This is a genomic window from Pseudomonas lurida (assembly GCF_013522705.1).
In the GTDB taxonomy this organism is placed as follows: domain Bacteria; phylum Pseudomonadota; class Gammaproteobacteria; order Pseudomonadales; family Pseudomonadaceae; genus Aquipseudomonas; species Aquipseudomonas quebecensis.
Window position 1 is genome coordinate 1 of record NZ_JAAMRE010000038.1, and the last position, 55,236, is coordinate 55,236.

A 55,236-nucleotide genomic window follows, 5' to 3' on the forward strand; every position below is an offset into this window, starting at 1 on the left:
CAGTCCTGCCGTCCATGCTTGCGTAACCACACCAGCACAGTCGACCGCCCCTGAATCCCATAGCGCCGTTGAGCCTCTTTATAACTCAGTTCGCCCTTTTCAACCTGATCGACGACCGCCAATTTAAAGCCCAGTGTGTAATCACGCTGACTGCGCCTTTTTATTGAATCCATTGGTTCCTCCTGATGATAGGTCAGAAGGTGTAAACCTTATTCAGGACGAGACACGATACGAAAAAAAGCCCGACCTAGCGTCGGGCTTTTTCATGGGCGCTGCTTGATTACTTCAGGTGTTGCTTAAGCTCATCCGACGCCTGCAGCAGTGCCGAACGCACCGCCGGCACCTGGCTGACTACGTTGAGCAACCCGTAATCGTGGATCATGCCGTTGTAGCGCACAGCCGTCACCGGTACCCCGGCTTCATCCAACTTACGGGCATAGGCCTCGCCCTCGTCGCGCAGCACGTCGGCGCTGGCGGTCTGCACCATGGCCGGCGGCAGGCCTTTAAGTTGTGCGGTGGTGGCGCGCAGCGGTGAGGCGTAGATCTCGGCGCGCTGTTTAGGGTCGGTGGTGTAGTTGTCCCAGAACCATTTCATCATGTTCCTGGTGAGGAAGTGCCCTTCGGCGTATTGGTTGTACGAAGCCGTCTCGAAGTTGGCATCCGTCACCGGCCACAACAGCAGTTGGAACTTGATCGCCGGCGTGCCCTTGTCTTTGGCCATCAGGCTGACCACCGCAGCCATGTTGCCGCCGACACTGTTGCCCGCCACTGCCAGGCGCTTGCCGTCGACATTAATTTCCTTGCCGTGCTCGGCCACCCACTTCGTGGCCCCGTAGGCCTGATTGATCGCCACCGGGTAATGCGCTTCGGGTGACGGTGTGTAGTTGACGAACACCGCCGCGGCTCCCGAACCTGCCACCAGGTCCCGTACCAGGCGTTCATGTGTCGGATAATCCCCCAGCACCCAGCCGCCACCGTGGAAGAACATAAACACCGGCAATGTGCCCTTGACCCCGGCCGGACGCACGATGGTCAGGTCCAGCGGCTGGCCGTCGACCTGGATGGTTTTGTGGCTCACGTCCGCCTCGGGCAGCGTCAGCTTAACCCCGGCCTGAGCTCCGGTCAGCACCGCGCGGGCTTCCTTGGGCGTCAGTTGTTCGATCGGCTTGCCGGTGCCGCTGTTCAACGCATCCAGAAAGGCCTGGGTGCTGTGTTCCACATCGCCGGTTGCGGCAAATGCGTTGCCGATGGACAGGGCGAGCAGGGTGCCGGTGAGCGCTTTACCAATGGTGTTCATGTGCTTCTCCTTGGGCGGCAGAGGTGATCAGACGGTTACGTGCAGACGTACATCAACGTTGCCACGGGTGGCGTTGGAGTACGGGCAGACCTGGTGAGCCGCGTCGACCAGGCTTTGCGCGTCATCCTGGGCCAGGCCGGGCAGGCTGATATGCAGATCGATGTCCAGGCCGAAACCGCCGGGGATCTGGCCGATGCCCACGTGGGCAGTGATTGCCGCGTTGTCCGGGACCTTGCGCTTGGTCTGGCCGGCGACGAACTTCAACGCGCCGATGAAGCAAGCCGAGTAACCGGCGGCAAACAATTGTTCAGGGTTAGTGGCCTGGCCACCGGCACCGCCCAATTCTTTGGGGGTAGAAAGTTTGACATCGAGAATATTGTCGCTGGAAACAGCACGACCATCACGGCCGCCGGTGGCGGTGGCTACTGCGGTATAGAGTGTTTGCATGGTAGAGCCCTCGATTTTTTTTAGCGCTAAAAGTTTGCGCGCTAAGTAGTTGGTGAGAGCGAATGTATAGCGCTAATGTTTGGTGCGCAAGATAAATTCACAACTATTTTTTGAGGCACTGCAAACCGGGGGTACGAGAGGGCTTATGCCGATGACGGTATGACAGTGACAGGCGGGCTGGCGGACCCCAGGCTATCGGGGTCGCGAGCCCACGCTCACCTGGGTGTGGCGGTGTTCAGATCGCGTTCTGCAGGTTGCCGCGCAATGCCAGCAAGTCAGCCTGTAGCTTGCGCAATTGCTCAAGCTCCAGACCACTGGCGCCAAGAATGCACTGAGGAATGCCCATGGCCTTATCCTGCAAGGCGCGGCCGGCGTCGGTAAGCTCCACCACCACTATGCGTTCATCTTCACGACTGCGGGTACGGCTGAGCAGGCCTTCTACTTCCAGGCGTTTGAGCAGGGGGGTCAGAGACCCCGGATCGGTCAGCAGACGGCTGCTGATTTCGCCGACGGTCAACCCATCTTCTTCCCACAACACCATCATGGCCAGGTACTGCGGATAGGTCAGGCCAAGCGCTTGCAGCAACGGTTTGTAGACCTTGGTCATCAGCAGCGAGGTGGAGTGCAGCGCGAAGCACAGCTGGTTGTCCAACATCAAGGATTCGCAGGGTGCGGGATTTTTGCTCATGGGTGGTGCCTTAAAAAATAGGTCTGATTTTGAATCTAGCGGGCAAATCTTTAATGCGCCAGGTAATTCTGACCCGCCGTTCAGATCAGCCCGCTTTGCAGCGCCAGGTCCCAGGGCGGCACCGGGCTGAAACGTGACTTGAGGTATTCAAGCAACAAACGACTGCGCGCATTGGGCTGCTGTTCCAGGCGCAGCGCGTAGATCCCGGTGGTTTCCGGATTGGGCAGGCCTTCCTGGCAGAACAAGGGCAACAGTTCGCCGCGCACCAGATATTCACTGGCCAGCCAGGTCGGCAGGTGAGCGATACCTAATCCGGCCAACGCGCCGCAAAGCAGAGCCTCTGCGTTGTTGGCACTCATGCGGATACGCTGCGGGCGGTAAGTGGCACGGCGCCCGTCGAGTTCGAAGCGCCAGGCGAACATCGGTGCCAGGCCATCCCAGTCCAGGCCGTCGTGGTCGCTCAATTCACGAGGGTGGGTCGGCGTGCCGCGACTTTTCAGGTACGCCGGGCTGGCGCAGGCGATGCGCACGATACTGGCCAGAGGAGTGGCGATCAGCCGCGTATCGACGATATGGCCGGCGCGCAGCACCAGGTCGACTTTGCCCAGATGTGCGCCCTGCATGTCCACGAAGCTGTCGATCAGATGCAGGTGCACATCCAGTCCGGGGTACACGTTGAGAAAGTCGGCGATCACCGGCGCCAGGTGACGCCGACCGAAGGCCGCCGGCGCGTCCACCCGAATCAGGCCTTCCGGCGCGTGACTCAGGGACACCGCTTCGGCTCTCGCCAGTTGCAGCTCGCTGACAATCCGCCGCGCGCGCTCGGCAAACGCCATGCCCGCCGGGGTCGGCACCACCGCGTGGGTGCTGCGTTGGAACAGGCGACTGCCAACCGAATTTTCCAGGCTGTCGATACGTCGGGCCACTGCCGACGGCGTGATCGGATGGCGACGCGCGGCGGCGGAAAAACTGCCGGTCTCCAGCACATCCAGGAAAAGACTCAGTTGATCGGTCAGGGTATTGGGATTCATGGCGGCTGCTTGTGCGAGATCGGCATAGCCATTGTGCGTTGCTGTGCGTTTCCGCGCCAGGCACGACTGCGTAGCATGCAAGGTCTTGGGGTATGCGGAGTCACACACGGTGTTGGATGTAGCGATTTACCTGGTATTGGGCGCGGCCCTCGGCACGGTCGGCGGGCTGTTTGGCATTGGTGGCGGGCTGATTGCTATCCCGGTGCTGGGCGTGCTGTTCGGCCTGGATCAACAGATTGCCCAGGGCACGGCGCTGGTCATGGTGGTGCCCAACGTGATGCTGGCGCTGTGGCGCTATCATCAACGCAACCGTATCGAATTGCGCCACGCCTTACCGTTGGGCGTGATGGGGTTTATCTTCGCCTGGCTGGGATCGATCTGGGCGGTTGGTCTGGATGCCGGGGCGATGCGCATTGGCTTTATCGCGTTTTTGCTGGTGCTGTCGGCTTACAACGTGCTGCGCATGTTCACACGCAACGCGCCGCCTACGGCGCACATGCGCTACAGCTGGCCGTGGCTGGGCGTGTTGGGTGCGGCGTCCGGCTCCATGGGTGGTTTGTTCGGGGTCGGCGGCGCGGTCGTCGCCACACCCCTATTGACCAGCGTGTTCGGCACGACCCAGGTAGTCGCGCAAGGCTTGTCGCTCGCGCTCGCTCTGCCCAGCACCAGCGTGACCCTGGTGACCTATGCCTGGCATCATGAAGTGGATTGGATGATCGGTATGCCGCTGGCCATCGGCGGGTTGCTCAGCATCAGCTGGGGCGTGAAAGTCGCCCATGCGATGCCGGAACGGCTGCTGCGCGGCTTGTTCTGCGGCTTTCTGGTGGCGTGTGCGGTGATGTTGATGTTCAAAGTCTGAAGCCTTCACGGATGTAATCGGCCAGGCATTCGGTGATCGGCGAGGTCATCGTTGCGTTGCGCAACAAATGCAGGTTCATCGACGGCAGCGGCGGGAAGCCTTCGTCGCTGCCGAGCACGCGCAACTCCTCGGTCACCAGGCTTTCCATGCAGATCATCACCGCCAGCCCGGCGTTGACCACCGCCTGGATCGCCGCGACGTTGGTGCTGTGATAGGCCAGGCGATAGTCCCGTCCGGCCGCCTCCAGCGCGGCGCGGGTCCATTGGGTATAGACGCAATCGTTGCCGGACACTGCCAGTGGCAGCGCGTCGTGTTCGTCCGCGCAAAAGCACGGGGACGCGGCCCACACCATGCGCTCGGTACGCAGCAGCTCGCCGAGTTCGTTGCCCGGCTCGCGGCTGACCACGGTTAACGCCAGATCCCGTCGCTGCATCAGCACCGCTGACGACTCACAATGCATCTCGATCTGGATCAACGGATACGCCTTGGAAAATGGCTTGAGAATACCCGGCAGGAAGCGCATCACGTAGTCGTCAGGCGTGCCGATGCGCACCAGCCCGACCATATGCGGCTCACGCAAGGTGTTGAACACTTCGCTGTGCAGCTTGAGGATACGCCGCGCATACCCCAGCAACACCTGGCCCTCCGGCGTCAATCGCACCTGGCGACCCTCGCGCTCGAACAGCTTGCGCTGCAGCACATCTTCCTCCAGGCGCTTCATCTGCATGCTTACCGCCGACTGAGTGCGGTTGACCGACTCACCGGCGCGGGTAAAACCGCCATGATCGGCAATGGCCACGAAGGTGCGCAGTACGTCTGTATCGATACTTGGGTAGCCGGACAATTGATCAATCTCGGAGATGTGTTGCATAAGAAACATTCGTTGGATTGATCATAGCCCCGCGCACACACTGGCGTCATCCCCAAGGGAGGGTGACAGGATGAAAGGTCAGAAAGGTTTTGTGCTGTTGGCGAAGCGCCCGTTTGCCGGGCTGTTTCAGGTCGTGAGCCGGTGGCAGGCATTGCATCAGGAGCGTCAGTTGCTGGCCACTTTGAGCGACGACGCATTGAAGGACCTTGGTCTCAACCGCGCTGACGTTGAGCGCGAGCGTCATCAGCATTTTTGGCAGGACCCGCTGCGAAAATAGCCATGGATGCAGTAGGGTAGGCGGCGAGGCCCGATGGAGACTGACATGCCCGCCGACCCGTGTTTTTCACTCAAGCAAGCGCGCCGCCTGGTGTTGGCGGCCCAAGGCTTCGCCGGGCGGCAGCCGCCGGCGCTGATCAAGGCCGCTCATGTAAACCGCTTGATCGAGCGTCTGGGGGTACTGCAGATCGACTCGGTCAACGCGTTGGTGCGTGCCCATTACCTGCCGCTGTTTTCGCGCCTGGGCAGCTATTCCCCGTCGATTCTCGAACAAGCGGCCTGGAGTCAGGGGCGGCGGCGTTCGTTGTTCGAGTACTGGGGGCATGAGGCCTCGTTGCTGCCGATGGCGCTGTACCCATTGATGCGCTGGCGCATGGCGCGGGCGCAGCAGGGGCAGGGCATTTATGCGCAGATGGCGCGTTTCGGTCGTGAACAACAGGCGGTGATCCAGCGCGTGCTGAAGACCGTGGAGCAACAGGGCGCGCTTGGCGCGGGCAGCCTGTCGACCCGAGCAGAGCGCGCCGGGCCGTGGTGGGACTGGAGTGACGAGAAGCACGCGCTGGAATGGCTGTTCGCGGCAGGCCTGGTCACTGTGGCCGGTCGACGTGGCTTCGAGCGTCTGTACGATTTGCCGGAGCGGGTCATCCCCAGCGATATCCTGCGCATCCGCGTAAGCGAAGCCGAGGCTCAGCGCGCGCTGTTGTTGCACAGCGCCACCGCCTTGGGCGTGGGCACCGAAAAAGACCTGCGTGATTACTTTCGACTGGATCCCGCCGACAGCCGCACTCGCCTCGCCGAGCTGGTGGATGCGGGCCAGTTGCTCAGTTGTCGGGTGCAGGGCTGGAAGCAACCGGCGTACTGCCTGCCAACCCCAACCGTGCCGCGCAAAGTGCTGGCCAGTGCCTTGCTGTCGCCGTTCGATTCACTGATCTGGGAGCGCAGCCGCACTGAGCGTCTATTTGGTTTCCGCTACCGGCTGGAGATCTACACCCCGCAACACAAGCGGGTGTACGGCTATTACGTGCTGCCGTTCCTGCACAATGAACGCATCGCCGCGCGGGTTGACCTGCGCGCCGAACGCGCCCACTCGCGCCTGGCGGTGCATGCGGTGCACGAAGAAGAGCCGGGCCTGGACGAAGAAGGGATGCAAGCGTTGGCCGTGAATTTGCGCCAGATGGCCGACTGGCTGGGGTTGCAGCAGATACAGCTCAATTGCCAAAGGCCCAGTGCCGATCGATTGCGCGGCGCGATGATCGGCTTGGATGTTGGCCGTTAGGGCCTTATCGCGGGCAAGCCCGGCTCCCACAGGGAATGCTTTGCATCGAACCCTGCATTCCCTGTGGGAGTGGGCTTGCCCACGAGGGCGTCGGCCCAGTCTCAGCGTTTGACCTGCTTCAACGTCTCGGCAATCAGGAACGCCAGTTCCAGCGATTGATCGGCATTCATCCGTGGGTCGCAGTGGGTGTGGTAGCGGTCTGACAAGCCATCCTCGGTGATCGGCCGGGCGCCGCCGATGCATTCGGTGACGTTCTGCCCGGTCATCTCGATATGGATCCCGCCGGCATAGGTGCCCTCGGCCTGATGCACCTGGAAGAACGCTTTCACCTCCGCCAGGATCTGCGCAAAATCCCGAGTCTTGTAGCCGCTGCTGGCCTTGATCGTATTGCCGTGCATCGGGTCGGAACTCCACAGCACCTGCTTGCCCTCGCGCTGCACGGCGCGGATCAGGTTGGGGAGGTGGTCGCCGACCCTGCCGGCGCCCATGCGGGCGATGAGGTTGAGGCGGCCGGGGTCGTTGTCCGGGTTGAGGATGTCGATCAGGCGGATCAGATCGTCCGGGTCCATGCTTGGGCCGACCTTGACCCCGATCGGGTTGTTCACCCCGCGCAGGAATTCGACATGGGCGCCGTCCAATTGGCGGGTGCGGTCGCCGATCCACAGCATATGGGCCGAGCAGTCGTAATAGTCGTTGGTCAGGCTGTCCCGGCGTACGAAGGCCTGTTCATAATTGAGCAGCAACGCTTCGTGGGCGGTGAAGAAGCTGGTTTCGCGCAGTTGCGGCGAACTGTCCATGCCGCAGGCACGCATGAAAGCCAGGGTTTCGTCGATGCGGTCGGCCAGTTGGCTGTATTTGTCGGCCAGCGCCGAGTTGGCAATGAAGTCCAGGTTCCATTTATGCACCTGGTGCAAATCGGCAAAGCCGCCCTGTGCGAACGCGCGCAGCAGGTTGAGGGTGGCGGTGGACTGATGGTAGGACTGCAGCAGGCGGTCCGGATCGGGCACGCGGCTTTTTTCGTCGAAGCCGATGCCGTTGACGATGTCGCCGCGGTAGGCGGGCAGGGTGATGCCGTCGATGGTTTCATCATTGGCGGAGCGTGGCTTGGCGAATTGGCCGGCCATGCGTCCGACTTTCACCACCGGGCACCCGGCGGCAAAGGTCATCACGATGGCCATCTGCAGCAGCACCTTGAAGGTGTCGCGGATTTTTGCGGCGGAGAACTCGGCGAAACTTTCGGCGCAGTCGCCACCCTGCAGCAGAAAAGCCCGGCCCTGGGTCACTTCGGCAAACTGGCGGCGCAACTCGCGTGCTTCCCCGGCAAACACCAGCGGCGGGTAGCTGGCCAGGCTCTGCTCCACCTGCAACAGGTGCGCGGCGTCCGGGTAGTGGGGTTGTTGCTGGATCGGCAGGGCGCGCCAGCTCTCGGGGCTCCACGGTTGGCTCATCTTGAACTCGATTGGCTGATTGACGGTCGGGCGCCAATGTTATCAGCAATTAGTGCGTGACCTGCTGCCGCCGGTTGGCCGACAATCGCGCCTTTGCCTCACGGTAAACCCTTTAGGAGCAGTGATGACAGAGGAGCGTGTCGAGCGCGTGCTGGCCGAGGTCCATGATGACTTCGGCATGATCCGTGTGCTCGAAGTGGCCGATTACCGGTTTCTCGAATTCGGCGAGGCCATTGAGCAGAGCTGTGTGTTCACTGCCGACCCAAGCTGGCTGGAATACGACTACACCCGCGCCATGCTGATTGGCGCTTTGTGCCACGAGCAGCCGGAGAGCGCGCTGTTCCTCGGCCTGGGTGCCGGTACGCTGACCCAGGCGTGCCTCAAGTTCCTGCCGCTGGAAGACGTGGAGGCCATCGAACTGCGCCCGGATGTACCACGGCTGGCCATCGAGTACATGGGGCTGGACGACGATCCGCGTCTGTATATTCGCATCGGCGATGCCCTGCAGTTGCTGGAAAGCGCGGAGACGGCCGATCTGATTTTCGTCGACCTGTACACGGATGTCGGCCCCGGCGTGGGGCACTTGGCCTGGGCGTTCCTGGAAAACTGCCAGAAGAAGCTCAACCCCGGCGGCTGGCTGGTCATCAACCAATGGGCCACCGACGATGGCAAGCCATTGGGCGCGGCGTTGCTGCGCGGCTTGTACCACCGCCACTACTGGGAATTGCCGGTGAAGGAGGGCAACGTGATCCTGTTGGTGCCATCGGATCTGGATCAAACGTTGGACATGCAGGCGCTCGCGGGCCGCGCCGAAGCGCTGGCGCCGCGACTGGGTTACTCGTTGCAGCCGTTGATCAAGGCGATTCGCCCGGCCACCTGAGTGGCTGAGCGTGCCTTAAAGCCGACAGGCCCGATGACTTAACGGTGCGGTGCGCGAGCAGGTTTCGGACCAAACGAACGTGCAGGACAGGTGAACCGTTTAAGCGCCTTGACCAGCGGGGCCGGGCCTTTGAAAAACCAAGCCCCTGGCCTGGCGTTGAAAAAGCTCTGGCGCAACGCGCTTTATCGGCGCCCGGCGATAAAAAAAGCTCCCTTTTTCAGGTATTTCCGGTATAGTGCGCGCCGGCCTTTAAGCAGGCCGCGTTTAGGTAGCGCAATTCCCCGAAGTCAGCTTCGGCTGCACGTCCGCACAGCGGACTCTTCCTTGACGAATCTTTTTCATTCATTCGTTTTCGCAAATCCCCGCCGACAAAGCAGCCAGGGCGACTCTTGAGTCTCAACACGGCATGCGCAGCTTTGGAGCATGGGTCTTTGCGGATGCACTCAGAGGCAGACCCATGACCCAGGAAACCGGCGGCTTCGCCGCTTTTAATCTTAACCCGAACATTCTTGCAGCCGTCGCAGCGACCGGCTACGAAGAACCTTCGGCTATCCAGCAGCAATCGATCCCGATCATCATGGCCGGCAAGGACATGATCGGCCAGGCGCAAACCGGTACCGGTAAAACCGCCGCGTTCGCCCTGCCTATCCTGCACTGCATCGATCCTGCCAAGCGCGAACCGCAAGCCCTGATCCTGGCGCCAACCCGCGAGTTGGCGCTGCAAGTAGCAACCGCTTTTGAAACCTACGCCAAGCAAATGCCGGGCGTTACTGTCGTGGCCGTCTACGGCGGTGCGCCGATGGGCCCGCAGCTCAAGGCCATCCGCAACGGCGCGCAGATTGTTGTCGCCACTCCAGGCCGTCTGTGCGACCACCTGCGTCGCGACGAGAAAGTCCTGTCGACCGTAAACCACCTGGTGCTCGACGAAGCTGACGAAATGTTGAAGCTGGGCTTCATGGATGACCTGGAAGTCATCTTCAAGTCCTTGCCGGCGACCCGTCAGACCGTACTGTTCTCGGCCACCCTGCCACAGTCGATCCGTGCCATTGCCGAACGCCACCTGCGCGATCCGGAGCACGTGAAGATCCAGACCAAGACTCAGACCGTGACCGCGATCGAACAGGCTCACCTGTTGGTTCACGCTGACCAGAAGACCTCGGCGGTATTGAGCCTGCTGGAAGTCGAAGACTTCGATGCCCTGATCATGTTCGTGCGCACCAAGCAAGCGACCCTGGACCTGGCCAGCGCCCTGGAAGCCAAAGGCTACAAGGCCGCTGCGCTGAACGGCGACATTGCCCAGAACCAGCGTGAGCGCGTGATCGACTCCCTCAAGGATGGCCGTCTGGACATCGTTGTGGCGACTGACGTTGCCGCCCGTGGCCTCGACGTTCCACGTATCACCCACGTGTTCAACGTTGACATGCCTTACGACCCCGAGTCCTACGTTCACCGTATCGGCCGTACCGGCCGCGCCGGTCGCGAAGGTCGCGCACTGCTGCTGGTGACGCCACGTGAGCGCCGCATGCTGCAGGTGATCGAACGCGTCACCGGTCAGAAAGTTGCAGAAGTCCGCCTGCCGGATGCCCAGGCCGTTCTCGATGCCCGCATCAAGAAACTGACCAACAGCCTGGCCCCCCTGGTGGCTGACGCTGAATCGACCCACGGCGACCTGCTGGATCGCCTGACCGCCGATATCGGTTGCACTCCACGTGCCCTGGCCGCTGCGCTGCTGCGCAAAGCGACCAACGGTCAGGCCCTGACCCTGGCAGCCATCGAGAAAGAACGTCCACTGGTACCGAACAGCGCGCCACGCGGTGATCGTCCAGAGCGTTCCGGCGACCGTCCAGACCGTGGTGATCGTGAGCGTCGCGCTCCGGTTCCATTGGCTGAAGGTCGTGCCCGTTGCCGTACCGCCCTGGGCGCGCGCGATGGTATCGCTGCCAAGAACCTGCTGGGCGCTATTCTCAACGAGGGTGGTCTGGCACGTGAAGCCATCGGTCGTATCCAGGTCCGCGACAGCTTCTCCCTGGTGGAGCTGCCGGAAGACGGTCTGGAAAAACTGCTGACCAAGCTCAAAGACACACGCGTTGCCGGTAAGCAGCTGAAGCTGCGTCGCTACCGCGAAGATTGATCCGCCCCCTGGGTTGATTGATCGCACATAAAAAAATCCCCGACCGGTTCGGGGATTTTTTTTGCCTGGGTTTTGCGCTCAGTCGAAGCGGTAGATGTCCATGCCCAGCGCGCCCATCGTAAAGCCCTGGTGGGCCACACTGAACGCGCCGCCGGCCCCGCGTGCGAAGTACAAGGGCAGCAGGTGCTCATCGCTGGGATGGTTGCGTACGGCGTGCGGTGCCCGGAGGCGATAATCGTGCAGCGCGGCTTCGTCATCTGCCACGAGCTTTTCCACGATCCAGTCGCGGAACGCGCGAGCCCAGGGCTCTATGCTTTCCGGCCCGGCGTGCCAGTCCAGCTCACCCAGGTTGTGGGTGATGCTGCCGGAGCCGATCAGCAGCACGTGCTGTTTTCGCAGGTCGGCAAGGGCACGGCCCACGCGGGTTTGCAGGGCGGGGCCCATGCGACTGGGCAACGACACCTGCACCACCGGAATATCCGCCGCCGGGTACATCAGCGACAGCGGCACCCAGGTACCGTGGTCGAACGGACGCTGGTTGTCGATGCGCGCGCTCAGGCCGTCGGCCTGGAGCAAGTCGACGATGGCGTGGGCCAACTCCGGGGCGCCGGGGGCGGGATACTGCACGGCGAACAGTTCGCGAGGGAAGCCGCCGAAATCGTGCCAGGTTTCGGGAGCTGCATTGCCACTGACCAGCAATTCCTGGCTTTCCCAATGCGCCGACACCACCACAATCGCTGTTGGCCTTGGCAGGTGCGCCGCCAATTGCCGCAGCGACAGCCCGGAGGCGCCGGGCTGCAGGGCCAGCATGGGCGAACCGTGGGAGATAAACAGGCTGGGGAGCATAAAAGGGGTCCTGAGCGTTAACATGGGCCCATCTTTAATCAGATCATTGATCTAAATCTAATATAAGTTTTAGCTCCATTTGATCGAATTTTCGGGGGGAGTCATGGAACCTGAATTCTGGCTTGACCGTTGGGCGCGCAATCAGATCGGCTTTCACCTGGCCGAGGTCAACCCTTACTTGCAGCGGCACTGGCCCTCACTGGGTCTGTCTCACGGTGCGCAGGTGTTGGTGCCGCTGTGCGGCAAAAGCCTGGACCTGATATGGCTGGCCAGCCTGGGGCATCGCGTGCTCGGAGTTGAGCTGTCGGAGCAGGCCGTGCAGGCCTTCTTCAGTGAGCAGGGCCTGCAGCCGCGAATGGCAAGGCACGGTGAGTTCACGGTTTATCGGGCCAGCTCGATCGAGGTGTGGTGCGGGGATTTCTTTGCGTTGGACGCCGAGGCATTGGCCGATTGCACAGCGCTGTACGACCGTGCCGCGTTGATCGCTTTACCGCCGTTGCTGCGGGCGCGCTATACCGAGCACTTGAACCAGGTGCTGCGCCCTGGCTGTGAGGGCCTGTTGATCACCCTGGATTACGATCAGGCACTCAAGGCCGGGCCGCCGTTTGCCGTGGCCCATGACGAGGTGCAGGTGTTGCTGGGCTCGCATTGGACGGTGGATGTGCTGGAAGAGCGCGACATCCTCGCCGAGAGCTGGAAGTTCGTGCAGGACGGTGTCACGCGCCTGGACGAACGTGCCTATCGGCTGACCAGGATATAAATCGCGCCCGCAAAAAAGGGGCGATCAGATCGCCCCTTGTACGTGTCGCCCGTTGACCTCAGCCGCGACGGCGCAGTGCGTCGATACGCTCCTCCAACGGTGGGTGGCTCATGAACATGCGAGCCAGGCCCTGCTTGATGCCGCCATTGATACCAAAGGCGGTCAGGCTGTCCGGCATATGCACCGGCAGGCCCTGCTCGGAGCGCAGGTGTTGCAGCGCCGCGATCATCGCCCCCGTACCGGCAAGGCGCGCACCGGCTTCGTCTGCGCGGAACTCGCGTTTGCGCGAGAACCACATCACGATCGCGCTGGCCAGGAAGCCCAGCACCACTTCAGCGAAAATGGTCGCCACGAAGTAGGCGATGCCGCGGCCCTCTTCGTTTTTGAAGATCACCTTGTCGACAAAGTTGCCGATGATCCGCGCAAAGAACATCACGAAGGTGTTCACCACGCCCTGTACCAGCGCCAGGGTGACCATGTCGCCGTTGGCCACGTGGCCAATCTCATGCGCCAGCACGGCCTTCACTTCATCGTACGAGAAGCGTTCGAGCATGCCCTGGCTGACGGCCACGAGCGCGTCGTTCTTGTTCCAGCCGGTCGCAAAGGCATTGGCCTCATACGCCGGGAAAATCCCGACTTCGGGCATCTTGATGCCCGCCTCGCGGGACAACTGCTCGACGGTCTGCAGCAACCATTGCTCGTGCCGGGTGCGGGGCTGGGTGATGATCTGGGTGCTGGTGCTCATCTTCGCCATCCATTTGGAGATGAACAGCGAGAACAGCGAGCCGGCAAAACCAAAGACCGCACAGAAAACCAGCAGCTGATTGAGGTTCAGGTCAACCCCATTGGCCGCCATGAACCCGTTGAAGCCGAAAAGGCTCAGGGTGACGCTGGCAATCAGTACGACCGCCAGGTTAGTGGCCAAGAACAGCAGGATGCGCATCATGGTTGTAGAGTTCTCCTCATGCTTAATATGTTGCGTACTGCGGGGTATATAAGGTGCGGCATAGGGTGATTCAACCGAGCGACTATTTCAAACTGTGTCCTACAGCCTGAATGTAGACCCTTGAAGGGAATTTCCCACATGGAACATCGCCCGATATCGACCTTCTTTTGCCTTGCGGCCCTGTAATTATAGGGGGATAGCGGCAAGCGCGAGGCTGGGGCAGTGCGCAGCAGGGCAATCGATATAGAAGTGTTGCCAGATGCTCGCCGTACGACTGAATGGAAGTCGCACGGCGGCATATTCGTTACTGGCGATAGGACTTCAGGAAGCTGCCGATACGACCAATGGCCATTTCCAGGTCATCCACGCGCGGCAAGGTCACCACGCGAAAGTGATCCGGCCACGGCCAGTTGAACGCCGTGCCCTGCACCACCAGCAGCTTTTCCGACAGCAACAGGTCGAGCACGAACTTCTCGTCGTTAAGGATCGGGCAGACCTTTGGATCGATACGAGGGAAGGCGTACAACGCGCCCATCGGCTTGACGCAGCTCACGCCCGGAATGTCGTTGAGCAACTCCCAGGTACGGTTGCGTTGCTCCAGCAGACGGCCTTGCGGCAGCACCAGGTCGTTGATGCTCTGGTAGCCCCCCAGGGCGGTCTGGATCGCATGCTGGCTTGGCACGTTGGCACACAGACGCATATTGGCCAGCATGTCGATGCCTTCGATATAGCTCTGGGCGTTGTGCTTGGGGCCGGAAATGGCAATCCACCCGGAACGGAAACCCGCCACGCGGTAGGACTTGGACAGGCCGTTGAAGGTCAGGCACAGCAGGTCCGGCGCCAGGGACGCGGTGCACACATGCACGGCGTCGTCGTACAGGATCTTGTCGTAGATTTCGTCGGAGAACACCACCAGGTTGTGCTGGCGCGCCAGTTCGAGCATGCCCAGCAGCACTTCCTTCGAATACACGGCGCCGGTGGGGTTGTTCGGGTTGATGATCACCAGCGCCTTGGTGTTCGGCGTGATCCTGGCCTTGATGTCCGCCAGGTCAGGAAACCAATCGGCGCCTTCGTCGCACAGGTAATGCACCGGGTTGCCGCCGGCCAGGGTTACTGCGGCGGTCCACAACGGGTAGTCAGGCGCCGGTACCAGTACTTCGTCGCTATTGTTGAGCAGGGCCTGCATGGACATCACGATCAGTTCGGACACACCGTTGCCCAGGTAGATGTCTTCGATGCCGACGCCTTCCACCTGCTTTTGCTGGTAGTACTGCATCACCGCCTTGCGTGCGCTGAACAGGCCCTTGGAGTCGCTGTAGCCTTGGGCGGTGGGCAGGTTGCGGATCACGTCCTGGAGGATTTCGTCCGGCGCTTCGAAACCAAACGGCGCCGGGTTGCCGATGTTCAGCTTGAGGATGCGATGACCTTCCTCTTCCAGGCGCTTGGCGTGCTTGAGCACTGGGCCGCGAATGTCATAGCAGACGTTGGCGAGCTTGTTCGATTTGCTGACCTGCATGGCGATGTGATCCTGAAAATGAACGATCCAGACGGCGCGGGCACTACCGTACTGTGAAGGCTGCGAGGTCCGCACCCGGAAATACGTTTGAATGCCGGTAGCGCGGGTGCCAGACTGGCGTTTTGAAGAGGCGCAATCATACGTGCCGCCTGATCCACGGAAAAGACACAGATCAGGGTTTTTCAGTTACCGAGGTGTACCGATGGAAAAGTTGCAGAAAACCGTTGAAGAATGGAAAGCGATGCTGGATCCGGAGCAGTACAACGTATGCCGGCTCAAGGGTACCGAGCGACCGTTCAGCGGCAAGTACAACGGCACCAAAACGGACGGCGTGTACCACTGCATTTGCTGCAATGCACCGCTGTTCGATTCCAAGGCCAAGTTTGACTCCGGCTGTGGCTGGCCCAGCTTCTATGAGCCGATCGCCGACAGCGCGATGGTCGAGATCCGTGACGTCAGCCACGGCATGATCCGCACCGAAGTCACCTGCGCCAAGTGCGACGCGCACCTGGGCCATGTGTTCCCGGACGGCCCGCCGCCGACAGGCTTGCGTTATTGCATCAACTCGGTGTGCCTGGACCTGGTGCCCCGTTGAAGTGAGCGGGCGCGTTGTTCGCGCCCCATGATCCGGCCTGATGGGACATGATCAGTGCGCTCAATTAAATTGTGTGCAATTGAATTGCTCGCTACTTTAAAACCTTCAACTTTAATAATCCGAGGCACTGCCATGAGCGACAACCTGCTGAGCATCCCCTGCACGACTATCAAGGGTGAGCAAAAGACCTTGGCCGATTTCGCCGGCAAGGCCGTGCTGGTGGTCAATACCGCCAGCAAATGCGGCTTCACGCCTCAGTACAAGGGGCTTGAGCAACTGTGGCAGCAGTACAAGGACCAGGGGCTGGTGGTGCTGGGCTTCCCTTGCAACCAGTTCGGCAAGCAGGAGCCGGGCGATGAAGGCGCGATTTCCGAATTCTGCGAGTTGAATTACGGCGTCAGCTTCCCGCTGTTCAAAAAAATCGATGTCAACGGTAGCGATGCCCACCCGTTATTCGTGCAGTTGAAAAACCAGGCGCCGGGACTGCTCGGTTCCAAGGGCATCAAGTGGAATTTCACCAAGTTCCTGATCGGTCGCGAGGGTCAGGTCGTCCAGCGCTTCGGCCCGACGACCAAGCCGCAGGACCTGGCCCCGGAGATCGAAGCCTTGCTCAAATGACCGAGCTGCCGGCCGTATCACTGGCCCTGGACAACCAGCTGTGTTTCAAACTGTATGCCGCCTCGCGGGCGGTGACCCGTGCCTATAAACCGATGCTCGATTCATTGGGCCTCACCTACCCGCAGTACCTGGTGATGCTGGTGTTGTGGGAGTGGCACGCCCTCCCGCCGGCGCAGCCCACGGTCAAGAGCCTGGGCGAACGCCTGATGCTCGACTCCGGCACGCTCACGCCCTTGCTCAAGCGCCTTGAACAACGGGCCTGGGTGCAGCGTCGGCGCAGCGCCGGGGATGAGCGCGAAGTGCACCTGAGTTTGAGCGAAGCCGGCATGGAGCTGCGCGACCATACGCACCGCCTCAAAGCACGCCTGTTGTGTGACAGCGGCATCGACCTGAACCAGGCGGATGCCCTGCGCGATGGCCTGGACCAATTGCTTGGGCAGCTCAGAGAGGGTTCGTCATCGGCACCCATAGGTCCAGCAGCGCGTTGAGCTCTTCGCGACGGAACGGCTTTGCCAGGTAGTCGCTCATCCCGGCGGCCCGACAACGCTCACGCTCTTCGGACATGGCATTGGCCGTCAGGGCAACAATCGGCAGGTCCGGCCAGCGCCCGCTGCTACGAATCTGTCGGCTGGCTTCGTAGCCATTCATCACCGGCATATTGCAGTCCATCAACACCATGTCGAAGGTCTGCTGCTCCAGGCATTTAAGCGCTTCGCCCCCATGGGCGGCCACGATCACCTCGCATCCCAGTTTGCTGAGCATCCCCTTGGCCACCAATTGGTTGACCGGGTTGTCCTCCACCAACAGGATGCGCGCCCGGTGGGCCAGCGGGGGGGACTCCAGTTGGACCGGATCAAGGATCAACTGGCCATCGCTGCGCAAAGTACGTTGCAGGATCTGATACAGCGCGTTGCGGCTCAACGGGCGCGCCTGTTGCTGCAGGGGGGCGAGGGCTGCCACTTCTTCGCCGGGCATGAAATTGCCGTAGGCCGTCACCACCAGGATCGGCGCGGTAATCCCCGGCCGCAGACGGAACAGGCACTCCGGGCAGTCGGTGATCAGCAGGTCGGGGGTTTGCCCGGTCAGATCCTGGTCCTGAGGGTAGCAGCGCGGGGTCAGGCCCCAGTGGGGCAACAGGGTGTTCAGTAACTCTGTCAGGCCACTGCTGGCGTTAGTGATGGCGATGACTTCGCCGCTCAATGGCGGTGGCTGCACGGCGGGCGAATGGGGCGGCAGAGGCAGTTCGGCGCAGAATTGGCTGCCAAAGCCGACTTCCGAACTGATGCTCAAGCGGCCGTGCATGGCTTCGCACAGGTTGCGCGTGAGGGCCAGGCCCAGGCCCGTGCCACCGAACTGACGGGTAATGCCGGCGCCGGCCTGGGTGAACGGTTGGAAAATTTTTACCTGCGCTTCCTGTGCGATACCGATACCGGTGTCGCAGACTTCGATGCGCACCTTGGCGTCGCAGCTGCTCAGCCGCACATCCACGCGACCAAAGCGCGTGAACTTGAGCGCGTTGGACAGCAGGTTGCTGACGATTTGCCGCACACGCGTCGGGTCGCCCAGCACTTGGGACGGAAACAGAGGGTCGATCAGGCAGGTCAGCTCCACGCTCGGCGCGGCGTTCTGCGATAACAGGTTGGCGGTGTCCTCCACCAGCGCGCCCAGGTCGAACGGGATGCGCTCCAATTCCAGCTGGCCGGCATCGAACTTGGACAGGTCGAGGATATCGTTGAGCAACTCCACCAGCACTTTGCCCGAGTCATGGGCGATGGAGAGCTGCTGGCGCTGCTCGGCGTTCAGGGTGCTGTCCAGGGACAGCGCGATCATCCCCAGCAGACCGTTGAGCGGGGTACGGATTTCATGGCTCATGTTCGCCAGGAAGGCCGCACGGGCCTGGGCCATGCCCAGTGCATTCATCTTGGCCGCCTCCAACTCGTCGTTGGACTGGCTCAAGCGCTGGTTACTGGCTTTGAGCTCAAGGGTGCGGGCGGAAACGATGTCTTCCAACTGACCCAGATATTCCGTCAGGCGGTCTTCGGCGTGGCGGCGCTGCTGGATCTCGGTCTGCATGGTTTCAAATTGCTGGTTGGCCACGCTGACCAGAACGCCGATCTCGTCGTTTTCGTGCCCGGGCGGGCAGTCCACGCGGGTATGCCTGCGCTCGCTCAACTCGCGAATGATCCGAACCAGCGGCTGGGTCAGCATCACGTAGAACAGGCCCAGCAGGATCCCGGTCAGCAGCAGGCTGCGTACAAAGCCGTTGAGCAGGGTGATCTCGGCCCGTCGCAGGAAACGGCTGCCGAAGGCGTAGGTGTCCACGTCCAGGCGCAGCACCCCCAGGGCATCGTTGGGCATGTGGCTTAAGTACAGGCGGTCTTCAAACTGGCGGTTGGCGCCAAACAGCAGGTCGCTCACGGTGCGGTACGTGCTTTCGCTGCGTGGCCGGCCGACGTCCGCCAGCACCAGGCCATTGTTGTCGATCAACTGCGCACGGATGATGGCGGGGGAGTGCAGCAGGCCCAGGGTCAATTCCTGCGCCAGCTCGGCGTCAATGTTGTAGGCAATGCGTGAGGCCGGGTTATGGCTGATTTCGATCAGCGAACGTATTTCACGGTTGATGGATGCGTCTTCACTGGCATAATCAATGCCGATTTGGATCAGACTGAGCAAGGTTCCCAAGACGAAACCGACCAGCACAGTCAATCGGGCTTGTTTATAAGACAAGCGGTTGGCGAACTTGATATCCATCGAGTGTTGAACCACTTCACGTTTCCCTTCGCCCGGCAAGCATAGCTGAACATCCACAGGCTCTGGCCTGCCCGGCATGAATCGTTTTATACGCAGCCTTTTGCGGACCGTCGCAGGGTTGCCAATACGCCATCTTTTGCAAAAACTTGCCAGAGGAATAATCGTGGATTCTCGATTGAACGCCTTTCTTGAGCGGGCCGACGCCGTACTTGCCCGCCTCGAACCCCTGTTGCCAGCGCCTCGCCAGCCTATCGACTGGACGCACTGCCTGGCCGCGCGCTGGCAGCGCGAAGGCCGCGCGGGGTTCCTGTTGCCGCTGGAGGTCAGCCTGGACATGCGTTTGTCCGACCTGATCGGCGTCGACAAGCAACGTGAGCAACTGGCCCGCAACACTCAGCAGTTTCTCGATGGCCTGCCCGCCAACCATGCGCTGTTGTGGGGTTCGCGCGGCACCGGCAAGTCGTCCATGGTGCGCGCCTTGCTGGCCCAGCATGCCGCGGCCGGTTTGCGCCTGATCGAAATCGAACGTGACCACCTGGCCGACCTGCCCCGCGTGGTCGAGCAACTGCTCAAGCTGCCGCAGCGCTTTATCCTGTTTTGTGATGATCTGTCGTTCGAGGCCGGTGAAAGCGACTACCGCGTGCTCAAGAGTGTGCTGGATGGCTCCCTGGAACAGGCGCCGGAAAATGTGCTGCTGTATGCCACCTCCAACCGCCGCCACCTGGTGCCGGAAAACCAGAGCGACAACGACAATTGGGCACGGGTCGACGGCGAACTGCACCCCAGCGAAGCCGTGGAAGACAAGATTGCCTTGTCCGATCGGTTTGGCTTGTGGCTGTCGTTCTATCCGTTCACCCAGGAACACTTCCTGGACGTGGTGGAACACTGGATCGGCGAGCTGGCGGGCAAGGCCGGGTTGCAATGGCAGCGGGATGAAGCACTCGATATTCTCGCCGTGCGCTGGGCTACCGGGCGCGGCAACCGCAACGGACGTTGCGCGTATCAATTCGCCCGTTATTGGGTGGGCCTCAAATTGCTGGAGCGTCAATCATGATCGATTTGCAAAATGCCGGAACCGGCCTCGATGGCTACGCCATGCTCTGCGCGCAGCTGGAGTCGCTGTTGGCCGATGAACGCGACTTCATCGCCAACAGCGCTCAGTTCTCTGCGTTCCTGTTTCACCAACTGGACGACTTGAACTGGGCCGGCTTTTACCTGAACCGTGATGAAGAACTGGTGCTGGGCCCCTTCCAGGGGCAGATCGCCTGTGTGCGTATCCCGTTTGGCCGGGGGGTGTGCGGTGCGGCCGCCGCGTCGCGGCAAACCCAGCGCGTCGACGATGTGCATGCCTTCCCTGGGCATATTGCCTGTGACAGTGCTTCCAATAGCGAGCTGGTGGTGCCGCTGGTCAAGAACGGCCAGTTGATCGGCGTCCTCGACCTCGACAGCCCCAGGCTGGCCCGCTTTACCGAGCAGGACCAGCAGGGCATCGAGCAACTGGCGGCGATCTTTCTGCGCTTGACCGACTGCTGATTCGTTGGGAGCGTCCGCCCGTTAAGGGTTGTCCAACTCGTGGAGCTGCACCTGCAGCATTCTTTCCAGCTCCAGCATCAGCTTTTCCAGGGCTTTTGCGCCCGCGTCAACCAACGGCCGGTCATCGCCCCGGCCGCAGGCCTGTTCGAGGGCTTCGCACTGTGCCGCCAAGGCGCGGGCTTGGACAATGCGCGCGGCGCCCTTGATTTTGTGGGCCTGTTCGATGATGTCTTTGTAGGGGGCCTGCGCGCTCGTCAGGGCAAGCAGTTCCTGGCGATCCTGACGACTGCTGTTGAGCAGCTCTTCCAGCAGGCGGCGGCTCAGGAGCGGGTCGCCGCCGGTCAGGGCGTCGAAATTGCCCAAGTCGATGAGCTGCTCGGCATGACGGGGGCGGATCTTCGCCAGTTGCCGTTCCAGCGCCGTCAGGCTGATGGGCTTGAACAGGCAGTCGTTCATGCCGGCCTGGGCGCAGCGTTGCTTCTCTTCGGGCTGGGCGTTGGCGGTAAAGCCCAGTACCACGCAGGGAGGCAGTTGCTCGCGCTGCTCGTATTCGCGGATGGAACGACTGAGTTCATAACCATTCATGATGGGCATGTTGCAGTCGGCGATCACCAGGTCGAAATGCTCCTGGCGCCAGGCCTGGAAGCCGGCTGCGCCGTTCTGCGCAGCACTGAACTGATGCCCCAGGTAGCCCAGTTGCTGGCACATCAACAGGCGGTTCGCCGGGTGATCGTCCACTACCAGCACATTGAGTACCGGCGCGGTCGAGGGCCTCTGTGGCTTGTGCTCTTCCACCGCCAGTTCCGGCTGCAGGCGCGTCATCTTCAGGTTTATATGCACCTGGGTGCCCACCATGGGCACACTGCTCAGGCTCAGTTGCCCACCCATCATGGCGCACAGGCTGCGGCAGATCACCAGCCCCAGGCCTGCGCCGCTCCTGGCCAGTTGCCCGGAGTTGTCCGCCTGGGCAAAGGGCTCGAAGAGGCGCAACTGATCTTCGCGACTGATTCCGATGCCGGTGTCTTCCACCACCAGTTTCATCTCGACCTGCTGTGCCAGGTCGGTCGGCAGTACCTCCACCTTGATCTTGACCTGGCCACGCTCGGTGAACTTGATTGCGTTGCTGATCAGGTTCGACAGCACCTGCTTGAAGCGCAGCGGGTCGATCAGCACTTCGGTGTTATCCAGGTCAGGCTTGAATTCCAGCAGCAGACTCAGGGTTTTCTGACGCGCCAGGCCATCGAAGACGCGCACCACCGACTCGATGACGTCCCGCAGGTTCACGCGCTCCGGGGCCAGGCTCAGGCGACCGGATTCAATTCGTGCAATGTCGAGAATATCGCCGATCAGTTCCAGCAGGTCCTTGGCCGAGTTGTAGGCCACTTCGATGGCCGGGCGATCCAGGTGGCCCTGGTCCGCGCGCTTGAGTGTGAGCTCGAGCATACCGATCACGGCGTTCATCGGGGTGCGGATTTCATGGCTCATGGTGGCCAGGAATGTGCTCTTGGCGCGGTTGGCTTCATCGGCGCGCTCCTTGGCGGCGCGCAGCTCATCGAATAATTGGCGTCGCTCGCTGATGTCGATCCAGCCGCCGATGATGCCCTGGACTTCGCCGTCGGAGTCGCGATAGGGCAGGATCCAGTGATAAATCGTGAGTTTTTTACCGCGGATGTGCAGGGTGCGATCCAGGATCAGCGGGTTGCCTTCGGCCACGACGCGCTGGTAGTCGGCATGGTATTGCGCCGCTTCCTGCGCAAGAGCGGTACTGATCTGCACCGCGCTCTTGCCGATCACGTCCTCGCGCTTGACGTCGAATACCTGCAGGTAGCTGTCGTTGCATGTCTGCAACAAGCCCTTGCGGTCACGTACGTAGATCGGATGCGGCGTTTCGTTAACCAGCGCGCGCATGAATTCGAACTGGTCATTAAGCGCACGCTCGGCCATTTTGCGATGCCTGATCTGGCGCCGCATGTAGGCGTTCCAGGTCAGCGAAATCAACAGCAGCAGGCCGGTGCCGATAATGATGCGGGCGATCAGTTCATGGTAGTTGCGCCAGTAGCTGTCGGACGCGGCGGTATAGCCTCGCCAGCGGCTGTTGATCACGCCCAGCTCATCAGGAGCGATGCTCAGCAGCGCCTTGTCGAGAATCGAACTGAGTTCGGTGGCGCCGCGTGAGGTCGCCAGGGCAAACGCTGCGGGCGTCGTGCCTATGCTGAAGCTGGTTTGAACCTTGTCCTGGAACATGGACGAGGAGAGGGAATAGTTGGCGACCACCAGCGTATTCACGGCGCCATCGACGTGTCCTTGAACCAGCAACTCAGTGGCCTTGAAGGTATCCCCGGTTTCAACCAATCGAATCTGCGGAAAGTGCTCGCGCAGGAATTTTATCGGCGGGCTGCCTTGGGTCACCGCCACCCGCTTGCCCGACATTTCCTCCAGCCCCATAGGGGCGTTCTCCTCCTTGCGCGTCAACATAACGTAGGAGTTTTCCAGATAGGGGCGGCTGAAGTTCAGTTGGTCCTCGCGTTCGGCGCTGGGGGCGATAGCGCCGATGATGTCGGCGTTACCGGATTCGACCTGCTCGATCATCTCGTTCACGTCACGCCCGCGCTGGACCTCGAAGCGCAGCCCGGTGCGCAGGCGAATCAGTTCCAGCAGGTCGGCGGTGATACCGCGAAAATTACCCTCGGCATCGAAGAATGTCAGGGGCGCGAAGGTTTCGTTCACGATCACCTTGACCACCGGGTTTTCCTGCAGCCAGCGTTCTTCGCGCGAGGTCAGTTGCAACTTCTTGTCGGTCAGCAGGATATCGCTGCCGGCGCTCCAGCGCTTGGCGATGGTTTCTCGTTCGCTGGTGGACACCGCCATCAGGGCAGCGTCGACGATGCTCAGCAGAATGTGCTGGTGCTGGGCAATGGCAAAGCTGAAACCGTAGGCTTCGTGTTTGCCGAAATTGGCCATGTGGACGTTTTTCAGGTAGCCCTTGTTGATCATGTAATGGGTGGAGATAGTGTCGCCGAGGAACACGTCGGCCTGTTCGAATGCCACGGCATTCAAGGCGTTCTGGTAGGACGGGTAGGCGCGGATGATTGCGTTGGGATACAGCTTCTCGACTTCGCCCAGGGGGAGGTAGTGATACACCAGGGCCAGGCGCATTCCCGCCAGGCCGTCGCTGAGGCTGCGGGTTTCGCCCTCGCGGGTCACCAGTACGGGCTGATCCACGGCGTAGGGTTCCGACAGACTGAGATTGGGATTTGCAGCTTCGAAACCGTTGGAAGAGCCCAGGAGGTCGACGTCGCCGGTTTCAAGGGCGCGGATGGCCGCCTCTCGAGTGGGGTAGCGCACCACTTTGATCGGCAGGCCCAGTGCCTTGGCCAGCAGCCCGGCGTAATCGGCGGTGAGGCCTTCATAGTCGCGTCCGCTGGAGGTGAGATCAAAGGGCGGGTAGTCAGGGGCCGATGTGCCCAGCACCAGTTCGCGTTTGTTCTGCAGCCACTGGCGCTGGGCTTTGTCCAGGTGGGTTTCCAGTTGTACCGAGCCTGCTCGACTCAGTAAGTTGAAGTATTCCGGGCCGGTTGGAGGGGCAGCAGGCACGGCAATGCTGAAGCACAGACCGGCACTCAATATAATCAGATAGTCCTTTATACGCCTGGGCATCCGTCTTCTCACACTAACGCGTTTCGTTTTGCCATCTCGATAAGTTCTACCAAGGACTTGGCTTGAAGTTTCTGCATCAGCCTTTTCTTATAAGTGCTTACTGTTTTATTGCTGAGGAACATGCCTTTGGCAATTTCCTTGTTGGTGCGGCCTTGTGCAAAAAGTTGCAATACCATCAGCTCCCGATCATTTACCGCTTTGAACAGTTCAAGTTCCTTGGATACTTCGGCATCCGCGCCATTGCCGTTCAAGGCCTGACTGGGGAAGTAGTTGTAGCCCGACAATACGGCGCGGATGGCACTGAGCAATTCGCTCAGGTCGCCTTCCTTGCAGACATACCCATCGGCGCCGGAGCGCATGCAGCGGGTAGCGAACAGTGTGGGCGACTGGGCCGTGAGTACCAGGGTCTTCATCGAGGTATTCATGGCGTTGAAACGGCACAGCACTTCAAGGCCATCGAGCTTCGGAATGCTGATATCCAGGATGATAAGGTCCGGCAAGCATTCGCGGACCATTTGTATGGCATCGCATCCGTTGTCCGTTTCGCCCACTACTTTGTAGCCCTCATGTTCCAACAACATTCGGATGGCAAGCCTTATAACCGGATGGTCATCAATAATAAAAACTGTGTTCATGATTACATTTCCATGCAGGTGCAAATAAAGCGGGCACATTAGCTCAGAAGCGGAGCGAGGAGCATGAAGCCTGGGGTGGCTAGATATAAAACAGGAAAATTCCTACATTAAAAAAGGTAAAGGCCTACCGGTTGCTCAGGCTTGGTGAAGGGAGATAAGCGGATTTCGTAGATCGCCAGGCGAAATCTTGGCGCCAGGTGTTTCAAGGCTGCGCTGCGGAAAATTTTCCACGGGTTTATATGTTTTTAGTCCTACATTTATAACTTTGGCAGGGCCTTGATTAAATGTGTAAGTTCGTCCTTGTTCAATGGTTTTGGCAAGTAGCCCAGTAACGGCAGGCCGCGCTGTCGTGCCTGGTCGTACAACGTTGCCAGTTCTGTTGCGGGCAGTCCGCTGAGCAGGATCGCGGCGCCGATCAGGCGCTGCTGGCTGGCGATTTCAATCAGCTCGAGGCCCGGCAGGTCAGGCAGGCATTGGTCGCACAGCAAAATATCGAAGGGCTTTTCGGCCAGCGTCATCAAATGGATCGCCTGGGCGGCGTTTTCGGCCGGGGTCAGCCGTTCGAAGCCGAAACTGCGCAGCAAACACTGGGCGGCGATCAATTGAAAGGGATGGTCCTCCACCAACAGGATGCTAAGAGAGTGACTGGGCATAAAAAGTACACGATGAGTCGAGCGTCGAAGGGGGGCATGTAGGAACAGTTGGTAAACAATATGCCCGAAGCGTGAGCGATTATTCTTCGAGGGGCTGTGCGAATTCGATCAGGCCGCTCTGTTCCCGTCGTAGGCAGATTCTGGTCGGGGAGCAGGCGGCTTGGTGGGGCATGATTATTGAGGGCTCGAACGCCCGGTCATTTCTCGCGCCATCTCGGTGGCATAGCTGTCGGTCATGCCGGCAATAAAGTCGATCATGCGCAGGAACGAAGTGTGCAGCGACCACGCCGGATTCGGGGCGTTATTGCCCAGCAGGTCGAGAATGCGCCGGTTCTTGAACGACGGCGTGCGCCCGCCATGTTGCTCGAGTGCCGCGCCGCAGAACGCATTCAGGAGAATTTCCAGAGTGGTATAGGCGCCGATCTCGTGCAATGTCTTGCGCTTGTCCTGGAAGATCTTCTTGCGCGCCATGTCTTTGGCATCTAGCACGCAGCGCTTGGCCGGACCGTGCATATGTTCGACCAGATCGCCGGGCAGGGTGCCGGCCAGCAACGCATCCTGCTGTTCGACAAATGCTCGCGCCGCGGCGTTGGTCAGGTGCTCGATGGCCTTGCCGCGCAGGATCGCCAGTTTGCGCCGGCGAGAGTCCAGCGGCCCCAATTGACGATAAGTCTGAGGCAGGTCGTCGCCCACCAGATCGAGCAGCAGCGACTCGACTTCGGCGTACTCCAGCAAGTCCATTTCCAGGCCGTCTTCAAGGTCGATCAAGGCGTAGCAGATGTCGTCTGCAGCCTCCATCAGATAGACCAGCGGGTGACGCGCCCACCGTTGCTCTTCCAATTGCGGCAGGCCAAGTTTGTGGGCGATTTGCTCCAGAATCGGCAGTTCGCTCTGGTAGCAGCCGAACTTGTGTTTCTTGTAGCCCAGGGAATCGGCGTGGCGGGCGGTCCAGGGGTATTTGAGGTAAGTGCCCAAGGTGGCATATGTCAGGCGCGTGCCGCCGTCGAACTGGTGATATTCCAATTGAGTGAGCACGCGAAAGCCTTGGGCGTTGCCTTCAAAATTGAGGAAGTCATTGCGCTCGGCGCTGCTCATGTCATCCAGCCAGCCGCGTCCGGCGGCCTGCTGGAACCAGTGGCGAATCGCATCTTCGCCGGAATGCCCGAACGGCGGGTTGCCGATGTCATGGGCCAGGCAGGCCGACTGCACCACCATGCCCAGATCGCTGGGGTCGCACCAGTCGGGCAGGGCGCTGCGCAAGGTTTCGCCGACGCGCATGCCCAGGGAGCGGCCGACGCAGCTGACTTCCAGTGAGTGCGTCAGCCGGGTATGGATGTGATCGTTGCTCGATACGGGGTGCACTTGGGTCTTGCGGCCCAGGCGGCGAAACGCGCCGGAGAAAATAATGCGGTCGTGGTCTTTGTGAAACGGGCTGCGGCCCAACTCTTCCGGGCTGTGCAGTGGTTTTCCAAGACGTTCGCGGGTCAGCAGGGTAGGCCAATCCAAGGCGGGTACTCTCCGTGCGGTGAATGACCCCCCCAGCTTCCCGGTTCCTCTGTGGCGGGGCAAGCGAAAATCTACAGGCCGGCGGCGTCGATATCGATTAACAGCAAGCGCTGACCGTTATCGAAGAATTGTCCGGCGGTGAGGCAGTACTGGTTGGTGGTGGCATCGCGGTAGGTCGAAGACAGCGTCAGGCGGCGCTCCTCCCAGCCCTCGGCGAGCAAATGGTAAAAGTACGGGCGCCACGACCAGTTGTGGCCCAGGTAGCGGCTGTCGGCCTGCCAGGCGTCCTGGCGCCACTCGAAGTTGGGCGTCAGCTGGGTGCCATGAGGATCGCACTGATAAAAGCGCAGCAACCACGGGAACGCCGGCAATTGCGGTAATTGACTCAGCGGCGCCTCGGCCAGGGCCCAGTGCTGCAGAATATTCATCAACTCGGCCATTTGCTGGCGCAACTGCATGATGCGCGCGCGCTCCGCCAGTTTCTGCTTGACGTAGGCGCCGCGCAGTTGCGCAAAACGTGGCACGAAAGCGTCGGCGGCAAACCAGTCCAGCTGCGCCTGGGCGAACAGGTAACCCTGTACGTAACGGGCACCGCACTCCAGGGCAAAGCTCAACTGCGCTTCGGTCTCCACACCTTCGGCGATGATCCAGCAACCGGTCTTTTCCGCCATTTGCGCCAGTGCCCGTACCACCTCGCTGCTCGGTCCGCCGCGTGCGGCTTCCTGGAACAGGCGCATGTCCAGCTTGAGAATGTCCGGCTGCAACGCCAGTACCCGGTCGAGCTGGGAATAGCCGGCGCCGAAGTCATCGATGGCAATGCGCGCGCCCGCCTCGCGATAACGCGCCACCACCTCCGTCAGGCGCTGAATGTCGCCACCCAGTTCGGTGATCTCGAACACGATGCGTTGTGGGTCGACGCCGTGGCTGTGGATCTGTTTCAAGCTCGGCAGCGGCTGGCCGGCACGCAGGCGATTGATCCAGCGCGGCGAGATATTCAGGCTCAGGAACCAGTCCTCAGGCGCTTCATGCAGGCGGCTCAGGGCGTTGTCGCGCAGTTGTCGGTCAAGGCGCCGCAAGGCCACACCCGGCGTGCGCGGATCGGCGAACAGCGGGCCCACCGACTGCAGGCGACCATCCGCCAGGCGCAGGCGGCCGAGGGCTTCCACGCCGGCGATGCGGCCGGTGGCGGTGTCGATGAAAGGCTGGAAACAGGCGAGCGGTTGCCCGTCGATCACGGGGCCTCCTTAGAAGCGTCGGCGAAAAAAGGCCCGGCCCTCTAAAACGAGGGCCGGGCCGATTCTGTTAGCAAGAATGCAGCCAGCACGGGCGGGTGCGGCTCAGGGTTTGCGCGAGCGGCCCTGCATGGCCAATTTGATCAGAGGGATTAACCCGGCCCCCAATCGCACCAGGCGTGTCACGCTGCTGATACTGCCGCCCTTGGCGCCCTTGCCGGTGAAGAAACCCATCAGCGTCACCGCCGCCATGCCCCACAGCGGCGCGTGCTTGATGCCCAGGTTGTCCTGCCAGTTATGCCGCATGTCGCGCATCTTGTGCAGCGGCGCCAGGAGTTGATGGGACTCGTGGCGGATTTCCTGGCGGTGCATCTCCATGCGCAGGCGAATCAACGCCTTGCGCATTTCCCGCCGTGTGGTGGATTGCGGAACTTCAGTCAGGCTCATGGCAGCAGGCGCTCCCGGTCATTGGCCAACTCTTCGAGGGTGGCATGGAACGGCGTGGACTCATCGAACACCGCCGCTTTCAGGCGCACGCCACAGAAGGCTGCGGCCAGGCTGTAGAACACGCAGAGGCAGATGATACCGGTCAGACGATAGCCGGTGTCCCACACCAGAATCATCACCAGGGTCGACAACCCCACCAGCAGCAACAGCGCAAACACCAGGGCCAGGCCCGCAAACAACAGCAGGCTGACGGTGCGGGCTTTCTGCTCCTGCAACTCGATGCCGAACAGTTCGACGTGGCTGTGCAGCAAGCCCAGAACGGCCGCGCCCAGGCGTCGTGAGGTAGAACTTGCGCCCGTAGACGAGCCGTTTTCGCCGATAGACATAATTTAGCGCCTTGTAGCCAGCAGGCCGATCAGAAAGCCTACGCCTGCAGCGATGCCGATCGACTGCCAGGGGTTGGCCTGTACGTAATCTTCAGTCGCCGTCACCGCCGCCTGGCCGCGCTCGCGCAGAGAGTCTTCGGTCAGTTGCAGGGTTTCGCGGGCCTTGAGCAGGCTCTCATGAATCTTGCTGCGCAGTTCATCGGCCTGGTCGCCGGCGAGGATTGCGGTGTCGTCCAGCAACTTCTCGGTGTCGCTGACCAGGGTTTGAAAATCCGCCATCAGTATTTCTTGAGCAGTCTTTGCAGTGGTTCTGGCCATGGGTATCTCCGTGATTGGCTGAGCGGTGCGTGTGGTTTCGAGTCACCGGCGTCGGTGAAGGTTCAGTGCAATTGTCTGGTACAGCTTTTGCTTTGCCTTGGTGCGCAGGCTCCGGGCCTGCGCTGAAGACGGGCGGGCGAGGCGCAAACCTCGAAAAACCTTACCCTAAAACACTCCAACTCGCGGAAAAACCCTGTCGGCAATGGCCTGCTGTGCTGTTCGTTGCGCTAAAGCGGTTCACGCTCCCTTCAGAGGGGTGGTGCCGGTGGTGCCAATTTAGTGCGCGAACCTCTGGCTTGAACCGCTTTGGTGCTTTTTGCCCTGACTACAGGCCTGCCAATTTCCATGGACAATCTGCAACGTGCGGTGGACACCCTGGTCCATAGCTCCAACACCCTGTTTATCCTGATCGGCGCGGTCATGGTCCTGGCCATGCACGCCGGCTTCGCATTTCTGGAAGTCGGTACGGTGCGGCAGAAAAACCAGGTCAACGCGCTGTCGAAAATCCTCAGCGATTTCGCCATCTCGACCCTGGCGTATTTCTTTATAGGCTATTGGATCTCCTACGGTGTGAGCTTCCTGCAACCGGCGGCGGTGATCAGTGCCGATCATGGCTACGGCCTGGTGAAGTTCTTTTTTCTGCTGACGTTTGCCGCGGCGATTCCGGCGATCATCTCCGGGGGCATTGCCGAGCGGGCCAGGTTCGCGCCGCAGTTGTGCGCCACCGCGTTGATCGTGGCTTTTATCTATCCGTTTTTCGAGGGGCTTGTCTGGAACGGCAATTTCGGCCTGCAGGCCTGGTTGCTGGCCTCTTTCGGTGCCAGTTTCCACGACTTCGCCGGCTCGGTGGTGGTGCACGCCACGGGCGGCTGGCTGGCGCTTGCGGCGGTGTTGCTGCTGGGGCCGCGCAACGGTCGCTACCGCGAGGGGCGGCTGGTGGCGTTCGCGCCGTCGAGCATTCCGTTCCTGGCATTGGGTTCGTGGATCCTGATCGTCGGCTGGTTCGGCTTCAACGTGATGAGCGCCCAGACCCTGGACGGCGTCAGCGGCCTGGTGGCGGTCAACTCGCTGATGGCTATGGTGGGCGGCACCGTCGCCGCGCTGGTGATCGGTCGCAACGACCCCGGTTTTCTGCATAACGGGCCACTGGCCGGTTTGGTGGCGATCTGCGCCGGTTCCGACCTGATGCACCCGGTAGGCGCATTGGTCACCGGCGTGGTGGCCGGTGGTTTGTTCGTGTGGTGCTTTATCGCCGCCCAGGATCGCTGGAAGATCGACGATGTGCTGGGTGTGTGGCCGCTGCACGGCCTTTGCGGCGTGTGGGGCGGCATTGCCTGCGGGCTCTTTGGTCAGACGGTTCTTGGCGGATTGGGCGGCGTGAGCCTGATCAGCCAGTTGATCGGCACCGCCCTCGGTGTGGCCGTGGCGTTCGGCGGCGGGCTGGTGGTGTATGGCACGATCAAGCGCGTGCACGGGTTGCGGCTGAGCCAGGAGCAGGAGTACTACGGCGCGGACTTGTCGATCCACAAGATCGGCGCGGTCAGTCAGGATTGATCGGCGCCTCGTCGTTGTCGCTGGGCGGCGCGTGAAAACCGTGCAGCAGGCGATAGCGGTTCTGCCGGACTTCGTCGACCCGCGCCTGCACTTGTTGGTCCGGCAGGCCCAGCAGGAGCAAGGCGTGGGCGGCCAGCATCAGGCTCGACTCCAATAGCTCGGGCACCACTTCAGTGGCGCCCGCGGCCTTCAGTTCGGCCCACTGGCTATCGTCGCGGGTGCGCACCAGGATCGGCACCTGGGCGTTGATGCGGCGCGCCTCTTTGAGTACTACCAGCGCGACATCACTGTTATCCACGGCTATCACCACCAATCGCGCGCGCTCCACGCCCACGGCGCTGAGCAGGGCACCGCGCCGGCAGTCGCCGTAGTGCACGCTGCTGTCTTCGGTCGCCACTTCCTGCACCCGTTCCGGGTCGTCATCCAGCGCGATGAATGCCTGTTGCTCGCGCCGCAGAAAGCGCCCGATGGATTGGCCGACACGGCCGTAACCGCAGATCACGGCATGGTTGCGCAACTGCGCATTGAGCGCGGTGATGGTCTCCAGTTGCACCTGTTGATTGGGTTTGCGGTGCAGGCGCAGGGCTATCGCCGGGGCGGCGCGCAACAGCAAAGGGGTCAGGAGCATCGAGCAGAATGTCGCGGCGAGCAGCAGGCCGTTGAATTGCTGCGGGATCAATTGGCTCTGTTGCATCTGCGCCATCAGGGCGAAGCAGAATTCACCACCCTGGGCCAGGGCCAGGCCGCTGCGCCAGGCGGTTTCCACATCGCTGCCGCGCAGTTTGACCAGCACGGCCACCACACAGCCCTTGATCAGCATCAGCGTAAGGGTCATGCCGAGGATCAGCAGGCTGTGGCTGACGAACAGCTGCAGGTCGATGAGCATGCCGATGCTGACAAAAAACAAGCCCAGCAGGATGTCGCGAAACGGCCGAATATCCGCTTCGATCTGATGGCGGTAATGGCTTTCGCCCAACAGCATCCCGGCCAGGAACGCGCCGAGGGCAGGGGAGAGGCCGAGCAGGTGAGTCAGCCAGGCGGTCAGCAGCACGATGACCAAGGCCAGCAATACGAACAGCTCCGCCGAGTGCGACGCGGCCACTTCATGGAACAGACGCGGCAGCAGCCAACGGCTGGCGAGCAGCAGGCCGAAGAACAACACCACGGTCTTGCCCAGGGTCAACGGCAACGCCACGTACCAGGCCTGGTCACTGCTGCCGGCGAACACCGGCACCAGGGTCAGCAGCAGTACCGCGACGACGTCCTGAAACAGCAGCACACCAATCGCGTTCTGGCCATGACTGCTGAAAATTTCGCCAAGGCTGCTCAGCTCCTTACTGACAATGGCCGTGGACGACAGCGCCAGCCCCGCGCCGAGCAACAGCGCAATGCCCGGCGCTACCCCCAGCGCCATCAAGGTCGCCCCCAGCAGCACGCCGCAACCCAGTACCTGCAGGCTGCCCAGGCCGAACACTACATGGCGAAGGGCAAGCATTTTGGTCAGGGAAAATTCCAGGCCCAGGGAAAACAGCAGAAACACCACGCCCAGCTCAGCGAGGTCCGGCAGCTCTTCGCTGTCGTTGACCCAATCGAGCGCGGTGGGCCCCACGGCCAGGCCCACGCACAGATAGCCCAGCACGGGCGGCAGCTGCAGCCGGCGAAACAGGGCAATCACCACCAGGGATGACGCCAGAATGATCAGCAGGTTGGCGAACACAAACCTCTCCGTTGCAGGGTAAGCGGACAAAAAGCCGCGAGAATGGCTGAATCAGTTATAGGCCATGGTGACGTGGGTCAGCTTTTTAATGATGTGCAGCGTTTTTTTTTGGGGTGAGCGGGCTCATCACAAACGCTCGCTCACCGCCAACAATGCGCAACTCGCCACCGTCGGCAGGCGGGCTTAGAATGACCCACCTTATTCTGATCAGGCCTTCCGTCATGCGTCCTGAATGCCAGCTGTTCGGCACCCTGGGTTGCCACCTGTGTGAGATTGCCGAAGCCGAAATCATGCCGCTCGTCGAACATGGGTTGCAGGTTGAATTGGTGGACATCACCGATCCCGATGACCTCACCGAGGTCTACGGCCTGCGGATTCCGGTGCTTCGACGGGTGGATACGGGGGCGGAGCTGGACTGGCCCTTCGACACCGAACAGGTGGTCGCCTTCCTTCTCTGACGTCAGGCGATGGCGAGTTTCCAAATATTAAGTTACTGTATGTTTGTACAGCGATTGAATAGAGGGAACGCCCGTGGTGAATGTTGAACAACTGAAAAGCAGCGTCAATCGCATGTCCGCCGACATCGTGCGTGATGCGGTGAACGAGCTGCGCCTGGACGGCCTGGTCACGGAAGGCAAGACGCCGTTCAACAAAGTGCATTTCAATACCTGCTTTGCCGAAATCGAAGCGTTGTTCCAGCGCGCCGGCTATCACAAGCAATTGGATGTGGTGGGTTATCAGGGCCTGCTCTACGCACTCTACGATCCGGGGCGCTGGGAGGCGGTGGACGTCCTGCGTTGGCTCAAGGAATTCACCGAGGCCGCCAGCGCCTCGCCGATCCTGCGCGCCGAATTGGCCAAGGCCTGAGATCCGCCCTAGGCTCGATCCCGCTCCATGCGGGATAATGCCCGCCGGTTTTCCCAGGCTTCGAGCGTCGTCATGTCCACTTCCGGTTTTTCCGCGTCCCAGCACCAGGCCAGCACCTTGTATCTGCCACCCGGCCCTTGGGCCACGGTGCTTGACTGCCTGTGCGCGCACTTCCCCGCGATCAGCCGCGACCACTGGCTGGACCGCATCGCTCGCGGTCGCGTGCTGGACATCGATGGCAGCCCCATCGACCAGGGCCTGCCCTACAAGGAAGGCTTGTGCATCTACTACTTCCGCGAGGTGCCGAATGAAAAGGTCATCCCTGTGGAGGAAACCATTCTGTATGCCGACGAACACTTGGTGGTGGCCGACAAACCGCATTTCCTGCCCGTGACTCCGGCCGGTGAATACGTAGAACAAACGCTGCTGCGCCGTCTGATTCGTCGCCTGGATAACCCGTCGCTGGTGCCCCTGCACCGCATCGACCGGCACACGGCGGGGCTGGTGCTGTTTTCGGCCAACCCCCACAGCCGCGCGGCGTATCAGCAACTGTTTCCTACGCGCAGGATCGATAAATTTTACGAAGCCATCGCGCCCGCGCTGCCGGATCTCACCTTTCCCTTGGTGCACAAAAGTCGTCTGGTAGACGGTGAACCGTTCTTTCGCATGCAGGAAGGTCCCGGTGTCAACAACACCGAAACCGCGGTGGAGGTTCGTGAAAAAAACGGCGAGCTATGGCGTTACGGCCTGTTCCCGGTCACCGGCAAGAAGCACCAGTTGCGCGTGCACATGACCGCGCTGGGGGCGAGTATCTGCAATGACCCGTTCTACCCCGACGTACTCAAGGACGCCGTGGACGACTACGCCAACCCGCTCAAATTGCTGGCTCAGGGCGTGCGGTTTGCCGATCCGGTCACCGGCCAGACGCGTGATTTTCGCAGCCGCATCACCCTCGATTGGTAAACGGCGAAAACGACAAGGCCCGCGCGAGGCGGGCCTTGTGGGCAAACGTTTAAGACTTACAGGTCTTTAACGGTGCGAACCTGGTCTTTGTTGATCCGGGTGTGCTTGCCGTCCAGCTGTTCGAATTCGTAGAAGCCCGAGTCTTCATCGTATTTCGGGGTGTCGACGGCCTGGATTTCACGACCGTCATTCAGGGTGATCACGGTAGGCGAGGCGCAACCGGCGAGGGTAGCGAGGCCCAGTGCGAGCATGAAAGCGGCGATGGTCCGTTGAGTCATGGGTGTGTCTCCGAGAGAATTCTTTGAAATTGCTGACCTTGTGACGCGTAAGGCGTCGCCAAAGTTCCTTGTACGAAAGTTCATTCTGACACGTCAGACTTCTGGTGCAACAGTTCGGGTGTGTTCAAGTTGGCCAGGCGTGGATCATTGGCCGGGCATTCCAGGCCCACGCCGCCCAGCTGCAGCAGAATTTTGCGCGGGCTGCGCTCGCCGGCCTGCCAGGCCTGTTCTACCGCGTTCTTGAGGTGAGTCGGGATGATGCAGATCAACGGCTCCCAGAATTCCCCATGGCGCACCATCACCGGCGACTGCGGGGTGCGTCGTGCCGTGTCACGCAGATCGGTCAGCAGGCGCGCGTCGAGGTGCGGCACATCGCAGGGCAACACCAGCAGGTGCCCGTGGCGCGCAGCGGCGAGCCCGGCGCGGATACCGGCGAGCGGGCCGGGGAAGTCCGCGCTGTCGTCGTTCACCAGTCGATCGGCATAGGCCGCATAACGGTCCTGGTTGCGATTGCAGGAGATGATCAAGTCATCGGTCAGCTCGCGCACCAGCCCGTGCACCTGCGCGATCAGCGGCAGGCCGCGCCAAGTCAGCAGGCCTTTGTCCTGGCCGCCCATGCGCTGGCCGCGGCCACCGGCCAACAACAGAATCGAACAGGGCAATGGGCAGCAATCAAGGGACATGGTGGTTCCACAGCGGCAGGCAAAGGAGGGCCTGTGATATAACACTGGGCTGTTTCTTCGACAACCGGACCGTGCCATGAAAGCCAAGGTTGATGCGCCTTTTGTACCCCTGAATATCGCTGTATTGACCGTCAGCGACACCCGCACCCTGGACACCGATACCTCGGGCCAGGTCTTCGTCGACCGCCTGACCGCCGCCGGCCATCGCCTGGCCGAGCGTGTGCTGCTCAAGGACGACCTTTACAAGATCCGCGCCCAGGTTGCCCACTGGATCGCCGAAGACGTGGTGCAAGTGGTGTTGATCACCGGCGGCACCGGCTTTACCGGCCGCGACAGCACGCCAGAAGCGGTGAGCTGCCTGCTGGACAAGCAGGTCGACGGGTTCGGTGAACTGTTCCGCCAGATATCCGTGGCCGATATCGGTACTTCTACCGTGCAGTCCCGCGCCCTGGCTGGCCTGGCCAACGGCACCCTGGTGTGCTGCCTGCCGGGCTCCACCAACGCGGTGCGCACCGGGTGGGACGGCATCCTCGGCGAGCAGTTGGACAACCGTCATCGCCCGTGCAATTTCGTTGCGCATCTCAAGCAGGCTGAACCTTGTGAATCCCGTGGGTAAGCCCGGCAAGACCGGCGCCCTGATGCCGGTAGAGCAGGCCCTGCAACAGTTGCTGGACATGGCCGACGCCACGCCGATCCGCGCGCAGGAGACGTTGCCCCTGGGCGAATGCGACGCCCGCGTGCTCGCGCAGCCGCTGATCTCCACCCTCGACCTGCCGCCCTGGCCCAACAGTGCCATGGACGGCTATGCCGTGCGCCTGTCGGACTGGACCGGCGAGCCGCTGGTGGTGAGCCAGCGCATCTTCGCCGGTCAGGCGCCGCAGCCGCTGGCGGCCGGCACCTGCGCGCGGATTTTCACCGGTGCGCCAGTGCCGGCCGGCGCCGACTGTGTGGAGATGCAGGAAAATGCGTTGGTGCACGCCGATGAGCGCGTGAGTTTCAGCGAGCCCTTGCACCTGGGCCAGAACATCCGTCCTCAAGGCCAGGAAACCACGGTCGGCGAAACCGTGCTCGACGCGGGTACGCGCCTGGGCCCGATCGAGCTGGGCCTGGCCGCGTCCCTGGGCTGCGACCGTCTGGCCGTGGTGCGGCGTCCACGGGTGGCGGTGCTGTCCACCGGCGACGAGCTGATCGAGCCGGGCCTGCCCCTGGGACCGGGGCAGATCTACAACAGCAACCGCCGCGTGCTCTGCAGTTGGCTGGCGCGGATGGGCTGTGAAGTGATCGATGCCGGGATTCTTCCCGACGATCTGGAGCAGACCCGAGGACGCCTCGCCGGGCTGGGCAGCGTAGACCTGATCCTGTCTACCGGCGGCGTGTCGGTGGGGGAGGCTGACTTCCTGGGCATCGCCCTGCGTGAAGAGGGCGAACTGGCGCTGTGGAAGCTGGCGATCAAGCCAGGCAAGCCGCTGACGTTCGGGCATTTTCGCGGCGTTCCGGTGATCGGGTTGCCAGGCAATCCAGCCTCGACCCTGGTGACGTTTGCACTCCTGGCGCGGCCGTACATCCTGCGGCGTCAAGGCGTGGTCGACGTGGAGCCGTTGCGCGTCGAAGTGCCGGTGGGTTTCGAATGGCCCAAGCCGGGCAACCGCCGCGAGTACCTGCGCGGGCGCATTGAGCAGGGCCGCGCGGTCATCTATCGCAACCAGAGTTCCGGTGTGCTGCGCAGCGCGGCGTGGGCCGAGGGATTTGTGGAGGTGCTGGAAGAGACCACATTGGCGAGGGGGGATCGAGTCAATTTCATTCCCTTGAGTGAGGTACTGGGCTGACCCGCCGCCCACCGGCTCCGGGTGTACAAAGAGGAAAAGTCCTATCAGCTAATCCGAGCACGCACGTTACTTTTCCAGGCTCTGATTAACTGGAGGACTGAATATGCTCGTTCAACCTGGGACACCCGCTAATCCATCGTCGGCGCCTGTGCCGCTGGGCCTTGGTTCATCCTCTGCCTTGCCGATTGATGCAAGCAATGCGCGTGGGCTCTTGAGCGAGCTGACTCGTAGGCCGCTGTCCGAGAACACTTTCTCTGAGCGGCTTGCGTGTATGCGTGCTGATCCGACTATTACTACCTGGCAGGCACTGACCCGTGACCCCGAGGGGCTGCAACAACTTCAGGACAATGAGCACAAAGCCTGGTCAAATCCGGCGGCAGTCGACAAAAGCCTGCCGACGCTGGCGCAAGCGTTGAGCAAAAAGGGCGTCTGGCTGCCCGAGGTGGAAAACCTCAATGCCAACATTCTGAAAAACCTGACGACCCAGGTTGCAGAAAAATACCTGGCGCAGTTCCAGTCCATCCTTCAGGACCCGGCGCCTGCGAAGGCGCAAGATGTATCAATCGTGCGCGGCGCGCCCTCAGCGGGCAAAACCACCTTTCTCAAAGACCAGTTCACGCTCAACACCGATGCGGTTAAAAACATGATTCAGGACCGCATGCCGGGCACAGGAATGATGCAAGTGCATGATCAAGCCGTGGCGTTGGTTCAACAGTTTTCCGCGCCCATGGAAAAGCGCCTTGCACAGCCTCTGACGCGGGATGCGTTGTATTTGTGGCCAAATGACGTCCAGCAAAAAATCACCGGCGTGACGAAAGTATCGACTGGGCCCACACTGAATTTTCACGATATACAGGTCGACCTCACCACGTTGTGCTGCCGGATTCTCAAGCGCGGTACCGATGAGGCGGTAATGAACTTCGATGTGTTGAGTCAGTTTTTCAGCGCGGGGCTGGAGCACCGGAACCAGACTCTGGAATTGGTCAAAGACAGTAAGGCGCTGCTCAAGGAGTATTCGCTGTCGGCGTGGGACGGTACGAAAAATGTGCTCGTCGCGCAGTTAGAACCCAATAGCAAAGCGATAGTGGTCAAGGATCAGGCGATATTCGACAGCCTCACCGCTCGGGATAAAGACGCGATTAAGGCGGAGATAGACCGCGTCCGCGATACCGTTATCGACACGCATTTCATTGATACCTTTACAGCACCGCTTGCCGACGAGCCTGCAAACGCGTTTCGCTCGGTGCTCAGTGCCTATATGGGGATGACGTTCAAACAAGCTTTGGAGCAGCATACCCAACGCAAGCCGGTTGTCACATCAATCGCATCGAGAGTGCTGGCGGGTGTCGTCCCCAACTGAGTCAATAGTCGTCGCCACGCTCGGTCACATCCCGCTCCACCGGCCCCGCATGCGGGTCAAATCCCGCCGGGTACTTGCCTTTCAATGTCCAGGCAAACGCAATGATCTCGGCAATCGTGCGGTACAACTCCTCGGGGATGCTGTCGCCCAGTTCCATGCGCGCCAGCAGTTTTACCAGCTCGGCGTTTTCATAGATCGGCACTTCGTTTTCCCGCGCCAGCTTGAGGATGGCTTCGGCCAGCGCATCGTCGCCTTTGGCGGTGAGCGTTGGCGCCTGCTGGCCATCGTACTTGAGGGCAATCGCCTGGCGTGATGATTCGGTGTTTTTCATGCGGTTTCATCCACCCAGCGTTGCTCCAGTCCGGTTTTCGGCCCCCGGGGTGGCGTGCCCAGGTGGCAATCGAGGTCGCCGACGTTAAGACCCGAGCTCACCAGACGCTCGCGCAAACTGCCCAAATGGCTTTCGATCAAACTCGCCGTGAATGGCCGTGTCGCCCAGAGCTGGCTGGACAGCTTGCCCTGGGTCAGTTGCGCCTGTACCTGCAACGGTCCCAGTGGTTCCATATCGAAGGCCAGCTCGACGCGCCAGAGCATCTGCTTGGCATCTTTAGTCGTCTTGCGTTCCTGTTGGTCCTTGTCCGGCGCCGGTTCCTCGCGCTGGAACTTGACCTGCAACGGCACGATGTCCTGCAGAGTGCGCATGGGGATCTCCAACTGCCAGGTGGTTTGCAGGCGGCCATCGGCGGTGGTGCCGGTTTGCTCCAGGCTCGACAGCTGATGGCTCTGCAAGCGGGAAATGGCCCCTGCGGCCAGGCGCAGCAGGTTTTCCAGATCGCCTTCGCCTTCCAGTTTGCCCATCAGGCGCTCGGGCAGCGGGAAGCTCACCGGCGCCTGCCGTGCGCTGAGCTGACCCAGCGTGTTCAGCGGGCTGCGCACAAAGTTCGGCAGCACCTGGGCCAGGGTGTTGGCTGCCAGGATGGCATTCAGGTTGGTGCTGGCGGGCAGGGCGGGGACCAGGTCGGCGACCAACCGCAGCAGCGCACCTTTCATATCCAGAGGCGGTACCTGCGGGTTCTGCCCGGCCAGCAGCTTGGCCTCCAGGAAGGCGCCGCTGTTCTGAATCACCTGGGCAAGCACCTTGGGATTGCTCACCTGCGCCAGGTCCGGCAGGGCGGCCAACAGGCGGTCGGCGGCGGCGCGCAGGTCGGCGGAGGTGCTGTCGCCGCGCGGCAGGCTCTGCAATGCCGTGAACAGCACATCCAACGAGCCTTGGCGATTTTGCTGGACCGACAGCTGCTGCGTGACGGCCAGTTGATCCTTGAACTCGCTCAAGGGCACGAAGTTAAGGGTTTGCGCGTTCTGCACCACCGCGCTGAGCAGACTGCCCACTCGCAATGGTTGAGGACTTTCCACCGTCAGCGTCGCACCGGCCATGGCGCTGCTGAGCACCGTGACCAGCGAGCGGTAGATCGCCGGCTGCGTGGTGCCCTGCGGCAGCACCTGGGTGGTCAGTACTTTGGCCTGCAGCAGGGTGCCTTCGGGAATTTTGCTGGTATCGATGCGCGTCAGCGCCGCAACGTTGGCGCTCAACGCTTGCTGCAGACTCAAGGCCAGGTTGCCGGCAGAGGTCTGGCTGACCGCCACATTGCTGCCCAGCGGCAACGGTTGCGGACTGCTGGCCTGCACCAGGGTCTGGCGGCCGCCGTCGAGGGTCAGCTTGAGCAGCAATTGAAAAGCCTCGCCGCCTTGCTTGAGGGCGATCACCTCGGCGTTCGCGGTCTTGCCCGGATCGATCAAGCCGATCTGCGGCTCCAGCAGTTTCAGCAATGCCCCGGCGGCCGGCGGCGATGCCGGGCCGGTCGCCGTGGCAGGAGGTAGCGTAGGAAGGTTGATCTCGCCGGTCATTGCACGCATCGTCTCTAAGGGTAATTGCCCTCTTTAGCCTAGGGCATCGCATGTATAATGCCGCCCGTCTTCAAAGAGAGCGGTAAAAACCTCACAACTATTTGATCCAGCTCTCTAAAATCGGTCGCCAAAGCCGCTATTGTGCATTCCTCTTTAACGGCCGCAGCACCGCCGACTTGAACCGTAAAGGCCCGCGATCTCTTGACCAGCCCTCTTCTTGAAACCGTAGCGCTTGCCTGTGAGCGCGACCTGCGCCTGCTGTTCGAACGCCTCGAGCTGCGGCTGGCGGCCGGCGATATGGTGCAGGTCAGTGGCCCCAACGGCAGCGGGAAGACCAGCCTGCTGCGCCTGCTGGCCGGGTTGATGCAACCCACGGCCGGTGAAGTGCGCCTCAACGGCAAGCCTCTTAATGCGCAGCGCGGCGAATTGGCGCGCAATCTGATCTGGATCGGCCATGCCGCCGGTATCAAAGATGTGCTCACCCCTGAAGAAAACCTCAGTTGGCTCAGCGCGCTGCATCACCCCGCGTCCCGCGAGGCCATCTGGCAAGCGTTGGCCGCCGTCGGCCTCAAGGGTTTCGAAGACGTGCCATGTCACACCTTGTCCGCCGGCCAGCAGCGCCGTGTCGCGTTGGCGCGCCTGTTTTTGCCGGGCCCGCCGCTGTGGATTCTCGATGAGCCCTTCACTGCCCTGGATAAACAAGGCGTGGCCCAGTTGGAAGAACACCTTGCCCGGCATTGCGAGCAGGGCGGCCTGGTGCTGCTGACCACGCACCACAGCTTGACGCGGGTGCCTGCCGGTTACCGCGAGCTGGACCTCGGGCGGTGGTCGCTATGAGCGTGTTCGCCCTGCTGGTCGCGCGCGAAGCGCGTCTGTTATGCCGTCGCCCGGCCGAACTGGCCAACCCGCTGGTGTTCTTTGCCATCGTCATTGCGTTGTTCCCGCTGGCGGTCGGTCCGGAGACTAAACTGTTGCAAACCTTGTCTCCGGGACTGGTGTGGGTAGCGGCGCTGTTGTCCGTCCTGCTCTCGCTGGACGGGCTGTTTCGCAGTGATTTCGAAGACGGCTCGCTGGAGCAGTGGGTCCTTTCGTCGCACCCGTTGCCACTTCTGGTGCTGGCCAAGGTACTGGCACACTGGGCTTTTTCCGGCTTGGCGCTAGTCTTGCTCTCGCCGCTGCTGGCGATGATGCTGGGCTTGCCCGTCGAATGCCTGCCGATCCTGCTGCTGAGCCTGTTGCTCGGTACACCGGTCCTCAGCCTGCTGGGGGCGGTGGGCGCGGCGCTGACGGTGGGGTTGAAGCGCGGCGGGCTGTTACTGGCGCTGCTGATTCTGCCCTTGTACATCCCGGTATTGATCCTCGGCAGCGGCGCCTTGCAAGCCGCGCTGATGGGCATGCCGGCGACCGGTTACCTGCTGTGGCTTGGCAGCCTGACCGCCCTGGCGGTAACCCTGACACCTTTTGCGATAGCCGCCGGCCTGAAGATCAGCGTCGGTGAATAATGAGGTCTGGCTCAGCCAGTAAAGACCCTACGCTTCTTGCAACGACAAGAAGCAACCGTGAGAAACAGCAATGAACTGGACCTGGTTTCACAAGCTCGGCTCGCCCAAATGGTTTTACGGCATCAGCGGCAAGCTGCTGCCGTGGTTGAGCCTCTTCGCCGCCGTGCTGATCGGCATCGGCCTGGTCTGGGGCCTGGCCTTCGCGCCGCCGGATTATCAGCAGGGCAACAGTTTTCGCATCATCTATATTCACGTACCTGCCGCGATGCTGGCCCAATCCTGCTACGTGATGCTGGCGGTGTGCGGCATCGTCGGGCTGGTGTGGAAAATGAAACTGGCCGACGTGGCCCTGCAATGCGCCGCGCCCATCGGTGCGTGGATGACCGCCGTGGCGCTGGTCACCGGTGCGATCTGGGGCAAACCCACCTGGGGTTCGTGGTGGGTGTGGGATGCACGCCTGACGTCTATGTTGATCCTGCTGTTCCTGTACTTCGGTCTGATTGCGCTGGGCAACGCGATCAGCAATCGTGACAGCGCTGCCAAGGCCTGCGCGGTGCTGGCAATCGTCGGCGTGATCAATATCCCGATCATCAAATACTCGGTGGAGTGGTGGAACACCCTGCACCAGGGCGCCACTTTCACCCTCACTGAAAAACCGGCGATGCCGGTGGAAATGTGGGCGCCGCTGCTGTTGATGGTGCTGGGGTTCTACTGTTTCTTCGGCGCGGTGTTGCTGATGCGCATGCGCCTTGAAGTACTCAAGCGCGAGGCCCGCGCCAGTTGGGTCAAGGCCGAAGTACAAAGCTGCCTGGGGGCGCGGGGATGAGTTTCAGTTCTTTCGGCGATTTTCTCGCCATGGGCCATCACGGCCTGTATGTCTGGACGGCCTATGGCATCTGCCTGGCGGTGCTGGCCCTCAACGTCGTCGCGCCGATCCTGGCGCGCAAGCGTTACCTGCAACAAGAGGCGCGTCGTCTGCGCCGGGAGACCGAAAAGTGAATCCGCTGCGTAGAAAGCGTCTGTTAATCATCCTTGCCATCCTGGTCGGCGTCGGCATTGCCGTCGGCCTGGCTTTGAGCGCCCTGCAGCAGAACATCAACCTGTTTTACACGCCGACCCAGATCGCCAATGGCGAAGCGCCGCTGGACACGCGCATCCGCGCCGGCGGCATGGTGGAGAAGGGCTCGCTGAAACGCTCCGGCGATTCCCTGGACGTCACCTTTGTAGTCACCGACTTCAATAAAGCCGTGACCATCACCTACCGCGGCATCCTGCCGGACCTGTTCCGCGAAGGCCAGGGCATCGTCGCCCTCGGCAAACTCAACGCCGACGGTGTGGTAGTGGCCGACGAAGTGCTGGCCAAGCACGACGAAAAGTACATGCCGCCGGAAGTCACCAAAGCCTTGAAAGACAGCGGCCAGTCCGCCCCTGCACCCGCAAAGGAGGGCTGAACCATGACGTCCGCATTGTTTATTCCGGAGCTTGGCCAACTGGCGATGATCCTTGCGCTGTGCCTGGCTATGGTCCAGGCCGTGGTGCCGTTGCTCGGCGCCTGGCGCGGTGATCGCCTGTGGATGAGCTTGGCGCAGCCGGCTGCGTGGGGGCAATTTGCATTCCTGCTGTTTGCATTCGGCTGCTTGACCTACGCCTTTATGACCGACGATTTTTCCGTCGCGTATGTGGCGAATAACTCCAACAGCGCGCTGCCCTGGTACTACAAGTTCAGCGCCGTGTGGGGCGCCCACGAAGGATCGTTGCTGCTGTGGGCGCTGATCCTCGGCGGCTGGACCTTCGCCGTGTCGGTGTTTTCGCGCCAGTTGCCGCAAATCATGCTGGCCAGGGTGCTGGCGGTGATGGGCATGATCAGCATCGGTTTCCTGCTGTTCCTGATCATGACCTCCAACCCGTTCAGCCGCATCCTGCCGCAGGTGCCGGTGGATGGCCGCGACCTCAACCCGCTGCTGCAGGACATCGGCCTGATCGTGCACCCACCGATGCTGTACATGGGCTACGTGGGCTTCTCGGTGGCCTTCGCCTTCGCCATCGCCGCCTTGCTCGGTGGGCGCTTGGACGCGGCCTGGGCGCGTTGGTCGCGGCCGTGGACCATCGTCGCCTGGGCCTTCCTGGGCATTGGTATCACCCTCGGTTCGTGGTGGGCCTACTACGAACTCGGCTGGGGTGGCTGGTGGTTCTGGGACCCGGTGGAAAACGCCTCGTTCATGCCCTGGCTGGTGGGCACCGCGCTGATTCACTCGCTGGCGGTCACCGAAAAACGCGGTGTGTTCAAGAGCTGGACCGTGCTGTTGGCCATTGCCGCGTTTTCTCTCAGCCTGCTGGGCACCTTCCTCGTGCGTTCGGGCGTGTTGACTTCGGTGCACGCGTTTGCGTCCGACCCGGCGCGCGGCATTTTCATCCTGATCTTCCTGCTGTTCGTGGTCGGTGGTTCGCTGACCCTGTTCGCCCTGCGCGCGCCGGTGGTCAAGAGCCAGGTGGGCTTCAACCTGTGGTCGCGGGAGACCCTGCTGCTGGGCAATAACCTGGTGCTGGTGGTGGCCGCGTCGATGATCCTGCTCGGCACGTTGTACCCGCTGGTGCTGGATGCCTTGAGCGGCGCCAAGCTGTCCGTGGGACCGCCGTACTTCAACGCCTTGTTTATCCCATTGATGGGCCTGTTGATGGTGGTGATGGCGGTCGGCGTACTGGTGCGCTGGAAAGACACCCCGGTGAAATGGCTGCTCGGCATGTTGATGCCGGTGCTGCTGGGCAGCGTGGCTTTGGCGGTGATCGCCGGCATCGCCTACGGCGACTTCAACTGGGCGGTGCTGGCCACGTTCCTGCTCGCGGCCTGGGTGCTGCTGGCCGGCGTGCGCGACATCGTCGACAAGACCCGCCACAAAGGCCTGATCAAAGGCTTGCCGGCGTTGACCCGCAGCTACTGGGGCATGCAGGTCGCGCACCTGGGCATTGCCGTGTGCGCCCTCGGCGTGGTGCTTTCCAGCCAGAACAGCGCCGAGCGCGACCTGCGCCTGGCGCCGGGCGAGTCCATGGACCTGGCCGGTTACCACTTTATCTTCGAAGGCGCCAAACACTTCGAAGGCCCGAACTTCACGTCAGACAAAGGCACCGTGCGCGTCGTCCGTAATGGCAAGGAAGTCGCCGTGCTGCACCCGGAAAAACGCCTCTACACCGTGCAGAGCTCAATGATGACCGAGGCCGGTATCGACGCCGGTTTCACCCGCGACCTCTACGTGGCCTTGGGTGAACCTTTGGGTGACGGCGCCTGGGCGGTGCGGGTGCATGTCAAGCCGTTCGTGCGCTGGATCTGGTTCGGCGGCCTGCTCACCGGTTTCGGTGGGTTGCTGGCCGCGCTGGACCGGCGTTATCGGGTCAAGGTCAAGAGCCGCGTGCGTGAAGCGCTCGGCCTGCAAGGAGCGGCGGTATGAAGCGTTGGTTGATGGTGTTGCCGCTGGCGGCGTTTCTGGTGGTGGCGGTGTTCCTGTATCGCGGCTTGTACCTCGACCCGGCCGAACTGCCGTCAGCGATGATCGGCAAGCCGTTCCCGGAATTTTCCCTGCCCACCGTGCAGGGCGATAAAAACCTGACCCGTGCCGACCTGCTGGGCAAGCCCGCGCTGGTCAACGTGTGGGGCACCTGGTGCATCTCATGCCGCGTGGAGCATCCGGTGCTGAACAAACTGGCCGAGCGCGGTGTGGTGATCTACGGCATCAACTATAAGGACGACAACGCGGCGGCGCTCAAATGGCTGGCCGAGTTTCACAACCCCTATCAGTTGGATATCCGTGATGAAGACGGCAACCTCGGTTTGAACCTGGGCGTTTACGGCGCCCCGGAAACCTTCTTTATCGACGCCAAGGGCGTGATCCGCGACAAATACGTCGGCGTGATCGACGACGTGGTATGGCGCGAGCAACTGGCCGCCAAGTACCAGGCCCTGGTCGATGAGGCCAAGCCATGAAGCGCCTGTTAGTCGCTGCGGTATTGGCACTGGGGTTGGCCGGCGTCGCCCACGCCGCCATCGACACCTATGAGTTTGCCAATGATGCCGACCGCGAGCGTTTTCGCGACTTGACCAAGGAACTGCGCTGCCCCAAGTGCCAGAATCAGGACATCGCCGACTCCAATGCGCCCATCGCCGCCGATCTGCGCAAAGAGATCTTCCGCATGCTGGGGGAGGGCAAGGACAACCAGCAGATCATCGACTTCATGGTCGACCGCTACGGTGATTTCGTGCGTTACAAACCGGCGCTGACCGGCAAGACGGCGCTGCTCTGGTTTGGCCCCGCCGCGCTGTTGCTGAGCGGTGTGGTGGTGATGGCCGTGATCGTCCGCCGCCGCCGCGCCGCACCTACCGATGGCTCCGACGCGCTATCCCCGCAAGAGCGCCAACGCCTCGACCACCTGCTGGACAAAACCACTGATGATTGATTTCTGGCTCGCAGCAGGCTTGCTGCTTCTGGTTGCCCTGAGTTTCCTGTTGATCCCTGTGCTGCGCGGCCGTCGTGCCCAGCGCGAGGAGGATCGCACCGCGCTGAATGTGGCGCTCTACCAAGAGCGCGTGGCCGAACTGCAGACCCAGCAGGCCGAAGGCGTGCTCGACGCCGCACAACTGGACACCGGCCGCGCCGAAGCCGCCCGCGAATTGCTGGCCGACACCGAAGGCGTGGAAGCCCCCCGAGAATCGCGTCTGGGCAAACCGCTGCCGTTGCTGGCCGCGTTTCTGGTGCCGGTGCTGGGCCTGGGCTTGTACCTGCACTTCGGTGCCAGCGACAAGGTGGAACTGACGCGCGAATTTGCCCAGCCGCCGGTGTCCCTGCAAGACATGACCCAGCGCCTGGAACGCGCCGCCGCCGCCCAGCCGGATTCGGCCGAAGGCCTGTACTTCCTCGGTCGGGCCTACATGGCCCAGGACCGCTCCGCCGATGCGGCCAAGGTCTTCGAGCGTGCCGTGGCCCTGGCCGGTCGCCAGCCGGAACTGCTCGGCCAGTGGGCTCAGGCCCAGTATTTTGCCGACAACAAACAATGGTCGCCGAAGGTCCAGACGTTGACGGACGAGGCGTTGAAGCTCGACCCGAAAGAAGTCACCAGCCTCGGCCTGCTGGGTATTGCCGCGTTTGAAGGCCAGCGCTATCAGGAAGCTATCGACTACTGGAGCCGTCTGCTGGCGCAACTGCCGCCCGAAGACAATTCCCGCGCTGCGCTGCAAGGCGGTATCGACCGCGCCGCGCAAAAACTCAAGGAAAGTGGCGGCACCGTCGCCCAGGCGAAGCAGGCAGCGATGTTGAAAGTGCGCGTGGCTGTGTCCGCCGAGGTGAAGGCCAAGGCCCTGCCAGGTGACAGCGTATTTATCTTCGCCCGTGCCGTGAGTGGCCCGCCGGCGCCGTTGGCGGCCAAGCGTGTCACCGTAGCGGAGTTGCCGATCACCGTCGAACTGGGCGATGCCGATGCGATGATGCCGCAGTTGAAACTGTCCAACTTCCCCGAAGTCCAACTGGTTGCGCGCATATCCCGGGCCGGTCAACCGACCGCCGGCGAGTGGATCGGCCGCAGCCAACCCCTGGCCAGCTCCACCACTGCGCTGCAGCAGCTGACCATCGACAGTCCGGACAAGTCATTCGAGGAAACGCCATGACCGCATTCGCACGTATCACCTTGCTCAGCCTGGTATTGGGCCTGAGCGCCTGTGCGGTCCACCGGCCACCGTCTGGGCCGACCGGGCCGACCATCCCACCGTCGGGCCCGTCGACCCAGCCCAGCACCAAACCGTCCGGCCCGATCACCCCACCGCCGAAACCGCTGCCGACCAAGTCGCCGACCTTCGCCCCACCACCGGGCGCCGCCAGCCATTGGGACGGCAAGATGCAGGTGTATGTGCTGGACGAACAACCCGACACCTTCTACCGCCAGCGCACCTACTACCGCTGGAGCAATGGCTGGAGCCGCTCCATCAGCCCCAACGGGCCGTGGGAAGAAACCAATGTACAAGGCGTGCCGCCGGGGTTGAGTAAGCAGTACGCGCAGTGACAAAAGGCGACCTTCGGGTCGCTTTTTTTATCTTGAAATCCATTCCTCCAAACACCTGAGATCCATTGTGGGAGGGGGCTTGCCCCCGATCACGGTACGTCAGTGGTGGGCTGACTGACCCACCGCTATCGGGGCAAGGATCCTGGCAAGGTGCGCTCTCGTATCGCCGGTTTACCTATCCGTTCGGTCAGTACTGACCTGCTTGCTGTTTTGTTAAGTTGAAGCACTTGCTGCCTCCCAGGTGAAGTGCGATGCAAAAGCACGGTGTTTTTCTCGGATTGCTGTTCTGCCTGCTAAGTGCTGCGTTCGATGTATACGTGGGCTTCGTCACGCAAAGGCTTAACACGTTGCTGGTGATTTTCTATTGCTTTATAGCGTCTGCTGCGTTGTTCCTGGCAGTCGCGCTGTTTCATGACTCGGCTTCTTTCTGTTCCAAAGTCAAAGCCGATTGGAGGCGCGTACTGCTAGTGAACGTCGCAGTTTTACTCAACTGGGGCGGCCTGTTTTACGCCCTGCGTTATCTGGAGCCGGCCGTTGTCGGTGTCGCTTCGGTGGCCTGCGGGCCGGCGCTTACGTTGATTATTTCCTGGTTCGATAAACGCAGTGCGAAAGTTGCTTTTGCGGATGCGCTGATAGCGTGCCTGGTGCTCGCCTCAGTGGGGATCATGCTATCCAACTCGTTGGCGGGTGTGAGCGGTATAGAAACCGCCACGATCGGGCAGCGTTTGCTCGGGGTCGCCAGTGTATTGATGTGCGCGCTGGGTACGGTTATGTACACGGTGTTTTCAAAGCGGATGTTTGCTCTGCAGTGGTCGGTTCATGAAATCCTGGCTGTCAGAAATATTGCGATGATCGTGGTGTGCCTGCTGGCGCTTCCTCTGACCGGCACAGGTTTTTACCTCGAGTCCGGGTTGATCGCGCCCATGGTGGTTCTGGTCGTCGCTGGGCATTTGCTGCCGATCTACCTGATCCAGAAAACCATCTATTGCCTCTCGCCGATCCACGTCTCCCTGGTGTTGCTGACCCTTCCTGTGTTCGTGCTGTTACTTCAGTACCTGGACGATCGCGTGTTTTTTTCGCTGGCCAGTGTCGCGTCCGTCTGCATCATCGTGTTGTTGCTGTCGGGCCGGGCCTTATATGCAATGAGGAGGGAGGCAGCATGATCACGGTGGGCGTCGTGGATGGTTTTTCATCCGGGAAATGTGTAGCAAAAGGCTTGTTCGAGAGAGGCTGCAGGTTGATGCATGTGGCGTCGTCAGCCAGTCTCGATGATTACTACTACAGGGGCTTCGATCACTCGCTGTATGACCGCATGATTGTGCATACCGACTTCGCCACGACGCTCGCCAGCGTTGAGCTTTTCGCGCCCCAGTTCATCATCGCCGGTGCCGAAACCGGTGTGCTGCTCGCCGATCAGTTGAACGAGCGCCTTCAGTTACCGTATCGCAATGACTTCGACAACACCCATGCCCGTCGAAACAAGTTCGCCATGATCGAAACGGTTGCCCAGGCGCACTTGCCCGTAGCACGACAGTGCGTTGCCGACAGTTGGGCGCTTGCACATGCTTGGATCAACGCCCACGGGCGTTTTCCTGTGGTGGTCAAGCCGCTCGACAGCGCGGGGGCCGATGGGGTGTTTATCTGCGAGGATTTGCCGGCCTGCGAGGCGGCGGTGCAAACGCTGCTGGGCACGGTGAACCGGTTGAACGGCCGCAATACCCAGGTGTTGATTCAGGAGTATCTGGCCGGCCTGGAGTATGTGGTGAACATGGTGTGCGTCGATGGCCAGCAACTGGTCACCGAGGTGGTGCGCTATCAAAAACAGCGGGCCCCGGGCGGCGGCATTCTTTATGACATCGATGAATTGATCGGGCCAGACTCGCCACTCTACTTGCCGTTGGTGGAATACACCCGCGCCGTGGTGCAGTGCCTTGGCATCCGCAACGGCCCCAGCCACGCGGAAGTCATGTTCACCGACGAAGGGCCGAAACTGGTGGAAATCGCCGCGCGTACCGATGGCATTCTTCGTCCTGGCGTATCCCGCCAGACCACCGGGCTGGGGCAGATCGAGGCGGTGGTGTTGTCCATCACCGAACCCCAGGCATTCGCGCAGTTGCTGGCCAGGGACTTCGATTATCAGCGCCTGCAGCGCACCTACAATGTGTGCCTGATCAATCGCACCGACGGCTACTTCCACAAGGCGCGGTTTGTGGAGGAACTGCTCAAGCTGGCGTCATTCTTTGAAGCGGTGTTCTACGTTGAGGAGGGACAACCCCTGGGCGTGACGCAAGATGTATTCAGCCAGCCAGGTACGGTGTACCTGGTGCATGCTGATCCAGCAGTGATCGCTGCGGATTATCAGCGGATCCGATTGCTGGAGGCCCAAGGTATCTACCTCACCGCACATTGATGCGTTGCTTTGAGCCTCTGCGCACCCTCTATACTGTCCCGCGACAATTTCCCAGGTGCTGCCAGCCGCTCAATACGGCTGGAGATAAACGCAGAGGCTGTTTCAATGGCAGGCAGGTTGATCTATCTCATCGGCCCATCGGGCTCGGGCAAGGACAGCCTGTTGGACGCAGCGCGTGCGCGTCTGGCCGAGCGCGGCTGCCGCATTGTGCGTCGCGTGATTACCCGCTCGGCGGAAGCAGTGGGCGAGGCCGCGCAGGGGGTGAGCCCCGAGCAGTTCGCCGCGATGGAGGTGCAAGGGGCATTTGCGCTGAGCTGGCAGGCCAATGGGTTGTGGTATGGCATTCCAAAAGTGATCGACGACTGGCTGGCGGCGGGAGAGGACGTGCTGGTCAATGGTTCGCGCGCGCACCTGGCGGTGACCCGCGAGCGTTATCCTTCTTCGCTGGTACTGCTACTGACGGTTGATCAGGCGGTGCTGCGGCAGCGTTTGAGCGCGCGCGGGCGTGAGTCTCTGGTTGAGATTGAAGAGCGGCTGGCGCGCAATGCACGGTTTACCGAAGAATTGATCACCGGCAACAGCGCGCCATTATTCGTGCTGGATAACTCAGGGCCGCTCGAGCATACGGTCGAGCGTTTACTGTGCTGCCTGGCGCATGGCTATTCAGGCTGTTGCGACGGCTCCTCGGCGTGAGGCGCTCAGAAACCGCAACAACGCCACCAGTGGAAACGCGCTGCCCACCAGCATCACCCCCAGCCAGCCGCCGTGTTCGTACACGCTGCTGGCAATCGCCGAGCCGAAGGCGCCACCGATAAAGATGCTGGTCATATACAGCGCGTTCAAGCGACTGCGGCTGTTGGCGTCCAGGGCGTAAATGGCGCGCTGGCCGAGGACCATATTCATCTGCACGCAGAAGTCCAAAACCACGCCGGTGACCGCCAGGCCAATCACGCTGTACAGCGGATGTACGAAGGCCGGCAGGAAGCTCAGCGCTGCGAACAGCATGGCCAGCAATGACGCGCGATGCGTGTGACCGGCATCGGCCAGGCGCCCGGCGATCGGCGCGGCGATGGCGCCGATGGCACCGACCAGCGCGAAGATCGCGATCTGGGTCTGGCTCAGGCCGTGGTTGCGCACCAGCTCCAGCGGGGCCGCGGTCCAGAACAAGCTGAAGGTGGCGAACAGGCAGCCCTGGTAAAACGCGCGTTGACGCAGCAGCGGTTGTTCACGCAATAAGGTGCCCAGCGAGCGCAGCAGTTGGCCGTAGCTGGCGCTGTGATCGGGCTGACGCTTGGGGATGGTGAGCATCAGCACCACGCTGATAAACGCCATCAACGCCGCTGCGGCCATAAACATCGCGCGCCAGCCGAAGTGGTCCGCCACGACGCTGGACACCGGCCGCGCCAGCAGAATGCCCAGCAGCAGTCCGCCCATGATGCTGCCGACCACCCGGCCGCGGGACTCGGCGGGCGCCAGGTGCGCGGCCAGGGGAATCAGGATCTGCACCGACACCGAGCTGAAGCCGATCAACAACGACACCAGCAGGAACAGGTTCGGTTGCTCGGTAAACGCCGCGCCCAGCAGGCTGGCAATGGCCACCACCGTGGTGGTGATCATCAGTTTGCGGTTTTCCAATAAGTCACCCAGGGGCACCAGGAAAAACAGGCCCAAGGCATAGCCGATTTGCGTGAGCGACACGATCAGGCTGGCCATCGCAGGCGTGAGGCCAATGTCCGGCGCGATCAGTTCGATGATCGGCTGCGCATAGTAGATATTGGCGACGATGGCGCCGCAGCAAAACGCAAACAGCATCACCATGCCTCGGGTCATGGTGCTCGTTGGGTGTGGGGTTGCGTTCATGGTGTTCTCATAAAGGGAAGGAAGATGGCCTGCGAGGGTAAATGCAAGGCTTTGCGACGAGTAGGCCGCTTGGGATGATAGTACTTATGTCGGCTGATGATACATTCAGAAATATTTACCCAACCCCGTGCAAACCAATGTGGGAGTGTGGCTTGGCCTCTCCCACAGTTGATCTCCTAAGTCATCAGGCCACATGTCACTTCCGCTGCTGAGCGTGATCCACTAATAACTGCGCAATCTTGACCCGTGTAGCGAGCGTCGTGGCTAAGCTTTTTATGATTTCGAACTACCCATCCGTTCGGCCAGTACTTACCCGACTTCCAATGACGAGAGCTTGCGTCGCCCGGGCAGCTCATTGATCCATAGCGGGATGCCCGACCTTACCGCCGATTTGGTGAACACGACCCATGTGTGGCATACGCTGGATGCGTGGTTGCTGCGGCACCGCCGGGAATTATTGCGGCATGTGACGGTTGCCTGGGATGGTCGGGTGGTTTAAATCCTTGACAGTATGAGGTTTCCAACTAATTGACCGATATTGGAAGCTTTGTTGTGAGAACTGTATTTAGTCAGTAGTGGGAATAGTCTAAGTGTTCTCGATGCGTTATGTCATGTTGTTGCGGTTTTCAAAAATTTTGTTCAGGTACTTGCGGCTGCGGGGGGGGCGGCGTGTGGCGTTGTAGCGCGTTTCTTGGGTTTAAGTTAGGCTTGTGATTTGCTTTCTTGTTGTTTTGTTTTTTATTTAATTGATTGTATGGGGCGCAGTTTGTTTTTTGTTTTTTGTAAATTTTGGCGTGTATGACTAATTGATGCAAAATCGCTAGTGTTGAATTTTTGAAACAGGTTCGCGGCTGGAAAGTTGCTTTTTTATATGGGATGGTAATTGGGCGTCGAGGAGTTTCTCGGAGTGTAATCCGTGTCTGACGGGTTGATTATTGTTAAATAGATATAGGTTTTAGTTCTGTATGAATATGTTAAGTTTTCCGTCCTCAACTTGTTATTCCCCTGGTCCCGAATTCCAATCGCTGGCCGTCCTCCCGGAGACGCCGGATCGGACAGTCTCCACGGCTTCCGCTAAAAAGCCGTCCTTCGATACAGATCAGGCTGCAGCGCACATCACACGAGGCGGTTATAAGTTTCATGATCGAAATGGTGATAAAAAGATCGTCCTCTCGTACAATTTTGCCGGTGGGTTTACTGCGCAGCAGAAAGAGCGAGCACGTTTGGCCTTACAGTCGTGGGCAGACTTGGCGAACATCACGTTCAAGGAGAATGCCGACAACGCAGATGGTTCCATTACGATCAAGGACATTCCTGGTACAAGCGGCGGGTGGGCGTGGCTGCCGAGCAAGTCTTTTTATAACATCTCGGCGAATATCGGCACAGCGCGTGCCGAAAGTGATCCAAAGTTGGGAAGTTTTTTCAACTTTGTGATGGTTCATGAGCTGGGCCATGCCATTGGCCTTGATCATCCGGGTGGCTACAACGGCGGCGGCAGTTATGATAGCTCTGCCGACTTCGCGGAAGATACCAGGGCTCGCAGTGTCATGAGTTACTGGAGTGAACTTAATCAGCCGGGGCATGATTTCGATAGGTTAGTGCCTGCCGCACCGCTGATTAATGATATTGCGGCCATCCAGCGGGTTTATGGGGTGAATACCCATACCCGAACCACCAATACCATCTACGGCTTTAATTCGAATACCGAGCGAGATTTCTACAGCCTGAAAGACGGTACCGAAAAGCCGATTTTTTCGGTGTGGGATGGGGGGGGCATCGATACGCTGGACTTCTCGAAGTTTAGCCAGAATCAGATGATCAACCTAAACGCTGAAGCGTTTTCTGACGTCGGGGGGCTTAAGGGCAACGTGTCGATTGCCAAGGGTGTGGTGATAGAGAACGCCATTGGCGGATTGGGTCGCGATACCCTGTTGGGCAATCAGGTTGCTAATCGCCTCAAGGGAGGAGGCGGTGCGGATGAGTTGGTCGGCGGCGGTGGCGGGGACACCTTTGTCTACGACAGTGTGAGCGACTCCACGCCTGAGAGCCCTGACCTGATCAAGGACTTTACCAGCGGAGTCGACAGGGTGGACGTTTCGGGTGTGCTCAAGTCTGCCGGAATCAAGGCGCTTAACTTTGGCGCCATGACGGGGCGCGCTGGCGATGCCGTCCTGAGCTTCGACCACCGCACTGGAGAGGGTAGCCTGGCCATTGATCTTTCGGGAAACGGCAAGCCTGATCTTTATATAAAAAGCAAGGGGGAGATCAAGCCTGCAGATGTCCTTGAAAAAGGTGGCGAGTCTGATGATCCCAAGCCAGACCCCAAACCGGATCCGAAGCCTCGAACCGTGGACACCACTTACGGTTTCAACTCTAACAGCGGTAATCCCGCCACAAGCCTCACCTCCTCCCTTGATAAGCCCCGTTTCGCGGTAAAGGACGACGAAGGTGACGATACGCTGGATTTCTCGGGGTTCGATCAGGGTCAGGTCATTGACCTTCATGCCGGGTCGGCCTCAGACGTGGGCGGGATGAGAGCCAACGTCTCAATAGACGCGACTAGCATTATTGAAAATGCCATAGGTGGCGCGGGTAATGATCTGTTGATCGGCAATCATGTGAGCAACAGGTTGAGGGGAGGTGGGGGGGGCGACAAGTTGTGGGGG

57 protein-coding genes are annotated in these 55,236 nt (G+C 61.1%); 32 read left to right on the forward strand and 25 right to left on the reverse strand.

The genetic code is table 11. The features are described from left to right. The 5 genes from G7025_RS24320 to G7025_RS24340 all read right to left on the reverse strand — a co-directional run. Positions 1 to 173: helix-turn-helix domain-containing protein (locus G7025_RS24320; protein ID WP_181081562.1), on the reverse strand; the 173-nt coding region annotated here is incomplete at its 3' end. 107 nt (positions 174 to 280) lie between these two features. Next, the gene (locus G7025_RS24325) at positions 281 to 1,297 is read right to left on the reverse strand and encodes an alpha/beta hydrolase (protein WP_181081563.1); all 1,017 of its coding nucleotides are present in this window, start codon (positions 1,295 to 1,297) and stop codon (positions 281 to 283) included. 27 nt (positions 1,298 to 1,324) lie between these two features. Continuing rightward, complete coding sequence (locus G7025_RS24330) at positions 1,325 to 1,744, reverse strand: organic hydroperoxide resistance protein (protein WP_181081564.1); 420 nt, start codon at positions 1,742 to 1,744, stop codon at positions 1,325 to 1,327. Between the two features lie 235 nt (positions 1,745 to 1,979). Next, positions 1,980 to 2,432 carry a MarR family winged helix-turn-helix transcriptional regulator gene (locus G7025_RS24335; protein WP_181081565.1) on the reverse strand — a complete coding sequence of 151 codons (453 nt, stop codon included), beginning with the start codon at positions 2,430 to 2,432 and terminating at the stop codon, positions 1,980 to 1,982. Between the two features lie 80 nt (positions 2,433 to 2,512). Continuing rightward, positions 2,513 to 3,463: a LysR family transcriptional regulator gene (locus G7025_RS24340; protein ID WP_181081566.1), complete on the reverse strand. Its 951-nt coding sequence runs from the start codon at positions 3,461 to 3,463 to the stop codon at positions 2,513 to 2,515. Positions 3,464 to 3,572: 109 nt separating this feature from the next. Here G7025_RS24340 and G7025_RS24345 point away from each other — a divergent pair, with 109 nt between their 5' ends. Continuing rightward, positions 3,573 to 4,322: a sulfite exporter TauE/SafE family protein gene (locus G7025_RS24345; RefSeq protein WP_181081567.1), complete on the forward strand. Its 750-nt coding sequence runs from the start codon at positions 3,573 to 3,575 to the stop codon at positions 4,320 to 4,322. Here the strand turns inward: G7025_RS24345 and G7025_RS24350 are convergent. Beyond that, complete coding sequence (locus G7025_RS24350) at positions 4,312 to 5,193, reverse strand: LysR family transcriptional regulator (protein WP_181081568.1); 882 nt, start codon at positions 5,191 to 5,193, stop codon at positions 4,312 to 4,314. The genes G7025_RS24345 and G7025_RS24350 overlap by 11 nt on opposite strands. A 70-nt stretch (positions 5,194 to 5,263) precedes the next feature. On the opposite strand from G7025_RS24350, the gene G7025_RS24355 reads away from it, so the two are divergent. Continuing rightward, positions 5,264 to 5,470 carry a DUF1127 domain-containing protein gene (locus G7025_RS24355; RefSeq protein ID WP_181081569.1) on the forward strand — a complete coding sequence of 69 codons (207 nt, stop codon included), beginning with the start codon at positions 5,264 to 5,266 and terminating at the stop codon, positions 5,468 to 5,470. A gap of 45 nt (positions 5,471 to 5,515) precedes the next feature. After that, positions 5,516 to 6,745, forward strand: a complete 1,230-nt coding sequence (locus G7025_RS24360; RefSeq protein ID WP_181081570.1) for a winged helix-turn-helix domain-containing protein — start codon at positions 5,516 to 5,518, stop codon at positions 6,743 to 6,745. Between the two features lie 101 nt (positions 6,746 to 6,846). On the opposite strand, the gene G7025_RS24365 is transcribed toward G7025_RS24360, so the two are convergent. Continuing rightward, positions 6,847 to 8,193 (reverse strand): class II 3-deoxy-7-phosphoheptulonate synthase, encoded by a 1,347-nt coding sequence (locus G7025_RS24365; protein WP_181081571.1) that lies wholly within the window; start codon positions 8,191 to 8,193, stop codon positions 6,847 to 6,849. A gap of 124 nt (positions 8,194 to 8,317) precedes the next feature. On the opposite strand from G7025_RS24365, the gene G7025_RS24370 reads away from it, so the two are divergent. Both G7025_RS24370 and G7025_RS24375 read left to right on the forward strand, forming a co-directional pair. Next, complete coding sequence (locus G7025_RS24370) at positions 8,318 to 9,073, forward strand: spermidine synthase (RefSeq protein WP_181081572.1); 756 nt, start codon at positions 8,318 to 8,320, stop codon at positions 9,071 to 9,073. Positions 9,074 to 9,530: 457 nt separating this feature from the next. After that, on the forward strand, positions 9,531 to 11,204 hold the full coding sequence (locus G7025_RS24375; protein WP_181081573.1) for a DEAD/DEAH box helicase: 1,674 nt from the start codon (positions 9,531 to 9,533) through the stop codon (positions 11,202 to 11,204). 78 nt (positions 11,205 to 11,282) lie between these two features. On the opposite strand, the gene G7025_RS24380 is transcribed toward G7025_RS24375, so the two are convergent. Continuing rightward, positions 11,283 to 12,050 (reverse strand): DODA-type extradiol aromatic ring-opening family dioxygenase, encoded by a 768-nt coding sequence (locus tag G7025_RS24380; RefSeq protein WP_181081574.1) that lies wholly within the window; start codon positions 12,048 to 12,050, stop codon positions 11,283 to 11,285. A gap of 103 nt (positions 12,051 to 12,153) precedes the next feature. Here G7025_RS24380 and G7025_RS24385 point away from each other — a divergent pair, with 103 nt between their 5' ends. After that, positions 12,154 to 12,810, forward strand: coding sequence for a thiopurine S-methyltransferase (locus G7025_RS24385; protein WP_181081575.1), 657 nt, complete (start codon positions 12,154 to 12,156; stop codon positions 12,808 to 12,810). Positions 12,811 to 12,868: 58 nt separating this feature from the next. On the opposite strand, the gene htpX is transcribed toward G7025_RS24385, so the two are convergent. After that, positions 12,869 to 13,756, reverse strand: a complete 888-nt coding sequence (gene htpX, locus G7025_RS24390; RefSeq protein WP_181081576.1) for a protease HtpX — start codon at positions 13,754 to 13,756, stop codon at positions 12,869 to 12,871. 304 nt (positions 13,757 to 14,060) lie between these two features. Then, complete coding sequence (locus G7025_RS24395; RefSeq protein WP_181081577.1) at positions 14,061 to 15,272, reverse strand: pyridoxal phosphate-dependent aminotransferase; 1,212 nt, start codon at positions 15,270 to 15,272, stop codon at positions 14,061 to 14,063. A gap of 202 nt (positions 15,273 to 15,474) precedes the next feature. Here G7025_RS24395 and msrB point away from each other — a divergent pair, with 202 nt between their 5' ends. From msrB to G7025_RS24410, 3 genes are all read left to right on the forward strand, one after another. Beyond that, the gene (gene msrB / locus G7025_RS24400) at positions 15,475 to 15,867 is read left to right on the forward strand and encodes a peptide-methionine (R)-S-oxide reductase MsrB (RefSeq protein ID WP_181081578.1); all 393 of its coding nucleotides are present in this window, start codon (positions 15,475 to 15,477) and stop codon (positions 15,865 to 15,867) included. 132 nt (positions 15,868 to 15,999) lie between these two features. Next, positions 16,000 to 16,485, forward strand: coding sequence for a glutathione peroxidase (locus G7025_RS24405; protein ID WP_181081579.1), 486 nt, complete (start codon positions 16,000 to 16,002; stop codon positions 16,483 to 16,485). Next, positions 16,482 to 16,973 carry a MarR family winged helix-turn-helix transcriptional regulator gene (locus G7025_RS24410; protein ID WP_181081580.1) on the forward strand — a complete coding sequence of 164 codons (492 nt, stop codon included), beginning with the start codon at positions 16,482 to 16,484 and terminating at the stop codon, positions 16,971 to 16,973. The genes G7025_RS24405 and G7025_RS24410 overlap by 4 nt, the downstream gene beginning before the upstream one ends. Here G7025_RS24410 and G7025_RS24415 read toward each other — a convergent pair. Continuing rightward, positions 16,927 to 19,236: a hybrid sensor histidine kinase/response regulator gene (locus G7025_RS24415; protein ID WP_181081581.1), complete on the reverse strand. Its 2,310-nt coding sequence runs from the start codon at positions 19,234 to 19,236 to the stop codon at positions 16,927 to 16,929. The two genes, G7025_RS24410 and G7025_RS24415, sit on opposite strands and share 47 nt — an antisense overlap. 163 nt (positions 19,237 to 19,399) lie before the next feature. Between G7025_RS24415 and G7025_RS24420 the strand changes: the two genes are divergently transcribed. Further along, the gene (locus G7025_RS24420; protein WP_181081582.1) at positions 19,400 to 20,290 is read left to right on the forward strand and encodes an ATP-binding protein; all 891 of its coding nucleotides are present in this window, start codon (positions 19,400 to 19,402) and stop codon (positions 20,288 to 20,290) included. Next, a complete protein-coding gene (locus G7025_RS24425) occupies positions 20,287 to 20,769 on the forward strand; it encodes a GAF domain-containing protein (protein WP_181081583.1) in 483 nt (160 codons plus the stop codon). Before G7025_RS24420 ends, G7025_RS24425 begins: the two co-directional genes overlap by 4 nt. Positions 20,770 to 20,790: 21 nt before the next feature. On the opposite strand, the gene G7025_RS24430 is transcribed toward G7025_RS24425, so the two are convergent. From G7025_RS24430 to G7025_RS24465, 8 genes are all read right to left on the reverse strand, one after another. After that, a complete protein-coding gene (locus tag G7025_RS24430) occupies positions 20,791 to 24,426 on the reverse strand; it encodes a transporter substrate-binding domain-containing protein (protein ID WP_181081584.1) in 3,636 nt (1,211 codons plus the stop codon). A gap of 8 nt (positions 24,427 to 24,434) precedes the next feature. Beyond that, positions 24,435 to 25,061, reverse strand: a complete 627-nt coding sequence (locus G7025_RS24435; RefSeq protein WP_181081585.1) for a response regulator transcription factor — start codon at positions 25,059 to 25,061, stop codon at positions 24,435 to 24,437. Positions 25,062 to 25,318: 257 nt separating this feature from the next. Further along, positions 25,319 to 25,714, reverse strand: a complete 396-nt coding sequence (locus G7025_RS24440; RefSeq protein WP_181081586.1) for a response regulator — start codon at positions 25,712 to 25,714, stop codon at positions 25,319 to 25,321. 174 nt (positions 25,715 to 25,888) lie between these two features. Then, positions 25,889 to 27,220 carry a deoxyguanosinetriphosphate triphosphohydrolase gene (locus tag G7025_RS24445; protein WP_181081587.1) on the reverse strand — a complete coding sequence of 444 codons (1,332 nt, stop codon included), beginning with the start codon at positions 27,218 to 27,220 and terminating at the stop codon, positions 25,889 to 25,891. Positions 27,221 to 27,291: 71 nt separating this feature from the next. Further along, a complete protein-coding gene (locus G7025_RS24450) occupies positions 27,292 to 28,455 on the reverse strand; it encodes an EAL domain-containing protein (protein ID WP_181081588.1) in 1,164 nt (387 codons plus the stop codon). 102 nt (positions 28,456 to 28,557) lie between these two features. Continuing rightward, positions 28,558 to 28,899 carry a hypothetical protein gene (locus tag G7025_RS24455; RefSeq protein ID WP_181081589.1) on the reverse strand — a complete coding sequence of 114 codons (342 nt, stop codon included), beginning with the start codon at positions 28,897 to 28,899 and terminating at the stop codon, positions 28,558 to 28,560. Continuing rightward, complete coding sequence (locus tag G7025_RS24460) at positions 28,896 to 29,285, reverse strand: phage holin family protein (protein ID WP_181081590.1); 390 nt, start codon at positions 29,283 to 29,285, stop codon at positions 28,896 to 28,898. Before G7025_RS24460 ends, G7025_RS24455 begins: the two co-directional genes overlap by 4 nt. 3 nt (positions 29,286 to 29,288) lie before the next feature. Further along, complete coding sequence (locus G7025_RS24465) at positions 29,289 to 29,603, reverse strand: DUF883 family protein (RefSeq protein ID WP_034096616.1); 315 nt, start codon at positions 29,601 to 29,603, stop codon at positions 29,289 to 29,291. Between the two features lie 345 nt (positions 29,604 to 29,948). Between G7025_RS24465 and G7025_RS24470 the strand changes: the two genes are divergently transcribed. Further along, positions 29,949 to 31,157 (forward strand): ammonium transporter, encoded by a 1,209-nt coding sequence (locus G7025_RS24470; RefSeq protein WP_181081591.1) that lies wholly within the window; start codon positions 29,949 to 29,951, stop codon positions 31,155 to 31,157. Here the strand turns inward: G7025_RS24470 and G7025_RS24475 are convergent. Beyond that, on the reverse strand, positions 31,144 to 32,874 hold the full coding sequence (locus tag G7025_RS24475) for a cation:proton antiporter (protein ID WP_181081592.1): 1,731 nt from the start codon (positions 32,872 to 32,874) through the stop codon (positions 31,144 to 31,146). The genes G7025_RS24470 and G7025_RS24475 overlap by 14 nt on opposite strands. A gap of 221 nt (positions 32,875 to 33,095) precedes the next feature. Between G7025_RS24475 and G7025_RS24480 the strand changes: the two genes are divergently transcribed. From G7025_RS24480 to G7025_RS24490, 3 genes are all read left to right on the forward strand, one after another. Further along, positions 33,096 to 33,332, forward strand: a complete 237-nt coding sequence (locus tag G7025_RS24480) for a glutaredoxin family protein (RefSeq protein WP_181081612.1) — start codon at positions 33,096 to 33,098, stop codon at positions 33,330 to 33,332. Between the two features lie 73 nt (positions 33,333 to 33,405). Next, on the forward strand, positions 33,406 to 33,741 hold the full coding sequence (locus G7025_RS24485) for a hypothetical protein (RefSeq protein ID WP_034096620.1): 336 nt from the start codon (positions 33,406 to 33,408) through the stop codon (positions 33,739 to 33,741). Positions 33,742 to 33,813: 72 nt separating this feature from the next. After that, complete coding sequence (locus tag G7025_RS24490; protein ID WP_181081593.1) at positions 33,814 to 34,704, forward strand: pseudouridine synthase; 891 nt, start codon at positions 33,814 to 33,816, stop codon at positions 34,702 to 34,704. Between the two features lie 56 nt (positions 34,705 to 34,760). On the opposite strand, the gene G7025_RS24495 is transcribed toward G7025_RS24490, so the two are convergent. Together G7025_RS24495 and mobA are read right to left on the reverse strand one after the other, a co-directional pair. Next, on the reverse strand, positions 34,761 to 34,982 hold the full coding sequence (locus tag G7025_RS24495) for a YgdI/YgdR family lipoprotein (RefSeq protein WP_034096622.1): 222 nt from the start codon (positions 34,980 to 34,982) through the stop codon (positions 34,761 to 34,763). Positions 34,983 to 35,062: 80 nt separating this feature from the next. Then, complete coding sequence (mobA, locus tag G7025_RS24500; protein WP_181081594.1) at positions 35,063 to 35,665, reverse strand: molybdenum cofactor guanylyltransferase MobA; 603 nt, start codon at positions 35,663 to 35,665, stop codon at positions 35,063 to 35,065. Between the two features lie 76 nt (positions 35,666 to 35,741). Between mobA and moaB the strand changes: the two genes are divergently transcribed. The 3 genes from moaB to G7025_RS24515 all read left to right on the forward strand — a co-directional run bounded on the left by moaB (position 35,742) and on the right by G7025_RS24515 (position 38,851). Beyond that, positions 35,742 to 36,281, forward strand: a complete 540-nt coding sequence (gene moaB, locus G7025_RS24505) for a molybdenum cofactor biosynthesis protein B (protein ID WP_181081595.1) — start codon at positions 35,742 to 35,744, stop codon at positions 36,279 to 36,281. After that, a complete protein-coding gene (locus G7025_RS24510) occupies positions 36,265 to 37,491 on the forward strand; it encodes a molybdopterin molybdotransferase MoeA (protein WP_181081596.1) in 1,227 nt (408 codons plus the stop codon). The genes moaB and G7025_RS24510 overlap by 17 nt, the downstream gene beginning before the upstream one ends. 103 nt (positions 37,492 to 37,594) lie before the next feature. Further along, the gene (locus tag G7025_RS24515; protein WP_181081597.1) at positions 37,595 to 38,851 is read left to right on the forward strand and encodes a hypothetical protein; all 1,257 of its coding nucleotides are present in this window, start codon (positions 37,595 to 37,597) and stop codon (positions 38,849 to 38,851) included. Position 38,852: 1 nt separating this feature from the next. On the opposite strand, the gene G7025_RS24520 is transcribed toward G7025_RS24515, so the two are convergent. Together G7025_RS24520 and fliK are read right to left on the reverse strand one after the other, a co-directional pair. Then, complete coding sequence (locus G7025_RS24520) at positions 38,853 to 39,182, reverse strand: EscU/YscU/HrcU family type III secretion system export apparatus switch protein (RefSeq protein WP_181081598.1); 330 nt, start codon at positions 39,180 to 39,182, stop codon at positions 38,853 to 38,855. After that, positions 39,179 to 40,756: a flagellar hook-length control protein FliK gene (gene fliK / locus G7025_RS24525; RefSeq protein WP_181081599.1), complete on the reverse strand. Its 1,578-nt coding sequence runs from the start codon at positions 40,754 to 40,756 to the stop codon at positions 39,179 to 39,181. The genes G7025_RS24520 and fliK overlap by 4 nt, the downstream gene beginning before the upstream one ends. A 201-nt stretch (positions 40,757 to 40,957) precedes the next feature. Between fliK and ccmA the strand changes: the two genes are divergently transcribed. The 13 genes from ccmA (at position 40,958) to phnN (ending at position 51,403) form a co-directional block, all read left to right on the forward strand. Next, positions 40,958 to 41,593, forward strand: a complete 636-nt coding sequence (gene ccmA / locus G7025_RS24530) for a cytochrome c biogenesis heme-transporting ATPase CcmA (protein WP_181081600.1) — start codon at positions 40,958 to 40,960, stop codon at positions 41,591 to 41,593. After that, positions 41,590 to 42,258: a heme exporter protein CcmB gene (ccmB, locus tag G7025_RS24535; RefSeq protein ID WP_034096629.1), complete on the forward strand. Its 669-nt coding sequence runs from the start codon at positions 41,590 to 41,592 to the stop codon at positions 42,256 to 42,258. Before ccmA ends, ccmB begins: the two co-directional genes overlap by 4 nt. 70 nt (positions 42,259 to 42,328) lie before the next feature. After that, positions 42,329 to 43,084 carry a heme ABC transporter permease gene (locus G7025_RS24540; RefSeq protein WP_181081601.1) on the forward strand — a complete coding sequence of 252 codons (756 nt, stop codon included), beginning with the start codon at positions 42,329 to 42,331 and terminating at the stop codon, positions 43,082 to 43,084. Further along, on the forward strand, positions 43,081 to 43,257 hold the full coding sequence (gene ccmD, locus G7025_RS24545) for a heme exporter protein CcmD (protein WP_181081602.1): 177 nt from the start codon (positions 43,081 to 43,083) through the stop codon (positions 43,255 to 43,257). Before G7025_RS24540 ends, ccmD begins: the two co-directional genes overlap by 4 nt. Beyond that, complete coding sequence (ccmE, locus tag G7025_RS24550; protein ID WP_034096632.1) at positions 43,254 to 43,709, forward strand: cytochrome c maturation protein CcmE; 456 nt, start codon at positions 43,254 to 43,256, stop codon at positions 43,707 to 43,709. Before ccmD ends, ccmE begins: the two co-directional genes overlap by 4 nt. A gap of 3 nt (positions 43,710 to 43,712) precedes the next feature. Continuing rightward, a complete protein-coding gene (locus G7025_RS24555; RefSeq protein WP_181081603.1) occupies positions 43,713 to 45,701 on the forward strand; it encodes a heme lyase CcmF/NrfE family subunit in 1,989 nt (662 codons plus the stop codon). Next, the gene (locus G7025_RS24560; RefSeq protein WP_181081604.1) at positions 45,698 to 46,234 is read left to right on the forward strand and encodes a DsbE family thiol:disulfide interchange protein; all 537 of its coding nucleotides are present in this window, start codon (positions 45,698 to 45,700) and stop codon (positions 46,232 to 46,234) included. The genes G7025_RS24555 and G7025_RS24560 overlap by 4 nt, the downstream gene beginning before the upstream one ends. Further along, positions 46,231 to 46,704 carry a cytochrome c-type biogenesis protein gene (locus tag G7025_RS24565; RefSeq protein ID WP_181081605.1) on the forward strand — a complete coding sequence of 158 codons (474 nt, stop codon included), beginning with the start codon at positions 46,231 to 46,233 and terminating at the stop codon, positions 46,702 to 46,704. Before G7025_RS24560 ends, G7025_RS24565 begins: the two co-directional genes overlap by 4 nt. After that, a complete protein-coding gene (ccmI, locus tag G7025_RS24570) occupies positions 46,697 to 47,908 on the forward strand; it encodes a c-type cytochrome biogenesis protein CcmI (RefSeq protein WP_181081606.1) in 1,212 nt (403 codons plus the stop codon). Before G7025_RS24565 ends, ccmI begins: the two co-directional genes overlap by 8 nt. Next, positions 47,905 to 48,300 carry a hypothetical protein gene (locus G7025_RS24575; protein ID WP_181081607.1) on the forward strand — a complete coding sequence of 132 codons (396 nt, stop codon included), beginning with the start codon at positions 47,905 to 47,907 and terminating at the stop codon, positions 48,298 to 48,300. Before ccmI ends, G7025_RS24575 begins: the two co-directional genes overlap by 4 nt. 251 nt (positions 48,301 to 48,551) lie before the next feature. Next, the gene (locus G7025_RS24580; protein ID WP_181081608.1) at positions 48,552 to 49,463 is read left to right on the forward strand and encodes an EamA family transporter; all 912 of its coding nucleotides are present in this window, start codon (positions 48,552 to 48,554) and stop codon (positions 49,461 to 49,463) included. Beyond that, the gene (locus tag G7025_RS24585) at positions 49,460 to 50,710 is read left to right on the forward strand and encodes an ATP-grasp domain-containing protein (protein WP_181081609.1); all 1,251 of its coding nucleotides are present in this window, start codon (positions 49,460 to 49,462) and stop codon (positions 50,708 to 50,710) included. Before G7025_RS24580 ends, G7025_RS24585 begins: the two co-directional genes overlap by 4 nt. 105 nt (positions 50,711 to 50,815) lie before the next feature. Continuing rightward, positions 50,816 to 51,403 (forward strand): phosphonate metabolism protein/1,5-bisphosphokinase (PRPP-forming) PhnN, encoded by a 588-nt coding sequence (gene phnN, locus G7025_RS24590; RefSeq protein ID WP_181081610.1) that lies wholly within the window; start codon positions 50,816 to 50,818, stop codon positions 51,401 to 51,403. Here the strand turns inward: phnN and G7025_RS24595 are convergent. After that, positions 51,374 to 52,570, reverse strand: coding sequence for an MFS transporter (locus G7025_RS24595; RefSeq protein WP_253511588.1), 1,197 nt, complete (start codon positions 52,568 to 52,570; stop codon positions 51,374 to 51,376). The genes phnN and G7025_RS24595 overlap by 30 nt on opposite strands. A 965-nt stretch (positions 52,571 to 53,535) precedes the next feature. Between G7025_RS24595 and G7025_RS24600 the strand changes: the two genes are divergently transcribed. Then, a partial coding sequence (locus tag G7025_RS24600) for a M10 family metallopeptidase C-terminal domain-containing protein (protein ID WP_181081611.1) occupies positions 53,536 to 55,236 on the forward strand: 1,701 nt, incomplete at its 3' end.

What these genes read in the sequence shown, in the direction of transcription:
- G7025_RS24440 (WP_181081586.1), bottom strand. Translation starts at nt 25,714, where the DNA reads ATGCCCAGTCACTCTCTTAGCATCCTGTTGGTGGAGGACCATCCCTTT.
- ccmD (WP_181081602.1), top strand. Translation starts at nt 43,081, where the DNA reads ATGAGTTTCAGTTCTTTCGGCGATTTTCTCGCCATGGGCCATCACGGC.
- G7025_RS24470 (WP_181081591.1), top strand. Translation starts at nt 29,949, where the DNA reads ATGGACAATCTGCAACGTGCGGTGGACACCCTGGTCCATAGCTCCAAC.
- G7025_RS24365 (WP_181081571.1), bottom strand. Translation starts at nt 8,193, where the DNA reads ATGAGCCAACCGTGGAGCCCCGAGAGCTGGCGCGCCCTGCCGATCCAG.
- G7025_RS24460 (WP_181081590.1), bottom strand. Translation starts at nt 29,285, where the DNA reads ATGTCTATCGGCGAAAACGGCTCGTCTACGGGCGCAAGTTCTACCTCA.
- G7025_RS24410 (WP_181081580.1), top strand. Translation starts at nt 16,482, where the DNA reads ATGACCGAGCTGCCGGCCGTATCACTGGCCCTGGACAACCAGCTGTGT.
- G7025_RS24335 (WP_181081565.1), bottom strand. Translation starts at nt 2,432, where the DNA reads ATGAGCAAAAATCCCGCACCCTGCGAATCCTTGATGTTGGACAACCAG.
- G7025_RS24585 (WP_181081609.1), top strand. Translation starts at nt 49,460, where the DNA reads ATGATCACGGTGGGCGTCGTGGATGGTTTTTCATCCGGGAAATGTGTA.
- G7025_RS24430 (WP_181081584.1), bottom strand. Translation starts at nt 24,426, where the DNA reads ATGCCCAGGCGTATAAAGGACTATCTGATTATATTGAGTGCCGGTCTG.
- G7025_RS24395 (WP_181081577.1), bottom strand. Translation starts at nt 15,272, where the DNA reads ATGCAGGTCAGCAAATCGAACAAGCTCGCCAACGTCTGCTATGACATT.
- G7025_RS24355 (WP_181081569.1), top strand. Translation starts at nt 5,264, where the DNA reads ATGAAAGGTCAGAAAGGTTTTGTGCTGTTGGCGAAGCGCCCGTTTGCC.
- G7025_RS24490 (WP_181081593.1), top strand. Translation starts at nt 33,814, where the DNA reads ATGTCCACTTCCGGTTTTTCCGCGTCCCAGCACCAGGCCAGCACCTTG.
- G7025_RS24595 (WP_253511588.1), bottom strand. Translation starts at nt 52,570, where the DNA reads ATGAACGCAACCCCACACCCAACGAGCACCATGACCCGAGGCATGGTG.
- htpX (WP_181081576.1), bottom strand. Translation starts at nt 13,756, where the DNA reads ATGATGCGCATCCTGCTGTTCTTGGCCACTAACCTGGCGGTCGTACTG.
- G7025_RS24330 (WP_181081564.1), bottom strand. Translation starts at nt 1,744, where the DNA reads ATGCAAACACTCTATACCGCAGTAGCCACCGCCACCGGCGGCCGTGAT.
- ccmB (WP_034096629.1), top strand. Translation starts at nt 41,590, where the DNA reads ATGAGCGTGTTCGCCCTGCTGGTCGCGCGCGAAGCGCGTCTGTTATGC.
- G7025_RS24340 (WP_181081566.1), bottom strand. Translation starts at nt 3,463, where the DNA reads ATGAATCCCAATACCCTGACCGATCAACTGAGTCTTTTCCTGGATGTG.
- G7025_RS24565 (WP_181081605.1), top strand. Translation starts at nt 46,231, where the DNA reads ATGAAGCGCCTGTTAGTCGCTGCGGTATTGGCACTGGGGTTGGCCGGC.
- G7025_RS24465 (WP_034096616.1), bottom strand. Translation starts at nt 29,603, where the DNA reads ATGGCCAGAACCACTGCAAAGACTGCTCAAGAAATACTGATGGCGGAT.
- G7025_RS24350 (WP_181081568.1), bottom strand. Translation starts at nt 5,193, where the DNA reads ATGCAACACATCTCCGAGATTGATCAATTGTCCGGCTACCCAAGTATC.
- G7025_RS24480 (WP_181081612.1), top strand. Translation starts at nt 33,096, where the DNA reads ATGCGTCCTGAATGCCAGCTGTTCGGCACCCTGGGTTGCCACCTGTGT.
- G7025_RS24560 (WP_181081604.1), top strand. Translation starts at nt 45,698, where the DNA reads ATGAAGCGTTGGTTGATGGTGTTGCCGCTGGCGGCGTTTCTGGTGGTG.
- phnN (WP_181081610.1), top strand. Translation starts at nt 50,816, where the DNA reads ATGGCAGGCAGGTTGATCTATCTCATCGGCCCATCGGGCTCGGGCAAG.
- G7025_RS24375 (WP_181081573.1), top strand. Translation starts at nt 9,531, where the DNA reads ATGACCCAGGAAACCGGCGGCTTCGCCGCTTTTAATCTTAACCCGAAC.
- G7025_RS24455 (WP_181081589.1), bottom strand. Translation starts at nt 28,899, where the DNA reads ATGAGCCTGACTGAAGTTCCGCAATCCACCACACGGCGGGAAATGCGC.
- G7025_RS24540 (WP_181081601.1), top strand. Translation starts at nt 42,329, where the DNA reads ATGAACTGGACCTGGTTTCACAAGCTCGGCTCGCCCAAATGGTTTTAC.
- ccmI (WP_181081606.1), top strand. Translation starts at nt 46,697, where the DNA reads ATGATTGATTTCTGGCTCGCAGCAGGCTTGCTGCTTCTGGTTGCCCTG.
- G7025_RS24575 (WP_181081607.1), top strand. Translation starts at nt 47,905, where the DNA reads ATGACCGCATTCGCACGTATCACCTTGCTCAGCCTGGTATTGGGCCTG.
- G7025_RS24580 (WP_181081608.1), top strand. Translation starts at nt 48,552, where the DNA reads ATGCAAAAGCACGGTGTTTTTCTCGGATTGCTGTTCTGCCTGCTAAGT.
- G7025_RS24385 (WP_181081575.1), top strand. Translation starts at nt 12,154, where the DNA reads ATGGAACCTGAATTCTGGCTTGACCGTTGGGCGCGCAATCAGATCGGC.
- G7025_RS24435 (WP_181081585.1), bottom strand. Translation starts at nt 25,061, where the DNA reads ATGAACACAGTTTTTATTATTGATGACCATCCGGTTATAAGGCTTGCC.
- G7025_RS24495 (WP_034096622.1), bottom strand. Translation starts at nt 34,982, where the DNA reads ATGACTCAACGGACCATCGCCGCTTTCATGCTCGCACTGGGCCTCGCT.
- G7025_RS24415 (WP_181081581.1), bottom strand. Translation starts at nt 19,236, where the DNA reads ATGGATATCAAGTTCGCCAACCGCTTGTCTTATAAACAAGCCCGATTG.
- fliK (WP_181081599.1), bottom strand. Translation starts at nt 40,756, where the DNA reads ATGACCGGCGAGATCAACCTTCCTACGCTACCTCCTGCCACGGCGACC.
- mobA (WP_181081594.1), bottom strand. Translation starts at nt 35,665, where the DNA reads ATGTCCCTTGATTGCTGCCCATTGCCCTGTTCGATTCTGTTGTTGGCC.
- msrB (WP_181081578.1), top strand. Translation starts at nt 15,475, where the DNA reads ATGGAAAAGTTGCAGAAAACCGTTGAAGAATGGAAAGCGATGCTGGAT.
- moaB (WP_181081595.1), top strand. Translation starts at nt 35,742, where the DNA reads ATGAAAGCCAAGGTTGATGCGCCTTTTGTACCCCTGAATATCGCTGTA.
- G7025_RS24555 (WP_181081603.1), top strand. Translation starts at nt 43,713, where the DNA reads ATGACGTCCGCATTGTTTATTCCGGAGCTTGGCCAACTGGCGATGATC.
- G7025_RS24515 (WP_181081597.1), top strand. Translation starts at nt 37,595, where the DNA reads ATGCTCGTTCAACCTGGGACACCCGCTAATCCATCGTCGGCGCCTGTG.
- G7025_RS24425 (WP_181081583.1), top strand. Translation starts at nt 20,287, where the DNA reads ATGATCGATTTGCAAAATGCCGGAACCGGCCTCGATGGCTACGCCATG.
- G7025_RS24370 (WP_181081572.1), top strand. Translation starts at nt 8,318, where the DNA reads ATGACAGAGGAGCGTGTCGAGCGCGTGCTGGCCGAGGTCCATGATGAC.
- G7025_RS24380 (WP_181081574.1), bottom strand. Translation starts at nt 12,050, where the DNA reads ATGCTCCCCAGCCTGTTTATCTCCCACGGTTCGCCCATGCTGGCCCTG.
- G7025_RS24325 (WP_181081563.1), bottom strand. Translation starts at nt 1,297, where the DNA reads ATGAACACCATTGGTAAAGCGCTCACCGGCACCCTGCTCGCCCTGTCC.
- G7025_RS24405 (WP_181081579.1), top strand. Translation starts at nt 16,000, where the DNA reads ATGAGCGACAACCTGCTGAGCATCCCCTGCACGACTATCAAGGGTGAG.
- G7025_RS24520 (WP_181081598.1), bottom strand. Translation starts at nt 39,182, where the DNA reads ATGAAAAACACCGAATCATCACGCCAGGCGATTGCCCTCAAGTACGAT.
- G7025_RS24360 (WP_181081570.1), top strand. Translation starts at nt 5,516, where the DNA reads ATGCCCGCCGACCCGTGTTTTTCACTCAAGCAAGCGCGCCGCCTGGTG.